Annotated in this window: 58 protein-coding genes and 2 pseudogenes (1 of these 60 cut by a window edge); 33 read left to right on the forward strand and 27 right to left on the reverse strand. The window is 57.5% G+C overall.

Translation table 11 applies throughout. The features are described 5' to 3' along the window. Nucleotides 1–59 precede the first annotated feature (59 nt). A pseudogene (locus tag FHT77_RS28600) lies at nt 60–542 on the reverse strand (transposase); the annotation flags it as partial. Between the two features lie 235 nt (nt 543–777). Here FHT77_RS28600 and FHT77_RS28605 point away from each other — a divergent pair. From FHT77_RS28605 to FHT77_RS32360, 4 genes are all read left to right on the forward strand, one after another. After that, on the forward strand, nt 778–1,065 hold the full coding sequence (locus FHT77_RS28605) for a hypothetical protein (RefSeq protein ID WP_183758827.1): 288 nt from the start codon (nt 778–780) through the stop codon (nt 1,063–1,065). A gap of 287 nt (nt 1,066–1,352) precedes the next feature. Further along, nucleotides 1,353–1,748 carry a DUF2382 domain-containing protein gene (locus FHT77_RS28610; protein ID WP_183758707.1) on the forward strand — a complete coding sequence of 132 codons (396 nt, stop codon included), beginning with the start codon at nt 1,353–1,355 and terminating at the stop codon, nt 1,746–1,748. Beyond that, the gene (locus FHT77_RS28615; protein WP_312859787.1) at nt 1,741–2,748 is read left to right on the forward strand and encodes a YsnF/AvaK domain-containing protein; all 1,008 of its coding nucleotides are present in this window, start codon (nt 1,741–1,743) and stop codon (nt 2,746–2,748) included. The genes FHT77_RS28610 and FHT77_RS28615 overlap by 8 nt, the downstream gene beginning before the upstream one ends. Nucleotides 2,749–3,113: 365 nt before the next feature. Then, the gene (locus tag FHT77_RS32360; protein ID WP_409527475.1) at nt 3,114–3,356 is read left to right on the forward strand and encodes an ArsR/SmtB family transcription factor; all 243 of its coding nucleotides are present in this window, start codon (nt 3,114–3,116) and stop codon (nt 3,354–3,356) included. 131 nt (nt 3,357–3,487) lie between these two features. Here the strand turns inward: FHT77_RS32360 and FHT77_RS28625 are convergent, their stop codons facing one another. The 3 genes and pseudogenes from FHT77_RS28625 to FHT77_RS28635 form a co-directional block, all read right to left on the reverse strand. Next, a complete protein-coding gene (locus tag FHT77_RS28625; RefSeq protein WP_183758711.1) occupies nt 3,488–3,766 on the reverse strand; it encodes a hypothetical protein in 279 nt (92 codons plus the stop codon). Between the two features lie 567 nt (nt 3,767–4,333). Next, a complete protein-coding gene (locus FHT77_RS31770; RefSeq protein WP_246720212.1) occupies nt 4,334–4,504 on the reverse strand; it encodes an NUDIX domain-containing protein in 171 nt (56 codons plus the stop codon). Between the two features lie 63 nt (nt 4,505–4,567). Then, nucleotides 4,568–4,777 (reverse strand): annotated as a pseudogene (locus FHT77_RS28635) (DUF1236 domain-containing protein); the annotation flags it as partial. 313 nt (nt 4,778–5,090) lie between these two features. On the opposite strand from FHT77_RS28635, the gene FHT77_RS28640 reads away from it, so the two are divergent. The 6 genes from FHT77_RS28640 (at nt 5,091) to FHT77_RS28665 (ending at nt 8,628) form a co-directional block, all read left to right on the forward strand. Then, nucleotides 5,091–5,378, forward strand: a complete 288-nt coding sequence (locus FHT77_RS28640; RefSeq protein WP_183758715.1) for a BON domain-containing protein — start codon at nt 5,091–5,093, stop codon at nt 5,376–5,378. Between the two features lie 56 nt (nt 5,379–5,434). Beyond that, on the forward strand, nt 5,435–5,704 hold the full coding sequence (locus FHT77_RS28645; protein ID WP_183758716.1) for a hypothetical protein: 270 nt from the start codon (nt 5,435–5,437) through the stop codon (nt 5,702–5,704). 567 nt (nt 5,705–6,271) lie between these two features. Then, a complete protein-coding gene (locus FHT77_RS28650) occupies nt 6,272–7,000 on the forward strand; it encodes a helix-turn-helix transcriptional regulator (RefSeq protein ID WP_183758718.1) in 729 nt (242 codons plus the stop codon). A 74-nt stretch (nt 7,001–7,074) separates the two neighbouring features. Next, nucleotides 7,075–7,692: an acyl-homoserine-lactone synthase gene (locus tag FHT77_RS28655; RefSeq protein WP_183758720.1), complete on the forward strand. Its 618-nt coding sequence runs from the start codon at nt 7,075–7,077 to the stop codon at nt 7,690–7,692. A gap of 13 nt (nt 7,693–7,705) precedes the next feature. Beyond that, complete coding sequence (locus tag FHT77_RS28660) at nt 7,706–7,909, forward strand: hypothetical protein (RefSeq protein ID WP_183758722.1); 204 nt, start codon at nt 7,706–7,708, stop codon at nt 7,907–7,909. Between the two features lie 272 nt (nt 7,910–8,181). After that, on the forward strand, nt 8,182–8,628 hold the full coding sequence (locus FHT77_RS28665) for a helix-turn-helix domain-containing protein (protein ID WP_183758724.1): 447 nt from the start codon (nt 8,182–8,184) through the stop codon (nt 8,626–8,628). 161 nt (nt 8,629–8,789) lie between these two features. Here FHT77_RS28665 and FHT77_RS28670 read toward each other — a convergent pair whose 3' ends face one another. Then, a complete protein-coding gene (locus FHT77_RS28670) occupies nt 8,790–9,251 on the reverse strand; it encodes a helix-turn-helix domain-containing protein (protein ID WP_183758726.1) in 462 nt (153 codons plus the stop codon). Nucleotides 9,252–9,381: 130 nt separating this feature from the next. On the opposite strand from FHT77_RS28670, the gene FHT77_RS28675 reads away from it, so the two are divergent. Beyond that, nucleotides 9,382–9,864, forward strand: coding sequence for a hypothetical protein (locus FHT77_RS28675; protein ID WP_183758728.1), 483 nt, complete (start codon nt 9,382–9,384; stop codon nt 9,862–9,864). A gap of 473 nt (nt 9,865–10,337) precedes the next feature. On the opposite strand, the gene FHT77_RS28680 is transcribed toward FHT77_RS28675, so the two are convergent. Further along, a complete protein-coding gene (locus FHT77_RS28680) occupies nt 10,338–10,685 on the reverse strand; it encodes a hypothetical protein (RefSeq protein WP_183758730.1) in 348 nt (115 codons plus the stop codon). Nucleotides 10,686–11,477: 792 nt separating this feature from the next. On the opposite strand from FHT77_RS28680, the gene FHT77_RS28685 reads away from it, so the two are divergent. Further along, nucleotides 11,478–18,224 (forward strand): peroxidase family protein, encoded by a 6,747-nt coding sequence (locus FHT77_RS28685; RefSeq protein ID WP_183758732.1) that lies wholly within the window; start codon nt 11,478–11,480, stop codon nt 18,222–18,224. Nucleotides 18,225–19,902: 1,678 nt separating this feature from the next. Here FHT77_RS28685 and FHT77_RS28690 read toward each other — a convergent pair. The 4 genes from FHT77_RS28690 to FHT77_RS28705 form a co-directional block, all read right to left on the reverse strand. After that, a complete protein-coding gene (locus FHT77_RS28690) occupies nt 19,903–20,178 on the reverse strand; it encodes a hypothetical protein (protein ID WP_183758734.1) in 276 nt (91 codons plus the stop codon). Nucleotides 20,179–20,273: 95 nt separating this feature from the next. After that, the gene (locus FHT77_RS28695; protein WP_183758735.1) at nt 20,274–20,654 is read right to left on the reverse strand and encodes a DUF6481 family protein; all 381 of its coding nucleotides are present in this window, start codon (nt 20,652–20,654) and stop codon (nt 20,274–20,276) included. Between the two features lie 29 nt (nt 20,655–20,683). Then, complete coding sequence (locus FHT77_RS28700; protein ID WP_183758737.1) at nt 20,684–20,887, reverse strand: hypothetical protein; 204 nt, start codon at nt 20,885–20,887, stop codon at nt 20,684–20,686. Between the two features lie 123 nt (nt 20,888–21,010). Further along, entirely contained in the window at nt 21,011–21,220 is a 210-nt protein-coding gene (locus tag FHT77_RS28705) for a cold-shock protein (RefSeq protein WP_183758739.1), read from the reverse strand. Between the two features lie 1,168 nt (nt 21,221–22,388). Between FHT77_RS28705 and FHT77_RS28715 the strand changes: the two genes are divergently transcribed. Further along, nucleotides 22,389–23,363 (forward strand): lysylphosphatidylglycerol synthase domain-containing protein, encoded by a 975-nt coding sequence (locus FHT77_RS28715; RefSeq protein ID WP_183758816.1) that lies wholly within the window; start codon nt 22,389–22,391, stop codon nt 23,361–23,363. A gap of 458 nt (nt 23,364–23,821) precedes the next feature. Further along, nucleotides 23,822–24,619 (forward strand): hypothetical protein, encoded by a 798-nt coding sequence (locus FHT77_RS28720; protein WP_183758742.1) that lies wholly within the window; start codon nt 23,822–23,824, stop codon nt 24,617–24,619. A 536-nt stretch (nt 24,620–25,155) separates the two neighbouring features. Here the strand turns inward: FHT77_RS28720 and FHT77_RS28725 are convergent. Both FHT77_RS28725 and FHT77_RS28730 read right to left on the reverse strand, forming a co-directional pair. Further along, nucleotides 25,156–25,389, reverse strand: a complete 234-nt coding sequence (locus FHT77_RS28725; protein WP_183758744.1) for a hypothetical protein — start codon at nt 25,387–25,389, stop codon at nt 25,156–25,158. Nucleotides 25,390–25,436: 47 nt separating this feature from the next. After that, the gene (locus tag FHT77_RS28730; protein ID WP_183758746.1) at nt 25,437–25,904 is read right to left on the reverse strand and encodes an Hsp20 family protein; all 468 of its coding nucleotides are present in this window, start codon (nt 25,902–25,904) and stop codon (nt 25,437–25,439) included. A 28-nt stretch (nt 25,905–25,932) separates the two neighbouring features. On the opposite strand from FHT77_RS28730, the gene FHT77_RS28735 reads away from it, so the two are divergent. The 3 genes from FHT77_RS28735 to FHT77_RS28745 are packed head-to-tail and all read left to right on the forward strand — an operon-like array spanning nt 25,933 to nt 26,779. Continuing rightward, the gene (locus tag FHT77_RS28735; protein WP_183758748.1) at nt 25,933–26,139 is read left to right on the forward strand and encodes a hypothetical protein; all 207 of its coding nucleotides are present in this window, start codon (nt 25,933–25,935) and stop codon (nt 26,137–26,139) included. Nucleotides 26,140–26,150: 11 nt separating this feature from the next. Beyond that, entirely contained in the window at nt 26,151–26,462 is a 312-nt protein-coding gene (locus FHT77_RS28740; protein ID WP_183758750.1) for a hypothetical protein, read from the forward strand. Nucleotides 26,463–26,476: 14 nt separating this feature from the next. Further along, nucleotides 26,477–26,779: a hypothetical protein gene (locus FHT77_RS28745; RefSeq protein ID WP_183758752.1), complete on the forward strand. Its 303-nt coding sequence runs from the start codon at nt 26,477–26,479 to the stop codon at nt 26,777–26,779. 141 nt (nt 26,780–26,920) lie between these two features. Here FHT77_RS28745 and FHT77_RS28750 read toward each other — a convergent pair whose 3' ends face one another. After that, nucleotides 26,921–27,208, reverse strand: a complete 288-nt coding sequence (locus tag FHT77_RS28750; protein WP_183758754.1) for a hypothetical protein — start codon at nt 27,206–27,208, stop codon at nt 26,921–26,923. A 267-nt stretch (nt 27,209–27,475) separates the two neighbouring features. On the opposite strand from FHT77_RS28750, the gene groES reads away from it, so the two are divergent. From groES to FHT77_RS28770, 4 genes are all read left to right on the forward strand, one after another. Continuing rightward, the gene (groES, locus tag FHT77_RS28755; RefSeq protein ID WP_183758756.1) at nt 27,476–27,790 is read left to right on the forward strand and encodes a co-chaperone GroES; all 315 of its coding nucleotides are present in this window, start codon (nt 27,476–27,478) and stop codon (nt 27,788–27,790) included. Nucleotides 27,791–27,828: 38 nt separating this feature from the next. After that, nucleotides 27,829–29,457, forward strand: coding sequence for a chaperonin GroEL (gene groL / locus FHT77_RS28760; protein ID WP_183758757.1), 1,629 nt, complete (start codon nt 27,829–27,831; stop codon nt 29,455–29,457). Nucleotides 29,458–29,502: 45 nt separating this feature from the next. Beyond that, a complete protein-coding gene (locus tag FHT77_RS28765) occupies nt 29,503–29,700 on the forward strand; it encodes a hypothetical protein (RefSeq protein WP_183758760.1) in 198 nt (65 codons plus the stop codon). A gap of 84 nt (nt 29,701–29,784) precedes the next feature. Further along, on the forward strand, nt 29,785–30,009 hold the full coding sequence (locus FHT77_RS28770; RefSeq protein WP_183758762.1) for a hypothetical protein: 225 nt from the start codon (nt 29,785–29,787) through the stop codon (nt 30,007–30,009). A gap of 362 nt (nt 30,010–30,371) precedes the next feature. On the opposite strand, the gene FHT77_RS28775 is transcribed toward FHT77_RS28770, so the two are convergent. After that, nucleotides 30,372–30,725 carry a hypothetical protein gene (locus FHT77_RS28775; RefSeq protein WP_246720213.1) on the reverse strand — a complete coding sequence of 118 codons (354 nt, stop codon included), beginning with the start codon at nt 30,723–30,725 and terminating at the stop codon, nt 30,372–30,374. Between the two features lie 932 nt (nt 30,726–31,657). On the opposite strand from FHT77_RS28775, the gene FHT77_RS28780 reads away from it, so the two are divergent. Next, a complete protein-coding gene (locus tag FHT77_RS28780; protein WP_183758764.1) occupies nt 31,658–32,044 on the forward strand; it encodes a hypothetical protein in 387 nt (128 codons plus the stop codon). Here FHT77_RS28780 and FHT77_RS28785 read toward each other — a convergent pair whose 3' ends face one another. From FHT77_RS28785 to FHT77_RS28810, 6 genes are all read right to left on the reverse strand, one after another. After that, nucleotides 32,045–32,323 (reverse strand): curli assembly protein CsgF, encoded by a 279-nt coding sequence (locus FHT77_RS28785; protein WP_183758766.1) that lies wholly within the window; start codon nt 32,321–32,323, stop codon nt 32,045–32,047. It abuts the gene before it with no gap. A 33-nt stretch (nt 32,324–32,356) separates the two neighbouring features. Then, nucleotides 32,357–32,956 carry a curlin repeat-containing protein gene (locus FHT77_RS28790; RefSeq protein WP_183758768.1) on the reverse strand — a complete coding sequence of 200 codons (600 nt, stop codon included), beginning with the start codon at nt 32,954–32,956 and terminating at the stop codon, nt 32,357–32,359. Nucleotides 32,957–32,972: 16 nt separating this feature from the next. After that, nucleotides 32,973–33,314, reverse strand: a complete 342-nt coding sequence (csgH, locus tag FHT77_RS28795; protein ID WP_183758770.1) for a curli-like amyloid fiber formation chaperone CsgH — start codon at nt 33,312–33,314, stop codon at nt 32,973–32,975. Between the two features lie 125 nt (nt 33,315–33,439). Next, nucleotides 33,440–37,159, reverse strand: a complete 3,720-nt coding sequence (locus tag FHT77_RS28800) for a hypothetical protein (protein ID WP_183758772.1) — start codon at nt 37,157–37,159, stop codon at nt 33,440–33,442. A 332-nt stretch (nt 37,160–37,491) separates the two neighbouring features. After that, nucleotides 37,492–38,337 (reverse strand): CsgG/HfaB family protein, encoded by an 846-nt coding sequence (locus FHT77_RS28805; protein ID WP_183758774.1) that lies wholly within the window; start codon nt 38,335–38,337, stop codon nt 37,492–37,494. A gap of 276 nt (nt 38,338–38,613) precedes the next feature. Continuing rightward, nucleotides 38,614–38,934 (reverse strand): hypothetical protein, encoded by a 321-nt coding sequence (locus tag FHT77_RS28810; protein WP_183758776.1) that lies wholly within the window; start codon nt 38,932–38,934, stop codon nt 38,614–38,616. A 117-nt stretch (nt 38,935–39,051) separates the two neighbouring features. On the opposite strand from FHT77_RS28810, the gene FHT77_RS28815 reads away from it, so the two are divergent. Continuing rightward, entirely contained in the window at nt 39,052–39,753 is a 702-nt protein-coding gene (locus tag FHT77_RS28815; RefSeq protein WP_183758777.1) for an invasion associated locus B family protein, read from the forward strand. 42 nt (nt 39,754–39,795) lie between these two features. On the opposite strand, the gene FHT77_RS31775 is transcribed toward FHT77_RS28815, so the two are convergent. Further along, the gene (locus FHT77_RS31775) at nt 39,796–40,302 is read right to left on the reverse strand and encodes a hypothetical protein (protein ID WP_246720214.1); all 507 of its coding nucleotides are present in this window, start codon (nt 40,300–40,302) and stop codon (nt 39,796–39,798) included. A 770-nt stretch (nt 40,303–41,072) separates the two neighbouring features. Between FHT77_RS31775 and FHT77_RS28825 the strand changes: the two genes are divergently transcribed. Continuing rightward, nucleotides 41,073–42,071, forward strand: coding sequence for a FecR domain-containing protein (locus FHT77_RS28825; RefSeq protein WP_183758779.1), 999 nt, complete (start codon nt 41,073–41,075; stop codon nt 42,069–42,071). A gap of 80 nt (nt 42,072–42,151) precedes the next feature. Next, nucleotides 42,152–44,806 carry an EAL domain-containing protein gene (locus tag FHT77_RS28830; protein ID WP_183758820.1) on the forward strand — a complete coding sequence of 885 codons (2,655 nt, stop codon included), beginning with the start codon at nt 42,152–42,154 and terminating at the stop codon, nt 44,804–44,806. A 72-nt stretch (nt 44,807–44,878) separates the two neighbouring features. Here the strand turns inward: FHT77_RS28830 and FHT77_RS28835 are convergent, their stop codons facing one another. From FHT77_RS28835 to FHT77_RS28860, 6 genes are all read right to left on the reverse strand, one after another. Beyond that, nucleotides 44,879–45,421: a DUF1003 domain-containing protein gene (locus FHT77_RS28835; protein ID WP_183758781.1), complete on the reverse strand. Its 543-nt coding sequence runs from the start codon at nt 45,419–45,421 to the stop codon at nt 44,879–44,881. A 299-nt stretch (nt 45,422–45,720) separates the two neighbouring features. After that, nucleotides 45,721–46,131: a DUF2442 domain-containing protein gene (locus FHT77_RS28840; RefSeq protein ID WP_183758783.1), complete on the reverse strand. Its 411-nt coding sequence runs from the start codon at nt 46,129–46,131 to the stop codon at nt 45,721–45,723. Next, nucleotides 46,124–46,282: a DUF4160 domain-containing protein gene (locus FHT77_RS32145; protein ID WP_259186635.1), complete on the reverse strand. Its 159-nt coding sequence runs from the start codon at nt 46,280–46,282 to the stop codon at nt 46,124–46,126. The genes FHT77_RS28840 and FHT77_RS32145 overlap by 8 nt, the downstream gene beginning before the upstream one ends. Nucleotides 46,283–46,436: 154 nt before the next feature. Then, nucleotides 46,437–46,973: a hypothetical protein gene (locus FHT77_RS28850; RefSeq protein WP_183758785.1), complete on the reverse strand. Its 537-nt coding sequence runs from the start codon at nt 46,971–46,973 to the stop codon at nt 46,437–46,439. A gap of 22 nt (nt 46,974–46,995) precedes the next feature. Further along, complete coding sequence (locus FHT77_RS28855; protein ID WP_183758787.1) at nt 46,996–47,739, reverse strand: thermonuclease family protein; 744 nt, start codon at nt 47,737–47,739, stop codon at nt 46,996–46,998. Next, on the reverse strand, nt 47,736–48,308 hold the full coding sequence (locus tag FHT77_RS28860; RefSeq protein ID WP_183758822.1) for a hypothetical protein: 573 nt from the start codon (nt 48,306–48,308) through the stop codon (nt 47,736–47,738). Before FHT77_RS28860 ends, FHT77_RS28855 begins: the two co-directional genes overlap by 4 nt. Nucleotides 48,309–48,480: 172 nt before the next feature. Between FHT77_RS28860 and FHT77_RS31780 the strand changes: the two genes are divergently transcribed. The 8 genes in view from FHT77_RS31780 to FHT77_RS28900 are tightly spaced (at most 17 nt apart) and all read left to right on the forward strand, a layout consistent with a single transcriptional unit that may run on beyond the window. Then, complete coding sequence (locus tag FHT77_RS31780; protein WP_246720215.1) at nt 48,481–49,347, forward strand: lytic transglycosylase domain-containing protein; 867 nt, start codon at nt 48,481–48,483, stop codon at nt 49,345–49,347. A gap of 17 nt (nt 49,348–49,364) precedes the next feature. Continuing rightward, entirely contained in the window at nt 49,365–49,703 is a 339-nt protein-coding gene (locus tag FHT77_RS28870) for a TrbC/VirB2 family protein (protein ID WP_183758789.1), read from the forward strand. A gap of 4 nt (nt 49,704–49,707) precedes the next feature. Then, a complete protein-coding gene (locus FHT77_RS28875; protein WP_183758790.1) occupies nt 49,708–50,004 on the forward strand; it encodes a type IV secretion system protein VirB3 in 297 nt (98 codons plus the stop codon). A 3-nt stretch (nt 50,005–50,007) separates the two neighbouring features. Next, nucleotides 50,008–52,419: a VirB4 family type IV secretion/conjugal transfer ATPase gene (locus FHT77_RS28880; protein ID WP_183758792.1), complete on the forward strand. Its 2,412-nt coding sequence runs from the start codon at nt 50,008–50,010 to the stop codon at nt 52,417–52,419. Continuing rightward, entirely contained in the window at nt 52,416–53,519 is a 1,104-nt protein-coding gene (locus tag FHT77_RS28885) for a lytic transglycosylase domain-containing protein (protein ID WP_183758794.1), read from the forward strand. The genes FHT77_RS28880 and FHT77_RS28885 overlap by 4 nt, the downstream gene beginning before the upstream one ends. Before the next feature lie 14 nt (nt 53,520–53,533). Next, nucleotides 53,534–54,235, forward strand: a complete 702-nt coding sequence (locus FHT77_RS28890) for a type IV secretion system protein (protein WP_183758796.1) — start codon at nt 53,534–53,536, stop codon at nt 54,233–54,235. A 1-nt stretch (nt 54,236) separates the two neighbouring features. Further along, complete coding sequence (locus tag FHT77_RS28895; protein WP_183758798.1) at nt 54,237–54,455, forward strand: hypothetical protein; 219 nt, start codon at nt 54,237–54,239, stop codon at nt 54,453–54,455. Then, nucleotides 54,455–55,201 carry the 5' portion of a type IV secretion system protein gene (locus FHT77_RS28900; RefSeq protein WP_183758800.1) on the forward strand. Its footprint extends 282 nt past the window's final position, so the window shows 747 of its 1,029 coding nt (coding positions 1–747); the start codon lies at nt 54,455–54,457; the stop codon falls past the right edge of the window. Before FHT77_RS28895 ends, FHT77_RS28900 begins: the two co-directional genes overlap by 1 nt.

Consider the following 55,201-nt stretch of genomic DNA (forward strand, 5'->3'; position numbering starts at 1 on the left):
TCGGCAAGCTTGAGAGATCACGCTAACTCATGCGCACCTCCCGCGCCGCACGGCGCACCGTCGACCCAGAGGTATGGCCAGTCGCCTTCGATCGGTCGGTCCAGGAAGGCCTTCACTTTGCCGTCGATCTCCTCACACAGTCGACTGACCTGACTCTTGGAGACACCGCTCATGCCCATTGCCTTAACCAGGTCGTCGACCGAGCGGGTCGAGATGCCCTGGATGTAAGCCTCCTGAATGACGGCTGTCAGCGCCTTCTCGGCCATGCGCCGTGGCTCCAGGAACGACGGGTAGTAGGTGCCCTTCCTGAGCTTGGGGATACGCAACTCGACGGTGCCGGCCCGTGTCTCCCAGTCCCGGTCGCGATAGCCGTTGCGCTGAGCCATGCGCAACGGGTTCTTCTCGCCATACGCGGCACCGGTGGAGGCCCCAACCTCCATCTCCATTAGGCGTTCAGCGGCAAAGCCGATCATCTCACGCAAAATATCGGCGTCGGGGGTCTTCTCTACGAGCGTGCGCAGGTTCATCATGACATCGGTCATCGGTGGTTCCTTCCAATCAGGTTGGTGTGAGCAACCCGACTTTACCGGAGAACTTCGATGACCGCCGCTTTCGCCGCTCGCTCGCTACGGCGCAATTTAGAACGCGCTCACGAGCGGCTTCGCTACGGCCGACCTACACCATTCGGCGGGACACGACCAAATGATTCGTTTCGTGTCGGAACGAATCACCCTGAGACGTCTTTGATTCGCGACGAAGTGATTCGGAGTAGGCGTCATGGCAATAGGGCATCACGCGCAGTGGAAGGGCTTCATAAAGTTCGGTGAGGTCGCCACGGCGCTCGGAACGCGCGGCGGCGGACGGAGCCTGAATTCTTACAACGCGGCCAGCAACGGCAATTTCGACGACGACCAGCCGCTGATCGACACCCGCCATTACGGCTCGCATGCTTTTTCGGCGGGGACGCCGCCTCGGCTTTTGCGTAGGCAACTCTTACCGTCGCTTGGCACGTTCAGGAGACTGCTGCGTCGGCCTAACGAGATACTCTGCGGCGGCTTCTCATAGCTTCTCGCCGCCGCCGTTCGGGCTTCAGAGATCCTCTGCCTGCGTTTTCCCACCTCATTCCGAAAAGTTGCTTCCGCTTGGCGATGATCCCCCGAGACCGAGTTCACATGCGACCAAGAACACGTTGTGGCCGTTGCCGTACCGACCGGCGTGTGCTGCTCAATAGTCTCCATCGTCTGAACATATAATTCAGCACCGAATGTACGATCAAAGACCATCCTGAACCTCGGTGATCAAATACGGAACCATCCGGAATCGTCTTCGTTTGGCTCCCGGAAGGTGAACAGATGCACGGAAACAAACGCAACCTGCAGGTCATCGAGGAGAAGCTCTCGGTCGACAAGGAGCTCATCATTGACGGTAGCGTCGAGGTTCGGACGAGGACATGCAAGGTTCACGAGGACCTGCTACTCGATCTTCGCCGAGACGACGTAGAGGTCGAGCGCGTCCGGATCGATCGTTTCGTGGACGACCTTCCCGAAGTCCGGACGGAAGGCGACACCACCATAGTCCCGGTCTTCGAGGAACGCATCGTCAAGCGGCTGTTCCTCGTCGAGGAAATTCACCTCCGTCGCACGACCGCCTTCCAATCCCAACGCGTAGAGGCTGACCTGCGGAAGCAGCAAGCGACGGTCGAGCGCACATCGAAAGACAAGCACACCAAGGAGAAATATCGTGGCTAACCTGTACAACGAGAACGCCCCTGCATCCGTACCGGGCTCTTCCTACAGCACACTGTCGGCATTCTTCGACACACGGTCGGAAGCGGAGGACGCTATTTCGCGCCTGAAAGACGCTGGAATTGGTGACGATTCCATTCGTTTCCTTTCCGGATACGAAAGCGATAACGACCGCGCAAACGTGGCAAGCGACGACCGATCCGGCTTCTGGGCAAAACTTGAGGACTGGTTCTTTCCAGATGAAGATCGCGCTACTTATGCCGAAGGCCTTCGCCGCGGCGGATTTCTGGTTTCGGTTCAGGTAGACGATGCAAACTACGAAACGGCCCACGATATTCTTGATGACGAGGGTTCAATCGACATCGACGAGAGAGCTGACCAATGGCGTAGCGAAGGCTGGCAGGCTCGATCAAGCGAGGCCTATGGCACTTCCACCTACGACCGGAACGCAGCCAATGAACGCGGGACTAGTGCGGGCTCCGGCCTTTCTGAACAGCGAAAGTTCAATGACGATCTCGACCGCGTCGTGCCACAAGCGAACGCATCCCGCGAGGATGCCTTTGATGCCGGTGACCGCGACCAGAGCATTCCAGTCGTTGAGGAAAATCTTCGCGTCGGCAAGCGTGACGTGAACCACGGTTCCGTTCGTGTTCGAGCCTATACGGTCGAGGAGCCTGTGCAGGAAGACGTCCGCCTCCATGAGGAAAACGTCGAGATCGAGCGCCGAATCGTTGATCGTCCGGTGAGTGACGCTGACGACGCCTTCCGGGACCGGACAATTTCCGCCGAGGAACATCACGAAGAAGCTGTCGTGCAGAAGGAAGCTCGCGTGGTCGAGGAGATCGGCATTCGCAAGACCGCGTCCGAGCAGACAAAGACGATCGATGACACCGTACGCAAGACGGAAGTCGAGATCGATGACGGACGCAGCCGTCAATCACAGTCCCAGAATAGTGTTGGACAGTCTCAGACCGGACAGAACAACTCGTTCCGTCAGGACTGACACGACGAAGCGTGCACGAGAGCCCGGCCCAAGCGCCGGGCTTCTCTTTTCACGTCTAAGGGACACTTCAGACATCGCTATTGTCTCCGCCATCGGAAGGCTACGACCGAAAATTACCTGACCATCACTCGCAATCGCTTGGGGCGCTTGCCGCCCAGAGCACAAGTATCAGCCGATGCCACAAAATGAATCTGAACAAAGCCCCGATTCGTTATGGCAAAAATAATAATTACACTATTGATTTCTAGCGAATGATCTTATCTGCGGGGGACCGTACATAAAAATCTGGAATTTCGAGCCGCAGCAATGAATGATCTTGGGCGAACTTCAACTCAAACCGCGAGAGAGATAACACACTACTCAAACTGATAGCGCATCCGACACGAGTCTTGATCTTGGTGTGTCTGTTGGATGGAGCGAGGACCGTTGGTGATATCCAGGAAACTCTTGGCATCCCGCAGGCGATGGTCTCCCAGCATTTGGCTCAGCTTCGAACTGCGAATGTCCTGTCTCGTCGAAAGGTTGGGCGCTTGGCATACTATGAGGTAGTCGATCCGAGGATAGAGCCCCTCCTACGACTCCTGCAGGGTCACCCGGGCGTCTATTGAGTTTTGGATTTCGCGGCCCTTCGTGCTCGGGACACGGCAGACTGCCAAGGCCTGTCAAATCGCAGAGAAAAGTTAGGTCGCAGTTGTTGGCGTTGGTGAAAGCCTGCGCCCAATAACATCAGGTGGAAAATTCAGTGAAGGGTACTATTGGTGGCGGAGCTATCGACCTTTGCGTTGGCGAAGATGAGCTTAATTGCCTGCTTCATCACATCCGCAGCTAGATTTCCATCACCCTCTAGGAGCAACGGCAACGCACCGCGGACCGCGTGGAGCATTTCGTCCAACGCCCTGACCAGGTGTTCGCTTCCTTGATCTGCCGCATCTTGGCGCATCCTGTGAAGGAGACAAATCAGACGGCCAAACGCCTTTTGTCTCTCGATGACCGTCATTTCGTCAAAAGACTTACTCAACGCACGCCCCGATTATCAGGCCTTTTGCCAGTCTCACGTTCCGGCAGCCAGCATTGGAGCACCGACAGATCAGCACGTCGTCGCCGCCGCCAGCGCCCGTATCCGAACGCTCGGACTAAGGGCAATTGTAGGTCGATGAACCATACCTGCCAACGGACCAAGGTCCTAAGCGTCACAATCGTTGCAATCGAAGCCGGAATTTTTGCAAACGCCAATCATCCCACAAAGTCCAGGTCACTATGTCCACAACGCTGGTCGTGTCGCCGCGAAGGTCAAGGCGATCGGCCGATCGGCAGGTCATTCCAACCGAATACGCTGACGTCCCCTTTCATCAAAAGCCTCTGGACGTTGCGAGCTTCGTCGACGGTCTTTTGTTCGACACCCCAAAAAGGCCTAGCCTTGGCATCGAACCGGCGAGCTTGGACGGAAACCTATGCTCTCGCCTTTCGCCCCACCCTGGTGATCAAGCTCTCCAGTTCCGGCTCTTTCACCAGGACCGCCGCCTCTCTCGGGTGCCGCCACGCCCGTTCCCGCTCGCCTCGTTCGGGAAACCGCGGGCGCTCGCGTCTAACCTCGAGCAGATAGACGCCGACGACTGGGTAACGCTCTCGCTACCCTTGAGAAACTTCGCATAAGCGTAATGCCCGAAAACCTTCTCGTTGATCTTCCCTTGATGCCAGCCTCTTCCCAGGCCTCGCGTTCGGCGGCCTGGGACGGCTTCAGACCTGCATCAGCCAACCTTTCGGAATAGTCCAGCGCTTCGAATGATGGTGAGCGCCCCCCAAGTTCGACGGTTGGTTGTTACTGGATGACCTGGATCACCTTGCGGCTGGAGGGTTCCACGATCACGCGCTCGTCGTTGACGATAGCGTAGGCGTAGCCTGTCTCGTCAGGGATAGGCGTCACGACGACGGTGTCGGGAAGCGGCTGGCCGACGACGACCTTCTCCTTGACCACAATGCGTTCCTTGGGGGCCGGAGCCTTCTGCACAAAGGTGATCACCTTCTCGGGTGCCATCGCCGATTGTGCGAACGCTACGCCCGATGCCATGACGACCGCGGTTGCGATACCTACTGTTCGAAGCTTCATGATGTTTTCCTCCTTTTGAGCGGACTATTCCGCCGGCGGTGCAAACATTCATGAACCGAGTAATGTTCCAGACCACGGACCTCAGTCCGGGGTCCGCAGGACTTTAGTCGCAATGCCCGAGCGGCCCTCATTCGCGCAGCCGAATGATTGGGATCGTCCGCATCTAGGACCTAAGTCCCGCCCTGTGAACCAAATCAGCTTTGCGCTGTTCTCTTGGCATCACAAGGAGCTTGACATGAACGTCGAACTGGAATTCCTCGCCCACGATCAGCTCGCCCGTGTACGGACAGCCATGTCTGCGGAACCAGAGCTGGAAGCCTCGTCCATCGCGGTAAGTATGGTCGGTCGAAACGTTTTTCTCCAGGGCTATGTCTCGGATTACGGCCATCGCGTAAAGGCGACTGCCATCGCAGCGATGATTGCCGGCCCCGAGAACGTACATGACAGACTGCGAGACGTCGAAGAGGTGGCGGTCACCTCACTGGTGCTGGAACTATCGTTGCCGGAAGGCCAAGCTCATTGATGCGATGCCTTTTCCGGTCATTCGTTCAGCTGTCGAGCACAATCAAGGAATCAAGCATGTCCGATAAAACCCCGCCTCTCGTTGTCGTCCGAAGCGCTGGACCACAAGTAAAACAATCCCAAGATGGCCACGCAAAGCCGGCACAGCAAACCGATGATGCCGACCCTGAGGCCGAGCTGACAATTGCCTCAACAGACACCGAGAAGGCGTTCAGCGATCTTATGACAATCATCGGCCTCTCGACGGCCGTTTGGTCTGTCGGAATGTCGGTCGCCTGGGCGACTTGGCTCAGTCCCCTGACTTTCGCAGGTGAACGGCGTGAGTGATCACGGCACATTTAAAGACCTCAACAAAAACCGTTTTTTAGCGGTACCCGAGACCAGTCGCCACGCTTGCGATCGTCCAACCAAGAAAATACCCCTCGCATGCATCCTCGAACGTCAAAGAGCTGGTTTCCAGTGCGCTCGATGAGCTTATCTGTGGGCGCGCAGATGTCGATCTGGTGTCGCTTGAACACTGCATGCATGGTGCCTCGAGGGCTCATTCTGACGGAGCTTTTCGCACCAAACCCGGATTAGTCCCATTGGCAAGGTACCCTCGAATGGTATCGCAGTTGCCTTGAAAACGTACGGACTGTCGCGAAGATATGCTTGCGCGGCGACAATCAGCCGTCGGTGAGAGCGATTCACGATCGCCGGTCCAAAGGCAGCCCCACGAGGTTCGGAATGCCTCCGCCTTCGTTGCGCAGGAAACTGATACCTTGCACGGCCGTACTCGATGCCCTGCGCGGACCAGCCGCTTTTCAACGTGAAGATTTTGTGACAATACAAACAGAGGATGCATCCTGATGAAGTGCAGCCTGGCGGATATGCTGCCCTTGTTGGAGGACCCCGATGAGCGCGTTAGTCTCCGATGTATTGTATGAGTTCCTGGTCGGTTGCGAAGAGCCGGCTGACCTGCAGCAAATCTTTGGCACGATGGAGAAGGTGAGCCATCAGCTTGGGATCGATTATTTCGCAATGGCTTTTCTTCCACTAGCCCATGAGCGACTGGACTCTCTCGTCTGGCAGCGTTGGCCCGACGGCTGGCTCAACCGTTATCTTCAGAACAATTATTTTCACGCCGATCCCGTCGTCAGCCTCGTCCGAGCAACAGCACGGCCGTCTGTCTGGTCCCAGTCGGTGCGGGCCGGCCATCTTTCAGGGCGCCCGAAGCGTATTATGGATGAAGCCCGTGACTTCGGGATGCTCGATGGCCTGACCATTCCGCTTCATTCTCGCTCCGGGCTCGCTGGCCTTTTCTCGGTCGCGGGAAGGCGTGTCCCGGTGGCGGCATCGGAAGTGGCCCTTCTACAGTTTGTCGCCGAGACTACCCACCGGCGTATCATGGATCTCAACACCCCTCCGGAGCCTTGTCTGCGAGATGATCTGCAGATCACCCGAAGCGAGAGTGAGTGCCTGACCCTGTGCGCAGCAGGCAAGACCGACAGGGAAATTGGCAGCATTACCTTTCGCTCGCAGCGCACCGTTCAGCAACACATCCGAAACCTGCAGCAGAAGCTCGGGGTATCCAACCGGGCACAGTTGATCGCGGAATCCTTTCGCCGCGGTTTGCAGCGTTAAAAAATACGACATTTTACGGATAGATTTTTGGTATCCCCGGTTGCATGCTCAAAATATGCACGCGGGGTTCAAACATGCTCACCATCCTCTATGAAGATGACGATCCATTGCTGATGGAAAAGGTGTGGTCGTTCCGGCACCGCCGTTTCGTTGAACAGATGGAATGGAACGAACTGCGGCGTCGAGACCGGCGAGAGAGGGACCAGTACGACAGGCCGGATATTGTGCACGCTGTGCTCGTGCACAAGAAGGAAGTGATCGGCTATTCGCGCCTCCTTCCAACCACGGCACCCCACTTTGCCCGAGATTACAGTCAGCTGGCACCCGGGAGCCTTCCTTCCGGACCTGATATATTCGAGTGGAGCAGGTGCGCCACCGCACTCAATGCTCCCTTCATCAACGGAATAGCTGCCTCCGATCTCTTGATGACGGGTGTCCTTGAATGCCTCGTCCGTATGGGGGCGAAGGCAATTCTTTTTCTGACCTACCCCGCTCTCGTCATGATGATGCGCCAACGAGGCTATCCTGTTCAGGTGCTTGCCGATGTCACGCTCCAGGGACACCGGGTAGAGGTTGCCTACTCGATCCTTCCCGAAGACCTTCTCTCACGTCACTACAAAGACTACGGCATCGTCGGAGAAGTCCTCTGCTTGAGAACAAGAAGCCGGAGCGGTCTGGTGCACAGCGGATAGACGGGGGTGTCTTGTGGCTCGGCGCGATAAACCGCTCATCGATGCTCCGACTGCGCGCCGCCTGGCCTTCGCGACAGTCCGCACGGATGCCGCCAAGCTTTTGGGCCTGACGGAGGAAATCTGCCAGACCTATCCTGGAAACGAAGACATGCTCTTCCTTCGCTATCTGCTGAGGATGGTCATGCTGGCGGCAGAGAAGGATCCGGTGGAGCATTAGCTTGAGCTCGGAAATGTTAAGACGTTGTCTTAAAGTTCTTTGCAAACGTGAAATATCTTGCTAGTCTGCAACCTAGGCGGTTATCGCCTTGAGGCGTGGAATCCTCATTTGGTAAAACGCAGAAAGCGTAATCTTCGCGATCTAGTGAGTCGGGGAGCTCGTGGAATATACAAGAGGCGCTTGCGCTAAAATCCATGAGGGCTGGTACCAACAGCATTTCCAACTCCCCGGCTTCTCAAGCCAGCATCATGCTGGCCAGCGGGAGCGTTTTCATGCAGCAGAATGTCTCGATCAGTTCCACCTTCAAAGATCCGGCATCGTTAACGATCACCGACGGGCTTCATCTCGTTGACGTTGAGGTCGGCAAAAGAATCAAGAAGCGCCGGCAGCAATTGCGCATTTCACAAACGGCGCTCGGTGCCGCTGTCGGCGTCTCCTTCCAGCAAATCCAGAAATATGAGCGAGGTTCAAACCGTGTAAGCTCCTCGGCACTATACTCCCTGGCCCAGGTCCTGGATGTTCCTGTCGCCTACTTCTTCGAGACCCTCAGCAGGCCGATCAGGATAGACTGCGCCGAACTGGAAAGAAAAGCGGCGTTGCGGGAAGACTTCGTCGCGACCGAAGAGGGACAGCGGCTTGTCGACGCCTTCATGACGATACCGAAAAAGATGCGACCGAAGTTCATCTCGCTGCTTGCCACCTTTTCGAACGAGCCCTGATGCCGGTTTTCGTTCGAATGGCTCCGCGCCCGATCAGTCTATCCCCCGAAAGCGGAAGGTGGACCGATCGGCAGGCAGTTTCTGACGCGCCCTGCTAGGCGGCGAACCGCACCGCTACTCGCTCGTCCGACCCTCCTTACGACGTGAAAGCTGAAATTCGGCTACTTCTGCTGCAGGGCAAAGATCGAGTCGAGGATTGTTGCCACCGTTCGCAAGGTGTCGGGCGGGAGGGACTGTATCATCTTCGTGATGCGACGGCGCTCGTCAGCTTCCTCTTTGGTTCGCCCCCAAAGATGCGGAGCCGCGTCGTACAATAAATCGTCGGGAAAAATTTCGAGCACTTCGCAAAGGTGCAGAACCTGCGTCGCATGGAGCTTGGTGATGGCCCGTTCGTACCTGCCGTAGACCGCTTCGATTGATCCGAGAAGGAGCGCCAGCTCCGCCCTCGATAGGTCCTTTTCGATGCGGAATGCCCGCAACGATTTGGCAATGCTTTCGTCCATCTCCTTTGAACTTGGGATCCCCTCAAAGCCAGGGCGCCGGTACACGGGGCGTTCGACCTTGGCATCAGTTGTCGCCTCAAGTCCCGTTTCGGCAATGTACGCGTCAGTCCTTGTCGTCATGCATCCATCCACGTTCACGCGCTGATTTATACCACCGGCAACGTCGTTGGCTATCCCGTTTTAAGTAACGTCAGCCGGACGCTCCTTTCGCACTGCGCTTGGGGCCGTTCTTTGCTTCAGGGAGACAGTCATGGAAGACGAAAACATGGAGACCGAGATGGTCCGACGCGTTATGGCACATGCGCGATCGACAATTCAGGTGATCGACTCCAAAAAGCGCTTGTCCCGATGCGACGAGGCCCTGCTTTCCTTTCCGGCTGCCCTCGCAGATGAACAGACGACAAGGAAAGAATTGATCAGCTGGCAAGCCCCCACCGCTCCGCTCGCTGTCAGAAAACTCCTGCATTTGCTTGCCCATGTCCTGGCAGCAGAGCTTAGCTTCGATGAACAGTCTTTGGCCGAGATAGCGGCTGAAACCAGACGGCTTGAATCCGACAGCCGCGCTTCATCCCCTGATCTTCCGGATGATCAAGTGCTTGCTTCAAATGGATCGTGTAACGGCCTCGACGAGAGCAAGTCGACCTCATTACAAAATCTTGCTGAAGGCAAAGATTTTAAGAGTGGTGCGCTGTGTGTCTTCGTCCAAGTGCCTCATATCAGGGAAGACGACTAGACGGGCGGCATTGCCACCGTATGGCCGAGCATGGAGATTGTCACAAGCAACACGCAGGCAAGCCCGACAAACCCGGCAACAGCAATGAAGTACTTTTTGCTCACGCTTTGGAGATAGGAGACCCCTTGCCTTGCTGAAAGTGCGGCTTCTGGTCGCGCCCGACCATGATTGGGCCGAGCGTGGCAAAGTAAGATTTGCAGTCTTGGAGCGCGTTAGCTATTCTCCAGCTGCGCTCTGGCCTTTGGGCGCATTTCGATGTTCACCTCCTGACCCCGCAAGCTCGCGGGGTTCTTTTTTTACTGGCCTTCAAAAAATGATATCGCGCGCAACTGAAGAGAGCCTCCGTTCGAGGAGTTCCGCGCAGGGCCCGGTTCGAAGACCGACGCCCCAGCCTGCGCACCGAAGGCAGCGCTCGTATGGACCGGGTTGCACCAAAACTCGCCGATGAACAAGGCACGTTGCATTTACGCGGCTTATTTGCACGGAAAGGCTTCGATCAGGGCCATCGTCATTACAATGCCGATCAGGGCCGGTTCAAGATTGCCGCGCTCCGGGTGCCGTTCAATGTGAGTTCCGATAATCCGAAGGTACTGATCTCCGGTGATCGCGATATTTGGCTGACAATAGAGCGTCAGCTCCCGCTGCTTAAACCCTATTGTCATGTTCGCCCCCTCGACGCCGCGACCGACCCCCGTAAGAAGCGCCACAAACTCCTGGTTGCCATCCCTGGCCCACCCGACTACATCTTTCACAGTCGCCTGGTCTGCCCCGTGAGCACCGCTGGATAGGCAGCAAAACGTAATGATCATCAACTTACGCATTAGATCATCCCAGTCCGCCCGCCTTGGCCCTAATTGCGATGCCAAGGAGGGATCAATGGCATGGCAATATATTTAGACGCGCTTTCTTGAGGGGCCGAAAGCCTGCCTGCTGCTTCACCCTCTCATGTCAGCATCGCAGCCATTCGAAAAGACGACAACCTACATTGTAGGCCTGGGAACCAGCCCAGACATTGACCTGATGCCGTTACCTTCCGTGTGAGCGCTTGCTGGAGACCGTTGGCTGTCCAAAGGCCCCTCACGTCCACTGAGAAGAAAATGCAGCACGTGAGGCTGCGGCCACTTTGGGGATGGGCCGCAGCCCCCTCCCGCTCCTGTGTTAAGCCAGGAGCGAAAGCGTGAAGAGACGACGAATATAAATGCTGTCTCCACAAACTGGTGATCTAGCTAAGGACGTGACCCATGTTGTCTTCGTGCGCAGCTTGCCCCGCCAAGCGGCATTACGAGATCGCCCAGTAGATCAGACCAAGCTGACAAAAAACTGAACGCGGTGACGAAACCGGCGATAAAATCGCAATATTTTCAGGTAAATGGGCGATATCTCAGCTCATGGACTTTAGTCCGACAGCGTTCCAGACTTCCGTCGAAACGCCTTGCGACTTAGGTGGCGAAAAGTAAGCGTCCTATTGGTCGTATTAATCCTCAGACCTTGTTCTCTGGAACAGTTCTACAAGACGGGTACAACTTCCGACAGTCAACTATGCCAGCCCATATACAGCGGAAAGGACAGGTGTCCCTTCCGGCGGGGCGGCGTTTTCTTCGGGAGGTAACGACATGGCTACGCAGAACCCGAATTTCACCGTCAACCAGGACGACCTCGCTTATATCCTGAAGCAGATCATCATCGCCGAGCGCGAAGTTGGCGGGGAGAGCCTTCAATCGATCATCGGGCCGAATGCGGCAATCCTTCCGTGGGGTCTGCGCCATGTCGATGGCAGCAACAACAACCTGTTGCCGGGTGGCCAGTTCGTCGGCGCTGCCGACCAGATACTGCCGCGTTTGCTGGATCCGAATTTCCTCAATGATCAGGATGGAGACAGCCTGCCGCTCGGGCCACCCCCTGCGCCGGTATTGACCAACACCGACTATGGTTCGACCGGAAGCGTCGTCGACGCCGATCCGCGCACGATCAGCAACCTGATCGTCGACATGACGGTAACGAACCCGGCGGCAATCGCTGCCTGGTTTGCCAACCCGTTGTCAGTCGCTGCCTGGGAAGAGGCCCACCCCGGAATGAACCCGGTCGCACCCGGCGAGGCGGTTAATCCCAACGATGTCGAGTTGACGAATGCAGACCTGTCGAACATTCCAAACCAGTCGCCGGACGTTGGGCTCTCGCCGCAGTTCAACGGCTGGATGACCTTCTTTGGCCAGTTCTTCGACCATGGCCTCGACCTGATCACAAAGGGTAGCAACGGTACCGTTTTCGTGCCGCTGCAGCCGGACGATCCGCTTTATGACCCAACGCCCGGTGCGCCCAACTTCATGGCGCTCACCCGCAGCACCCAGGTCGATGGCCCCGGCGCCGACGGCATCATGGGCACGGCCGACGACACGCATCACGAAACGATTAACACCACGACACCTTGGGTGGATCAGAACCAGACATACACCTCCCATCCATCGCACCAGGTTTTCCTGCGCCAGTATGCCTTCTCGGTTGACTCGGACGGCGACGGAACTCTCGACTCGCACGCTGTCTCGACAGGGAAACTCCTGGACGGTGCGCATGGTGGCATTGCCACCTGGGCGGATACCAAGGCTCAGGCGAAAGCCATGCTTGGCCTCATTCTCGATGACTACGACGTCCTTAACGTGCCGCTGCTTGCAACCGACCCCTACGGTGAGTTCGTCCGCGGGCCGAACGGGTTTGCCCAATTGGTGATGCCGCCAGATGCGACGCACCCGACAAACTGGCTTCTGGAGGGCACCGCGGCAGGGCTTGTCATACCGCCGACCGCACTGCGTACTGGTCACGCGTTCCTGAACGACATCGCTCACCACGCAGAACCAGTCTTCGTTGATGCCGATCACAACCCTGCGACCCCGCCGGTCCGACAGACGGCTGACCTCGACAGCCTGACCGTCGACGACAATGATCCGCTGACATACGACAACGAGATGCTCGACGCGCACTTCGTGACCGGTGACGGCCGCGGCAACGAGAACATCGGCCTGACTGCCGTTCACAATATCTTCCACTCCGAGCACAATCGGCTTGTCGATGCCAACAAGCAGACGATCCTCGCATCCGGCGACCTCGCCTTCATCAACCAGTGGCTCGACAAAAACCATCAAATCTCGAGCCTGCCAACACCCGCAAGCGCCGCATCACTCGTCTGGGATGGCGAACGCCTTTTCCAATCGGCGAAATTCGTCACAGAGATGGAGTACCAGCACCTCGTCTTCGAGGAGTTCGCCCGTAAGGTCCAGCCGGCGGTCAATCCATTCGTCTTCACCAACACCCCGGATATCAATCCTGCAATCGTCGCCGAGTTCGCGCACGTCGTCTATCGTTTCGGCCACTCGATGCTGACCGACACAATCGATCGGCTCGATATCAATATGAATGCCGATGACATCGCGCTCTTCGACGGGTTCCTTAACCCGCAGGCGTTCGAAGCCAGCGGCATCACGGCCTTTGAAGCCAGCGGTGCGATCATTCGCGGCATGACACGCCAGGCAGGCAACGAGATCGACGAGTTTGTTGTCGATACCCTGCGCAATCGGCTACTCGGCTTGCCGCTTGATCTTGCCGCGCTGAACCTTGCCCGCGGCCGGGATACGGGGGTACCGGCATTCAATGTGGCCCGTGCAGGCTTCTATCACGACAGCGGCAACGTCGATCTCAAGCCTTACGACAACTGGTTGGCCTATGCCCAGAATCTCAAGAACCCGCTGTCGATCGTCAACTTCATCGCTGCATACGGCACGCATCAGCTTCTGCTTGCAGAGACGACCCTGGAAGGCAAGCGGGCCGTCGCAATGGCGCTGGTGCTTGGCTCGACCGAAACCATTCAGGGCGATCCAACCACGACCGCCGACGATCGAACCGTCGTCGGTGCCAACATTGCCGATCGCATCGCCTTCCTCAACAGTACCGGTGCATGGGCAGGCGTGGAGTCTGGTCTCAACCTCGTCGATCTCTGGATCGGTGGCTTGGCCGAGCGCAAGACCGAGTTCGGCGGCATGCTTGGCTCGACCTTCAACTATGTCTTCGAAAACCAGATGGAGAAGCTGCAGAATGGCGACCGGCTTTACTACCTCAGCCGTCTGCAGGGTCTGAACCTGCTGAACGAACTGGAGCCCAATACCTTCGCGGCGCTCGTCATGCGCAACACCGATCTCGGCGACACGCATTCTTCGCACCTGCCGGGCACATTGTTCGATACCCCGGACCTCATTCTCGAACTCGATCCAACGATCAAGCAGATAACCAATCTTGTTCTGGATCCGTCTGGGCACGCGATCTTCCAGGCGGGAGGTTCTGCCGACCCGATGCAGGACAGTGACATCCTTCAGGCGATCGACCCCAAGGTTACGCGCATCAATCCCGGGGCAGACGTGGATGGCGACGGGCAAGGTGACGGTGGCTATCTGCGCTTCAGCGGCGGCGAGCACGTCGTCCTCGGTGGCACGGAAGGCAACGACACGCTGATCGGCGACCGCGGCATCGACACACTTTGGGGTGACGGCGGCGACGACTACCTGAACGCGCAGACGGAATCCGACCAGGTCTTTGGTGGTGACGGCGACGACATCATTGTCGACCCCTTCGGCGACAACTTCCTGCGCGGCGACGCCGGTAATGACGTTGTCAGCGCAGGGGCCGGCCTCAACACGATATTCGGAGGCGAGGGTCAGGATTTCATCCTGGCTGGCACCGACGGCAGCGAGGTGTTTGCCGGTCGTGACAACGACTTCGTTCTCGGTGGCATCGGCAACGAAGGTCTGATGGGCAACGAAGGCGATGACTGGATCGAAGGCGGCGATGGTTTCGACACGCTTTCGGGCGAGAATTCGCAGTTGTTCTTCAACTCGACGATCATCGGCCACGACATCCTGAACGGCCAGAACAACGATACCGACTATGACGGTGAATCCGGCGACGACATCATGTTCGAAGGTCCCGGCATCCAGCGCAACAATGGTATGCTGGGCTTCGACTGGGGTGTCCACAAGTTCGATCCCAATCCCGCTCACTCCGATCTGGCGCTCGGGATTGCGGCGAACGGCATCCCCGCGATCAATGGTTTCGACATCCAGCAAGACCTGACGCTTCGCGACCGCTTCGACTCCACCGAAGGTCTTTCCGGCTGGAAGTTCGATGACCAGCTCTGGGGCAGCGACGAGCCTCTCGGTGCCGTCGGGGCCGGTGGGGCGGAAATCATAGGTGGCACGATCTTCGACAGCGCGCTGACCCAAGAAGGGGTCGATCGCATTCGCGGCCTTTCTGCTCTGCTGAACGGCATCGATGATGGCGATGTCGACGAGTTCGGCGTTACCCATCCGGGCATTCGCCTCAACACCAGCACCGGCGCAAACATCATTCTCGGCGGCGGCGGCAGCGACCGGATCACTGGCCGTGCCGGCAATGACATCATCGATGGTGATTCCTGGCTGAACGTTCGCATCCTGGTCCACGCCAACAAGGACGGCACCGGCGCGGTCATCGGCACATCGGATGGCATGGCGATGAAGATCAATGCCGTCGATGCAGCAGGAAATCTTCTGTTCAATCCGGACGGCAGCCCAATCTTCATTGCGGGCGGAAAGACAATGTCGCAGGCAATGCTGGACCGCACGCTCAACCCAGGCCAGCTCGAGGCGATCAGGGAAATCCTTGATGGCGACACCGACAATACCGCCAATGACGTCTCCATCTACTTTGGCGCATCGTCGGGCTATACTTGGCAGCACAATCTCGACGGAAGCTGGACGGTCACGGACACCGATGTCACAAACGGCGATGACGGCATCGACAAGCTGTGGAACATCGAGACGCTGCGCTTCACCGACCGCGATGTCCTGATCGTCAATCGTCCGCCGACCGGCGCGCCGACGATTACAGGCGCCGAGAACGTGCTGACCGCCGACACCACCGGCATTGCCGACCCGAACGGCCTTGGCGCTTTCAGCTTCCGGTGGCAGGCGTCGACCGACGACGGCCTGACATGGTCTGCGACGCTGGCGACGACGCAAAGCTTCACCGTTCCTGCTGCGCGGGCCGGACAGTTGGTACGCGTCACTGTCGACTACACCGATCAGGGTGGTACGGCAGAGACCGTGACTTCGGTGATGACGGCGCGGGTCGGCAACAACGCCAACGTTGCGGTTGAAACGCTCAACGGCACTACGGGTCCAAACCTGCTGAACGGTCGCGGAGGTCCGGACATCCTGAATGGCAATGATGGCAACGATGTCCTCAACGGCAGCGGCGGCAACGATACGCTGAACGGCGGCAACGGCAACGACACGCTGAATGGCGGCGCCGGTGCGGACACGCTCGACGGTGGCAATGACAACGATGCCCTCAACGGTGGTGCCGGCAACGATACCATAACGGGCGGCGCTGGCGACGACACGATTAGCTGGAGCGCCACGAGCCTGTTGGGCTTCGATATTGCGACCGACGGCCGCGATGTCATCAACGGCGGAACGGAAGGAACCGTAGGCGATACGTTCGTCATCAACGGCGCGGCATCGACCGAGACCTTCCGGATCTATACCCACGATGCAGCGGTGACCGCCGGTGTCGTTGCTGCTGCCAACGCAGCGGAGATCATTATCACACGTACCGTTCAACCACTCATTGGAGGCCCGCAGACGAGCGTAATCGCCGAACTCACCGAGATCGAGGAGATCCGTATCAATACGACGACGGTGACGACGACGCCGACACCCGGAACCGCCAATGGCGATACCGTACAATTGATCGGCAATTTCGTTGGGACGAGCCTGAACCTCAACACGGTTCACATCAACGGCTCGACCGGTGACGATACGGTCGACATCAGTGCGCTGACATCGGCACACCGCATCGTCTTCACCTCGAATGGCGGTCACGACACGATCGTCGGAACGTTGCGCCCACAGGACATCATCCGACTCGCAGCCGGATCGACCCTCGCCGACTACCAGTCGACGACAGCGAATGGCATGACCACCATGTCGAACGGCACGCATTCGATCACTTTCCCGAGTGCTGGCGTGCCCACGTTCGAAGTTACCCCGGCCAACGGTGGCGGCGGTGCGGATGGAGGCACTGGCGGCCAGACGGGCGGTGGCGGTGATGGTCAGAACCAAGGCGGCGATGACGGCGGAAACGACGATGGCCAGAACCAGGGTGGAGGGGGCGACGACGGCCAGAATGGCGGTGGTGGCGACGATGGCCAGGATGGTGGCGATGACGACGGTCAGGACCAGGGCGGCGATGATGGCGGCAATGGTGGCCAGAACAACGGCGGCGACGACGATACTGGCGGTGGAGACGACAGCGGCGATGACGACGGCCAGACTGATGGCGACGGTGGCGGCAACGGCGGCGGTGACGATGATGGCCAAAACCAGGGCGGCAGCGATGACGATGGCTCCGGTGACGGCGGTTCGGATCCGCTTCCTGTCGCGGCACGGACATTGATCGGGACTGTTGCTGGGGATGTTCTGATTGGTGCGGCTGGTGCCGATACGATCCTTGCCGGTGGTGGTGGGGATATCGTTGCCGGCGATGCGGGCAATGACATCCTGCGCGGCGAGGACGGCGACGACGTGGTGACGGCCGGTGACGGCAACGACAGCGTCACCGGCGGGGCCGGCGACGACGAGCTGCATGGCGGGGCCGGCGACGACATGCTGTTCGGCAATGCCGGCAAGGACATGATCCATGGCGAAGCGGGCTTCGACTTCATCGAGGGCGGTGCCGGCGAGGATCAGGTCTGGGCTGGTGACGGCGACGACACGGTGATCGCCTCTGCCGGTGACGGCGACGACCAGTACTGGGGCGGCTACGGCAACGACACGCTGGACTATGCGGTGGCGACGGCGAACCTGACGGTCGACCTTGGCAACGGCTTCATGCAGCGTGGCCAGGTGTCGGGCGGCAGCACCGGGACGGATATCGTCTACGGCTTCGAGAACGTCATCACCGGTTCCGGCCACGACACGATCACGGCCACGGCTGCGGTCAACGTCATGGACGGCGGGCTCGGCAACGACACCTTCCGCTTCCTGTCGGCAGGGGCTGCCGACGGCGACACGATCTACGGCTTCCAGCCCGGCGACAAGATCGACTTTGCGGCGATCGACGCCAACAGCGGGATGGATGGGGTGCAGCACTTCACGCTGGCCTCTGGTGGTGCGCTGACGGCGGCCGGCCAGGTGGTGGTGACCCATGAAGTGTTGAACGGCGACGAGTTCACGGTGATCCACGGCAATGTCGACAGCAACACCGATGCCGACTTCACGCTGATGCTGAAGGGCAACCACAACCTGACGGCCAGCGACTTCAACGGCGTCTCCTGAGGGGTCGAGCGCGCCTCCCCGACCGGGCTTCCCGGTCGGGGATTATCTGTTTTGGGGGGATGCGGTGACGAAGAAGACGTGCGAGCCCCAATGCAAGATCACCGGATTGCACGGCATCCTGTCCTATCGTTAGGGACTGTGGGGATCCCCAGATTCTTGGCGACCACGACCGAGCTACGCAGCGCCAGTATGTTTCGTGCTCGTCCGTTTCTGGCGCGACGCCGTCACGAATCGCTGCTCCTGCTAGTGGTCGCTTCGGGGTTCTCAAAGGCAGTCTTATCGCACGTGTCGGGCGACGCCAGATTGCAATTTGGGCCTGCTATGCAGTCCCTGCTCAAGTTACGGTCTCCTGGCGTCGCACTGGCGGCCCCTTGAAAATTGACCTCTACAAGACAGCACTGCGGCTTAGCCGTACGCCTTCGACGATGAGAGAAAAATCCGAAGCAGTGTTTTGGAGCCCACAAAATATTGGAAAGCAAGAAGCGGGTCACCGTCTGCGAAAGTCTTTTTGATCCAAACGTCGCTACCTCCGTACAACTCGTGTCAGCTTCAGCAACAGCTGACAGCGCCGGCAATACCCCTCCGTCGGCTGGCCCGCGTTTCGACACCGAGACGCGGGCTCCTCGCAGTAGCGCGTTCGCCACGACACAGAATTTTCGCCCTCGGCTTGCAGGAAAACCCGAGCAACTGTGCGGCTCAGCACGGACGCGGTGATCAAGGAAGAGACCCGCCTCGGGAGAATGAGGCTTTCTGGAACCGGCCGTTGGCTCCTGGAACCACGGCACCTTACGGAATCCGTCGGTTCAACGAGGATAGGGCTTTCTTCTCAACAGACGAACGACGCACAAACCATCGATTGAAGGGCGGTAATGCGTCCCATGCCGTGTTTTCGAGTTTGAACTTGCAAGGACGGCTTGGAAAGCCAGCCTAAGCTCAAGTCGACTTGTTGGAGATCAGCGCAGTCCGACGCAAAACTTTCGGCATGTGACATTATCACGCGTCAGGCAGCCGGTCCTGTGCGGCGGCTCTTGGCTGGCGCGTTCCCCCTATCGAAGATCTGATAGAGGCACAGCTTGATCGACGAAATTTCGGTATCCGTGGTGGCAGCGATGACCGGGTCCTCAGCGGCCCAGCGTCGCATCGTGTAGACCGAATGCCCGATCGCACCCGACGCGGCAGATCAAACGTCCCACAATTCATAAGAACCCAATCCGCCCAGAGATGTTAGCGAGCGCAAGCATAAACGGACGTAAACCTGCGTACTGTTCTCGTGGTCGAAGACGAACCGCTCATTCGGCTCACGCTGATCGAAGAGCTTGAGGATGCAGGTTTTCAGGTGCTGGAGGCGGGAACGGCAGATGATGTTATGGAGGTCATCACGGACCAGACAATTCATCTCCGGTCCACCTCCAGATGCCAGGCAAGCTTTCAGGTATCGACCATGCGCATGTAGTCGCGGATCGTTTTCCGCAGGCCGGCACCATCTTTCCTTCAGACAGGCTGATACTCGAGGACGGCAACCTACCAGCTTCTTTCGAATTTTTTCAAAAGCCGTATAGTTTCGTGGCGATCATCCACCGACTCCATACCCTGTCGTGATTACGGACAGTTGTCGGCTTGAGGAACGCTCGTGGATTCTCCTGGAGATAGGGTTTGTTGATGCCTCAGACGAACCTGATCAGGCTCGGTCGTAGGTAAAGGACGTCAGAAGTGTCGTAACGAAGTTGCTGGCCCGTTCTTTGACCAGCGTCTCAGTCCATTCGTCCGTGCCGCGAAGCCTCAAGTCCGTGTGGATACTATCAACGGCTGCTTCTTCAATTCGCTTAATGTGCGTATTGAATGCTTCTTCCCCGCTCCCATGGTACATGTCGCGTATGACCATGCGCAGGATTTCCTGGATCGCAATTTGCCAGGCCGTATTGATCGCCTGCAGCTCGTGTGTATCCGGTGGCATGGAAATGCTCCTTGGGGCATGAGTTATTTCGACAAGGTTGCCGGAATCCTTTGGGTTGAAAATGCAAGCCCCATGGGTGATCACCTCCCAGGGATTTAAGCTTGCCTCGCCTTGCGGTTCGCATAGCGGCGATCGCGCTCGGCCTTTCGAGCGGCCTCGTCTTCGACAACCCTCGCGATCCGTTCGTTCTCGGCGGTCTTGCGTGCCTCCGTCTGAGCCGCCGCTGCAGCCTCTGTGGCCGCTTGCTCTTCAGCCGCTTCGGCCTCGCGTCGCGTGCGCTCTTCAAGCTTCAGACGATCCCGTTCAGCCCGGCGCGCATCGCGCGCTTCAGCAAGCGTGACGCGCTCGGCTTGCCTGGCAAGGCGGGAAGGATCGGGCTCGGTTATAGCGGTTCGGTAAGCATTCAGAAGAGCTGCCTTTGCGTCGGCGGCAGCAGAGCGTCGGTCAGCAAGTTCATTGTTTCTGGAGTATCTCAAATAGGTATCCTCATCGTGGCAATGGCGGTTCAGTACGCCTTGGCGCATTTGGCAACGAGCTCGGCTTGCTCTTTCGCAAGTCGGGCCTCACGAAGCCGCAACGTTTTTTCCTCTCGCGCCTGCTCGGCCGACTGAAGCTCTTCCCGCACGCTATTCTTGGAGAAGAATTCGGCCTTTATCTTGCCGAACCCGATCTCGGCCTGTTGGCGAGATTTACTATATGTCTCTGTCATGGATTCCCCGATGTTTCGAGATGGCCCGAAAAGGAAAAGGCCAGGCGAACCGCCTGGCCTCAAACTGATAACGTACTTCCAGCGATGCCAGTACATCCGTGGTCAAAGGGAAGCAGATATCGATTATGCGGACTGCAGATTTGTAGCAGACATCTTGCCTGACTTCATGTCGCGCTCGAGCTCGAAGCCAACCTTTTGGCCTTCGACGAGTTCGCGCATTCCTGCACGCTCGACAGCAGAGATGTGAACGAACGCGTCAGCGCCGCCGTTGTCGGGTTGGATGAAGCCGAAGCCCTTGGTGGAATTGAACCATTTAACTGTGCCGGTGGTCATGATGAACCCTTTCAAAGCATAGAATGAAAAACCGCGAAGCCGATGCCGCGCGGGTGTGAACCGACTATTTTTGAAACGGAAGTTCGCTTAAAGCGCGGTGCCAATCGCGCGGTGAACAAAGCTCGGCAAGCAAAAGATCGATGGGCTACGTATACGAGATCGCGTAAACTGCGTCAACGTTTAGTTTTTAAAAACTACGAATAACATCCATAGGTTGATCGGCATGCGAGCCGGGGGTGGTCGTAAACCTCGATAAAATTGCGGCAAACCATCGATCCCCAGGTCGTCGAAATACCGAACAAATTTCGCGGCGCCAGAAGCAAGGTAAAACAGATCACCGAGCAAGGCCGCGCTACCCTGCCGTCCGAAAGAGACGGACCAGTTCATGGGCGCGACCAAGAGTGGTCATGCGCTGCGTCAGCTGCATTATCATCTCTTTTTGGTGTCGGTTGACCGCGATGTGATCTGGGTGAGGACGGAAACCAGACCAAGCAGGTTTTGCATGCGATGGCTCATTTCGCGAGCAGGTCATGACCTTCCTCCGCCAGCTTGCGCCCGGTAACATCCAGGAAAATGCCAATCATTGTTTTGATCGCGGTATCGCCCTCGTTGCCCTTGTCTCGTGCAGCCGGGCTTGGCGTCACTTTCTAGAGGCCTGCGTTGGTTTCCCCGATGCCCTGACTAGCCGAATTGTACTTTTTGTAAGTCCAGCCTACGCTGGGCGGCCGAAGTTGAGTCGGGCCTCGACCTCAGATCAAAAGCGACGCCATTCTTCATTCAAAGGTTTGCGTGAGGTTCAGGGCAATGCAGCTGTCGATTCGCTACGGACCCCGCATTATTGGTTTAGTCGGGCCTAGGCGTAATCGGACCGCGGCGCTCTCCACATCCGAGGTTGCTTCCAGCTCTCGAGCTGTGATGAGGGGTTCGAGCCCCTGCCCCGGCTACGAAGTCTCGATCCTGCGACGAGGATGCTTTCGATTCACTCAAAGTGAACCGAAACCTTTTCCGCGCGTTTGTGCGCGCGAAGGAGATCTCGCCATGGTGGAAGCATTGTCAATTGCGCTCTTGCACTATCCAGCAGCCTGCCGTCCGGCTGCGCGAGACGCTGCACATTGCCCGTGTCCACCGATGTGCAGGACGCGATCGTTGCGTTTTGAGGTTGCTGATCATGACCGATCGAGCTCCTGACCAACCAGAGGACAATCTACCCGGTGGGAATCGGCAATCCCTGGCGGATTACCTTTGGAAAATCGTAGGCATTGCTGCTTTGGTGATCAGCGTCTGGCTACTTTCACGTGAACTACGGAGTTTGTCATTTGCCGAGATTGGCACCAAGCTCGCCTTGCTACCGTCCGGGACCTGGATCGGTAGCGGACTCTGCGCGCTCGTCGCCTACGCTCTGCTGGGCTTCTACGACAGACTCGCCCTGACCTATCTTGATCGCAAAGTCAGTCCGCTATTCGCACATGCCTGCGCTGCCGCGACATACGCCTTCGCTCACGTAGTTGGTGCCTCGGTCTTCTCAGGCGCGGTCATAAGGTATCGCGCCTATTCATCGAAGGGCTTGACAGGAAGAGAGATCGCGGCCCTCGTCGCCTTCTGCGCGTTCACTTTCGCGCTCGGAGTTGTAACGGTCATGGGTACCGTACTTGTCGCGCAGCCATCGATCGTTGATCGTTTTCTCGGTAGGTTGCCAATTGAGGTTAGCAGCGGGGCCGGAATGATCCTGCTTGGGTTCGTCGCGCTATTCCTGCTGATTTCCCTGCTACCAAAGACGTCCCTCGGGGTCCGCTTAACGGTTATCAATTATCCTTCGTTTCCCATTGCCGCAGGACAGATCGTCGTGTCGTCCGCGGAAATCATCGCAGCTACCCTGATCATATACCTGGCGCTGCCTACGACTTCAAATCCTGGACTTTCCATCGTCGCGGGTGTCTTCGTGTTTTCCTTCGCTGCGGCCATCGCCTCGCACTCGCCTGGTGGGCTCGGCGTATTCGAATTAGGTTTCATCACCGGCTTGCCAGAGCTTCCCGAAGCAGACGTTCTGGCAGCCTTGCTGGTCTTCAGGCTTTTCTATTTTGTTCTGCCATTCGTTTTTTCGCTGGGCGCCATTTCCGTTTTCGAACTGCGGCGCAAGAGGTGAAGCCATTAGGGTAAAGCTTTGCATAGTCGCAACCCATGAAGGTCAGCCGACATGAGAAAGCCACGCTTCGGCAATCGCGTAGGCCGCGATAGCGGCCATGCGCTGCTCCCCAGGAACCGCCCGTGATGACCTGAGCCCGTGCTGACCTGACGCATCTATAGAGAAAGCTGACTTCAGATACCAGTCTTCGATTGATTTTAAAGGAGAGCAGGGACCGCGCCATGCCTGCCCAAACGGCTGCCTCATTAACCGAGCAGCCCAAAAGACTAAAGGCGCAGTCTGTAAGACCACGCCTAGCCGTAATTCCGTTTAGACTCTCCAAGTGCCACGGTAAAGCCGTGGGCTCGCAACACCATTGTGCCGCCACTCAGCGAGTGTCTATGTTATAGAGAGCCGACTCGGGAATTGCAAGGGGGACAGGTGTCTAGCGTTACCAACGGCATGTGCCGACGTCTCAGTTGCTCGGAGAATATCTCACCTTCATACCGACACCGCAACAGGTCGATGCCTTCAAGACAGATATGCGAACCCTTAACCCCACTCTGCCGAGGGATTCCATCCGTGAGGGCGTTCAAGTCAGGGCTCTTCAGCAAATCCCGACCCACGAGCAGCGATTGGTGATACACCGAATATATACGCGCAAAATCAAGGAATTTTCCTCTATCTACCCCTTCGTGTTCGCTGTCGAAAATGCGCTGCGATCAGTGCTGGCCGATTACCTTGAGGAAAAATTCGGTCGAATCGACTGGTGGACTTTGATTCGTGATGCTCGCCTAAATGGCCAGGATTACACGGCGTTTCCGACCATACGGGGCGTTCCAATTAATCCGGCTTTCGTAAAGGCGGTCTGGCGCGTCTTCGACAGCATGGCGAACCCTCCACACATTGCCAATACCAGCGGGACCAATCGCTCGGACGAGTTCTACTACTGCCTGACGCTCGGTGAGCTCTGGTCCATCATGCAGGCCGATTGGACATTAATCCGGCCGATGTTCGCAAGTGATGCAGATCTCGGCTTCACATTCACGAAAACAATGTTCGTCGATACGATGCGGGTGATCAAAGAAACCCGCAAAGAACTATTCCACAGCAATCCCATCAAGGACCGCAAGAAAATCGTTGAAGCATGCGAACGGATTCTCAACGGCCTTCAATTTCATCTCGGTGATTATGACAGCGACCTTGGCACCTCGGCCTATGTTCGGCTACCGGCTACGATCGCACGCGCTCTTCGCCACATCATTCCCGCGCGATAGAGTTATTCAGCTTAAATTAGGCAACCGCCCCTTCTGCCATACGCTTGGCTCAAATCTGGCTTGACGTTCAAAACATAGCCCGAGACCAGGCCGCACTGTATAAACAGCCTCAACGAAGAAATGTACCTCCCCCCACATCGGTTCGGGCTCAGGTGACGTAACATTCGATACTGAGCTGCGCTCGGAGCGTTCCTCCGTCACGGTATGGTTGACTTGTTTCGAAGGAATTCATCTCACCGAAAGAGCGAGCAGCGATCGCCTAGGCTGATAATTTCCGAAATGTCTCGGCCGAAGTCATCGATATCAGTGGGTTCATGCGTTGGCAGCCCGAGCTGCGGGCATCTGTGGATTCCTTTTTTCTGACCTGATGCGCGTAGAGCATTGCCACGGCATTCCATTCTCGCGTCTGCGTAGGTGTGTGTAACCGGGGGCGGCGGTTCATATCCTTCCAAAGCAGCGGCGGTTCATATCCTTCCAAAGCAAAGATACCCGCGGAGGTTCCGCGCATCCGTTGCGAACCGCACAGGTGGTTAAAGTCAATGCCGGGTGGTCTCAAACAATCCCCGCGCACTTCGCACCAACAATGCCAGTTGCGCCGGATCGTGCACTCCCTCCCGATAGAGCTTTACGAGGATCGCAGCTATGCGGTCCGCTTCTTCCGACCCCCTTTCGACACCACCTTCCAAAAGAACCTGGTTGAACACCGGCTGACAGGAGGCGAGATCCCGGGCATCAAACGAATTTGGCTTTCGAACATCAATCGTCTTCATGGCTTCTTGCGACGGGAGCGTCGCGATCGCGACGCTCCCGCTCCCATTTACGCGACTTGCTTCTCGGCGTCGATCTGCAGCGAGTGAGGCGCAGTTTCTGCGCCGATCGCAATCTTGCGCGGCTTCATGGCCTCGGGAATTTCTCGCTTCAGGTCTATGCTGAGGAGACCATTTGTCAGCGTTGCATTTTCAACGCGAACGTGATCGGCAAGCTCGAAGCGTCGTTCGAAGGCGCGGCCAGCGATCCCCCGGTGGAGGTATTCGCCGCCACTGTCTTCCGCCTTCTGACCCTTCACCACGAGAACATTGCGTTCCTGCGTGATGTCGAGATCACCATCGGAAAAGCCAGCGACCGCCATCTGGATCCGGTAGCCATCCTCGTCCGTCTTCAGGATGTCATATGGCGGCCAGGTTTCTATCCCCTGAACGCGCTGAGAGTTGGCAAGAAGATTGAACACCCTGTCAAAGCCGATGCTGGATCGGAAAAGCGGTGTAAAGTCGAGTTCGTTTCTCATAACCAAAACCTCCGTAAAGCGAGTTGGAATGGAGACGCGCAAGTCGGGCGCCTCCGACGCTGCCAGCCCCTTTCAGGCGGCCGGCGAAAATGATCTGGTTTGGGGGATTTGCAGATTCAAGATGGCTCATAAAAATTTTTTTAACAGCGGCCAGCCCGACCTCTTGAACGATGAAATCGTTGAAACAATCTCAGTTCTGCCTGGAGATTTTCACTCCCTTGATGAAGGTTTTTAGGAGAAACTAAGATGACGACTGAAAGGAACGATCAACTCAACCCTCGTGCCTCGGAGAAGCCGGGCACAAATCGGATCCTTGACAGGAAACAGTCCTATGATCACCCGCGCGACATCCTCGCAACCGCGCTATGCGACAGCGAAAAGCGGGCCATCCTTGCTTCCTGGGCTTCCGATCTCTTTGCTGTCGACTCCTCGCCACAACTGCGGCGCCCACCGGGGGTCAGGAAACCTGTGCGCTATGACGACATCCTCAAGGCTCTCAAGGCCCTCGATGACGGCGAGGTTCCTTCAGTGGCCAGACCCGAAGCTTATTACCGCTGATTTCGGAGGCCATCATGATCGTGAAGCCAAATGCGATGGCGGCTGGAAACGGTCCCCATGTCGATGAGATCGGCGGCCGAATGATTGTCGCGTCCCGCTATGCGGATTGCCTGTACCGTCTTGCCCGACAAGCGTACCGGTTTGATATGGCCGACCTTGGCGCCAAGCTAAATAATGTCGCTCGAGCAATCGAGGCCATGGCGCACCGGATCGGCGTCGACCAGCGTGGAGTCGTTGTCCTAGGACGGGCAAGCCGCCTCATCGGCGCGGTAGAAGCAATCGTCGAAAAAACGTCCAAGAGGACCTTCCTTCACTAGAGCACTGGTAGTTAGGGGCGGCGCAAGATATTGAAGGCCGCCCTTTCCTGAGGCGCAAGGCAAATCGATCGCGAGGCTAAGGAAGCGCTTCAGCCTCTCCAACGCAGCGAAGCTGCCGATGGTGGCGGTTCTACGTGAACCCTAGTGGATGGCGTGACTGCGCATGCGGTGAGGGTGGACGGCCTCGAACTGGCGGACGAGTTCCCTCGCCTGTTTCATGACATGGAAAGGAGTATGACTTTCGTCGCGGGCCAGCTCATCGGCGCTGATGAAGATCGCATCGGCCATGTTCTTCGAGACCATCGCGAACTTCCGGTTGCCTTCCACCATAGATTCCAGGGCGGTACGATCCAGCTGCCGCGCGATATCGATGAAGATCTCCTCGCGCTCCTCGACACTCAGCGCCCTCATGTCGCCTTCTGTATTCATGCTTGTCTCACTCCATTGACGTGAAGCCGCGCGGCCTCCCGTGAAAACCGCGGCCACAACCTAGGAACCGAGAATTTACAGATCAAGAGGGCGGCTGGCACTCGTTGGACATGAGTGCCAAAATTTTTTCGAGACCATCTTGAAAGCCGAAAAATAGCAAAATAAATTTTTGCCGCGAGGTGCTCTTCGAGCCCTCGCACCCGCCCGGACTGGCCATCCGGTCCGGCAAGGGTTTCAAAACATGATCGTTTGTCCAAGGAGGAAAACATGTCATTCCGTCCACTGCATGACCGTGTCCTGGTCCGCCGTGTCGAGTCTGAAGAAAGGACCAGGGGCGGCATTATCATCCCCGACACAGCCAAGGAAAAGCCCCAGGAGGGAGAAGTGGTCGCCGTTGGCACCGGCGCTCGCAACGAGGCAGGTCAAATTCAGGCACTCGACGTAAAAGCGGGGGATCGCATCCTGTTTGGCAAGTGGTCCGGCACCGAGATCAAGATCAACGGAGAAGACCTTCTGATCATGAAAGAAAGCGACGTTTTGGGAATTATCGAAATTCACAGCGAGCAGAAGCAGGCCGCTTAAGGCGCAGTTGGGTCAATTGCTATCTGGGAGTTAGAAAGATGGCTGCAAAGGAAATCAAGTTCAGCACTGATGCGCGCACCCGCATGCTGCGCGGCGTCGATACACTTGCAGACGCTGTCAAGGTGACCCTTGGTCCCAAGGGACGCAACGTCGTCATCTCCAAGTCGTTCGGCGCGCCCCGCATCACCAAGGATGGGGTAACGGTTGCCAAGGAAATCGAACTGGAAGACAAGTTCGAGAACATGGGCGCGCAAATGCTGCGTGAGGTAGCATCAAAGACGAACGATCTGGCGGGAGACGGAACGACGACCGCAACCGTTCTCGCACAGGCCATCGTTCGCGAGGGCGCCAAGGCTGTCGCCTCCGGCATGAACCCGATGGATCTAAAACGCGGCATTGATCTGGCTGTCGATGCGGTGGTCAATGAGTTGAAGACCAACGCGCGAAAGATATCCAACAACTCGGAAATCGCTCAGGTCGGAACCATTTCCGCCAACGGCGATTCCGAAGTCGGTCGCTTCCTCGCAGAGGCAATGCAGAAGGTCGGTAACGAAGGTGTCATTACCGTTGAGGAAGCCAAGACTGCCGATACCGAACTCGAGGTCGTCGAGGGAATGCAGTTCGACCGCGGTTATCTCAGCCCCTATTTCGTCACCAACCCTGAGAAGATGCGTGTTGAGTTCGAGGAGCCTTACATCCTCATTCACGAGAAGAAGCTGTCGAACCTGCAGTCCCTGCTCCCGGTCCTCGAAGCCGTCGTACAGTCGGGCAAGCCGCTCCTTGTGATCGCTGAAGACGTTGAAGGTGAAGCTCTTGCGACACTCGTCGTCAACAAGCTGCGCGGCGGTCTGAAGATCGCTGCCGTCAAGGCTCCGGGCTTCGGCGATCGCCGCAAGGCCATGCTTGAGGATATCGCGATCCTCACCGGCGGAACGGCGGTTTCGGAGGATCTTGGTATCAAGCTGGAGAACGTCACCCTGAACATGCTTGGTCGTGCGAAAAAGGTCACCATCGAGAAGGAGAACACGACGATCATCGACGGCGTCGGATCAAAAGCCGAGATCGATGGGCGCGTCGCACAGATCAGGGCTCAGATCGAGGAAACGACCTCCGACTACGACCGGGAAAAGCTGCAGGAACGCCTTGCAAAGCTTGCCGGTGGCGTTGCCGTCATTCGTGTTGGCGGTTCGACAGAGGTAGAGGTCAAGGAGAAGAAGGACCGCGTAGACGATGCTCTTCACGCGACTCGTGCCGCAGTTGAAGAAGGAATTCTTCCCGGCGGTGGCGTTGCACTGCTGCGCGCCGTCAAGGCTCTCGAGGGCCTTGAGACGGACAACCGCGACCAGCGCGTGGGGGTCGATATTATCCGGCGTGCCATCGAGGCTCCCGTCCGGCAGATCGCAGAAAACGCTGGCGCCGAGGGTTCGGTCATCGTCGGAAAACTCCGCGAACAGACGGGCTTCTCCTTCGGCTGGAACGCACAGACGGGCGAGTTCGGCGACCTCTATGGCCAAGGCGTGATTGATCCGGTCAAGGTTGTCCGCACCGCGCTTGAGGATGCCGCTTCGGTTGCGGGCCTGTTGATTACGACAGAGGCAATGATTGCCGAGAAGCCAAAGGATGAAGCCGCTCCAGCGCTGCCCGCAGGCGCCGGAATGGGCTTCTAGGAGAGCTGCTCATGCCGTCGTTAGGCGAGCGTCCTGGAGGAAGGAATGACGACGCGTCTTCTGACTAGAGAAGAACTCCGCCTTTGTGTAGATGCCGTAAAGACGGTCGCACGCGAACGCGGGGTGGAAAAGGATGGGGCTGCGGTGGCCAGGATCATGGCAACCGTTGCCGATCTTTTCAACAAAGGCATGCGCACGCATGAGGATCTGGTAGCGGCCATGAAGGCCGAAACCACCATATGATCGGGAGCGCCCGGGAAATTGTCGGGCGCTTCCACCTGAAAATTTTCATAGCCACTGAAGGTTTTTGGGACAGACGAAATGAACATGAACGGCACCAATTGGATAAGTCGCAACGTGCTGACTGATGCGCTTTCGGCCTCCTACATCCTGGACCATTACCGCTCCATTATCACCAAAAAAAAGATAGAGGTTCCTTTCAAGGCGCAGAAATTGTCGCAAAAGGCCTGCAAGCCTGGTGTTCACTGGCCCGCGGCTCGCCCCCGCCATCCGGCAAAAGCGACCTCCAAATGCGAGGGTCGATCCCGTTAATCGACAATGGTACCCTCGGCCGACAGCTTTCGAAGCTTGGTCCTGGAAGGTATGATAGGCCAACATTCGACGGGGGCCTTGTGTCGACGACCGCTGGCTTGATCCTTGCCGTTTTCATCGCGATCGACCCCAGTTCAGCGTTCGCCCACGGCGGTGGGGTGGGAAATGGAACAATATGGGATTGGCAACGCTTGCCTTGCAGGAGCGCAACGTCATTGGCGGCAAGCTGCCGAGCGACAATTAGCACCGAGAGAAGCTGAAGCGGAGCATGGAGAGAAAAGGTTGCACGGCTGAAGTCGATTGAGGCCCGCCGCCAATCAGCCGGCTGCCCGGCGGATTTGGCTCCTCGAACGTCAGTCTGGTTACTGCTCGTGTTTTAGTCGCTCGATCGCTTCGTCGGCGTCCTCTTCGAGAAACTTGATGCGGGTCCAGAGCTGTTTTGGATTGACCTGGTGGAGCCTTGCAAGCTCCAGGACAGAGACATCGGCGCCCCGCGATCTCACCAGAATGTTCTCATAAGCCGCCGGCTTGCGTTTGGACGCCCATATGCAGTTGGCTGGCTCAAAGTCTCCCGTATTTTTGAGACGGCCGAGCACCGTACCGGGAGGACGCTCACCCATGTCTTCAAGGAAAAGCTGAAAATGAAGCCCAGCGCGGGCACAGTTTGACACCTGCCCCACCGAACTTCCCGTAAAGCGGATCGGCTCTGTTTTCACATCGGCTTTTCACCTGCGTGTACGCACGTCTCGTCGGAGTGACTTTATGGCCAACCGCGTGTCCATGAACCAGGGATCGCTCCCGGTTGCGTTCTGCGCGCAGGCATCCGCAACTTTTGCTGTCTCCCTTTTTTACGGCAAAAAGAAACATAGAACGCTCGTTGCCGCAATCGCACCGAAAGATCCAGCGCTTGTGACGGCCAGGCACGCTATCGGGACGGAGCCCTGTCAGGCGGCCGTATCTTTGACCGGTAATATCGTCAGCGCGTGGCATTCCCTTCCATTCCTGTGTTCTCAACCGACAAAAGCATCACGAGGTGGCTTTCAATGCCCGCCGGACGGAGGACAGAGAGCTTGCTCTCAGGAATTGATGCGACCCGGGGCAATGCCCCTTGCGCCGGGCCCCACCCATTCAGCGGTGTTGGTCCGTGCAGCAGGCTGCCCAGCGCTGACTGTTCGCACCACCGCAAACTCAGGCGTCGTCAACAGGTGGAGTTCCCTGCGATGACCTGGAAGATATCATCATCTCGACGGGGTCGGGGTTTCGCTTTTGAGAGCAGACGGTATTGTTTCCTGTCGTCGGCCGGCCGTAACAGCTTTTACACGCTCGCTGATCCCGAGACGATACCTTTCCTGCGATGCCTATCGACTCAAAACGCTCTATCGGAAAACGATTGACAGAAACCATCATGAGAAAAAAACGCGGGCGTGCGATTTTCTCCCCCTGCCGGCGTTCCGAAGAATCTGGGACGCCCTGGGCCACGTCGAGGGCGGCGTGAATCGCGGCCAAGATTGCCCGATTGAAAGTTAACAGTCCGCGAATTAGTTCCTTCAACTTTGAAATGTAATAAACTTCAAGCGGTTACCAAGTATCTTTGGCACATTTCAACCGCCGTCGCCTATTGTCACATCAACAACAAAGGAGAGGCGTTATGCGTAACTGTGTCGTAGCTGGGATGTTCGTATTGATGGCTGGAGGCGCGTCGGCATCGGAATTAATGTCGCCTGCTTACATTCAGCAGGCTTCCGGTACGTCGGGCTCCTACTCGTCCACCGCGTCCCTCCTTGAGCCCGCTTACGGAGCAGCAAAGCTGCTAACCGCCCTGCCCTCTGCTCCGTCGTCGGGCAACCTCGCCAGCGCGATTCAAGTCGGTGTGTTGAATTCGGCGACGATCGATCAGACAGGCTCCGGCAACGTCGGACTGATCATGCAGTCTGGCTCGATGAACACCGCGTCCATCGAGCAGTTCGGTGGCGGACATCGCGCGGTCGTCGTGCAACAGGGCCGCAACAACGTGGCAGTTATCCGCCAACGCTGATTAGTTGCCCGTACCGCTATTGTTGTTGGTGTCAGGCAGCGTTGTGCTAGGCGTCTCGGTCGTGCTTCCGAAGTCCGGAAAATCGATCGAGAAGCTCGGGCTGGAAGAGCCTTCGGCAGCCTTACCTTGTGCACTTGCCTGCGACAGCAGCCAGCTTCCGTTCTGCGGGTTGCCCCCGAAGGAAGGGTTGATCGGCTGGTAGTTAAGCTGTGAGGCGGCCGCGAAGGAAACGGACGAACACACGAATGCTCCGACCAGCAGCACCTTGGAAACACGCATAAAATTTCTCCGCTTCTCGGTGATGAATACTAATCAATTCTTGGGGAAGACATACATTCTTCCCGGGACAACCACAACGGTTGCGTTCTTTATTCCGTTCAAACCTGTGGGCATCAGGTAGCGACCGCTTTGGGGCGTCTGCAGAGCGACCACCGTGGTGTTCTGGGCGTTGCGAACGTCGAGAGCTCCGGCAAGGTTGTCTCCTACTTGAACGTAGGCAACCTGGTTGTTCGAACCGGAGACGCCAACAAGCTGGAAGTCGTTGTCGCCTTTGGCAGCTTGGACGACGGAGTTGTTCTTGCCACCCTGAACGAGCAGAAGCGCCGAGTTATTGCCTTCGATGCTCTGTATGGCGCGGTTGTTTTGACCGGACTGCTGGATAGAGGCGAAGTTGGCTGAGCCCGAAACGGAGATGTCGGCGGCATTGCCGTCGCCCAGTTGCAGGATGGATGACGTCGATCCGCCGTTTCCGGCGACGTACGGCTGAATTGGCTCCATCAGCGACCCGACGATAGGCGCTGCGGCTGACGAATCCAGCAACAGCGGTTCCGCTGCGGCTGCAGATCCGGCCCAAGCTGCGACGGTGATCGCGCCGGCGGCCAACAGAGCAAGAGGTTTTGCAGTGGAGAGCATGCTGTTCACCTGAATCCTATATTTTAAGAGGCTTGGCGCTGAAATCGAAGGTGTGTTCGAGAACACAGGCACTTTGCCCGCTACGATCGCGTACCGTCATTTCCAACTGAACTTGCGAAGGCACGTCTACGGCAACCTGTGCCGACCCAATCGTGCCACCTTGAATGCGATTCGCCTGACGGGTCTGAGACGATCCGGAAGACGATCGTTTCGTCACCGCGATCTCATACGATCCATCGAAGTCGGATGTCGCCTTGAGAAACGGAACGATCAGGGCCGACTCGCCCGAGAGGACGCGAACTCCGCACTCGGAAATGCGGGTGTCAGAGATTTTCCCATTCACAGTTTCGTAGCTCATCGATGCTGCCCAAGCGAAAGTCGAACTGAGGAGTGTCATGCCAAAGACGGAGACGATGTTTTTCCCGGACGTGAGCATGTGACCCCCGACGAAGGTGGCGCGCCCGAGGGCGCGCCACTGTTCTTTTAGTTCTGCTTGACGATGGCGGTGTTGCCGCGACCGACCTGGACAACAGCCGAGGCATTGTTGCTGCCAGACTGCGAGACGAAGGCATTGTTCGCCGCGTTGCCGGAACCGACGCCAAGCTGGAAGACGGCCGAGTTGTTGCCGCTGCCGGACTGGCTGATCCAAGCGTTCGAGTAGTCACCAGCCTGCGCGACGAGCGAAGTCTGGGTGCCACCCTGCTGGAGAACGCTTGCGAGCGAGTCGCTGCCGCCCTGGAAGATCAACGACGACTGGCTGTTACCCGACTGGATGGTGCCAGCATTGTTGCGGGTGCCTGCCTGGATGGTGCCAGCGACGTTACCAGAACCAGCGCCCTGAGCCGTGACAGACGTGTTGTCGTCACCGATCTGGACCGTGCTTGCCAGCGACAGCGTCGACGGTGCAAGGCTCAGAAGGTCTCCAGTCTGCGATGTAGCGGAGCTATTGCGGTTCCCCTTCTGAAGGGTGACCGCAGCATCACCCGCAACAACGGTTTGGGAAGTCGATGCCGTATTCAGGTCACCAATCTGAACCGTTCCCGAGATTGCGCCGATCGAGGCGATCTGGACCGTTCCGGCGTTGTTGCCGTTACCGTCCTGAACGATGCCGGCGACCGATGCAGCGGTCGGCAGTGCAAGAGCAGCGCTAACCGGACCGATAGAGCCGAGCGATACTCCTCCACCCTGGACGTTGGCCGCGGTGTTGTTGTCGCCTGTCTGAACAATCGCAGCTGCCGAAGCAACTGCCGGGGCATCCGCTTTGGTCGAACCGAAGGGGGTTGTCAGGGTGGCAACCTCAGCACCCTGAACGTTGGCGGCGTTGTTGCCGTTGCCGTCCTGAACGATGAGAGCTGCGACGTTCGAGCTGCCGTTCTGCTGGAGGTTGGCAGCCCTGTTGGCCGAACCGCCGAACTGAAGGGTGGACGCAAAGGCATTCGAAACGCCATCCTGGGTGTTCGCCGCGGTGTTGCCATCGCTCAGCTGAACAGCAAGAGTGGTCGAGCTTTCGCTGTCCGTCTGAACGTTAGCGGCCGTGTTGGCGTCGCCAACCTGAACAACACCTGCGTTAACGTCGGTGGTACCCGTCTGGACGTTGGAAGCCTTGTTCCAATCGCCAACCGAAACCACAGTCGCGCTAGACGCAACCGTCGCAGTCTGCGAGTTCACAGCCGCGTTGCCATTGCCAACCTGAACAGTTGCAGCATTTGAGTCCTTGGCAGCAACCTGCTCGTTGTCAGCAAAGTTGCCATTGCCGATCTGAAGGTTTGCAGCCTTCGCACCGTTCGTCAGGGTCTGGTTGTTCAGTGCTGCGTTGCCGTTGCCAACCTGGATGGAGGCGGCGTCCGTGCCGTTGGTCGCGATCTGGGTGTTGGCAGCAACGTTATTGTCACCGAACTGGCCGACAATTGCGTTGGAAGCAACCGTTGGAATGTTCGAGCCTGCCGAAGCGTATTCGGCCGGGACTGGAAGGGTAACCGGGCCACTCTGTCCTGCAACAGGCCTTTCAGCATAATTGCTCGGGATCGCCCTACCAATAATTTCCTTCAATCCACCGGTCGGGCCAATGTAGGTGACCGCGGTCTTCTGATGGGTTGTAGTGTAGGTCGAGATTGCCGGCGTAAATTTTCCGGTTTGCAGGTTGGACGCCTGATTGCCATTACCGATCTGCGCGACAGCGGCATTCGAATCTACGGCGGCGGCTTCGCCGGAACCTGATATCGTAGCCGCAGCGAAGTTATCCCAAGCAACCGGCACCCCAAGCAGCCGGTCAGTGACGACCCTCTGTTTCTCGATGTCGATAGAATATGGGACTATAGAACCCTGCGTGTTGCTGGCGTGGTTGTTTTCGCCAACCTGCAGAACCGCCGCCTTCACATTGTCGCTCTGAGCTTTTTGCGCATTCGTTGCGACGTTGCTTTTGCCGAACTGACCGATGAAGGCATCGGAGTCAGTTACTTTTGCCTGGTCGTTGGCCGCGATGTTGCCGGAGCCAGCCTGCAGGATCGATGCCGAAGTCGGATCGACGTTGGTCTGCGAGTTGGAGGCAACGTTCCAGTCGCCGAACTGTGCGATGTTTGCCGTCGCATCGCTGCCGGCGGTCTGGGCGTTGCTGCCCCGGTTGCCAGTGCCGCCCTGGAGAATACGAGCAGTGTTATGCTCGCCGTCGATCTGCAGGTTTCCAGCATTGTTCTGGCCGCCGACCTGAAGGACGCCCGCGGAGTTGTCGCCGCCGAAGCGCTGGTCGTTGAAGGCGGTGTTGCCATTGCCAAACTGGCCGATTGCAGCGTCGCTGGACGGACCCGAGGTCACGCCGACGGTATCGGTCTGCGTGTTGTATGCGACGTTGTTGTTGCCAACTTGCAGTGTGGCGGCGTCGTTCGCGTAGCCGCCGGTCTGCGTATTGCCAGCGGTGTTCAGATCTCCGAACTGGGCAATGCCAGCCTGGTTTTCGTAGCCATCCGTCTGGGAGTTACTGGCATGGTTGGCTTCGCCATCCTGCAAGATGCCTGCTTCATTCTTGTGGCCCGGAGCGCTGCCGCGGATCTGAATGTTACTAGCAACGTTGTTGGCACCGAGCTGGAGAATTCCAGCGTTCGATACACCTTGATCCTGGGTGTTCGATGCCTGATTGCCCTTCCCGAACTGCGCAATACCAGCATCGCTGCCGCCCGAGTTCTGGCTGTTGTAAGCTGTGTTGTAGTCACCCTTCTGGAGGATGCCAGCGTTGAGATCGCCGCCGACCTGAGTGTTGCCAGCGATATTGCCGTCGCCGTCCTGGATGATGCCAGCGTTGTTTTCAGCGCCGAACTGCGTGTTGGCCGCAACGTTGGAGTCGCCGAACTGGGCGATGCCTGCGTTCAGATCGCTGCCCGGATAGCCACCAGAATGAATAGTCTGAGTGTTCGCAGCTACGTTCGCGGTTCCGTCCTGGATGATACCGGCCTGCTTGTCGTAACCGCCAATTTGCGTGTTGGTCGCGACGTTACGCCCGCCGTTTTGGAAGATGTTGGCTTCGTTGTCTTCACCGCCGCTCTGCTGGTTGAGAGCGCCGTTCTGCGACCCGAACTGGATGACGCCGACGCGCGAGGTCTTCTCGTTCTTCTGCGAGTTCACGGCCGAATTCTCAGTGCCAAACTGCAGAGTACCAGCGTAAGAGCCGTTCGAACCGTCCTGCTTGTTGTAGGCAAAGTTGCCAGCGGCGGCGTCTTCCGGGCTGAACTGAACGATACCGGAGTCGTTGGTGCCGTCGAACTGGTCGGTGCGGGCAAGGTTTTTGCTGCCGCCCTGGAAGATCGCAGCGCGGTTTGCGCCCGTCTGACGGAACTGGTCAACCGAGTTGCCGGAGCCGAACTGTGCGATGCCTGCGGTGTTCTTGCCTTCCTGATAGAAGACGCCGCCGACGAAGTTGCCCGTGCCGAACTGCATCACGCCGAGGTCGTTGTTGCCGCGCTGCGCGTCACTGGGCGACCCGTTCACTACAGGAAGGAATACGTTGCCGTTTCCGTACTGATAGATGAAGCCCTGGTTCGTGCCACCAGTTGCGCCGTTTTCGCCTGCCTGGGAAAGGTAGGCATAGTTGTTGCTGTCAAGCTGGCCGATAAATGCTTCGTTTGCCGTGACGTCTTCTGCCGCCGCGCCGCTAGCCAGTCCAATAACGGCGACCCCAGCCAGGAGTGCCGATCGCTTTAGTCTAAACGCCATGAGTAACTCCCCAAAGACTCGAAGCAGCTTCCCCAGCTCCCCGAGATACAATTGATTAACGCAGCGTTAATTAGCGTGCCAACATTGTATGAGCAAGGCTCTTGTCAGTGCTTACTTACATTTGGTTAAGATGTACGAAGAACAACCCAAATTTGGTCGGCAAATACAACCGTCTCGGCAGCAAGCTACGGCAAATTGTATTCAGACCTTACTATCTGAACCAAATTTATACTTCCACTTCCGGAAACGACAATACCCGCGAAGCAAGTGATTCGCGGTTACAAAAGTCTGAAACTGGCGGGCAACAAAGCCGCCCGCAATCATGACTTATGTCATGAACTCGAAAGCGGCCGATCGAGATACTTCTTCTCGAATTCGGCGAGGAATTGCGCTTCCTGTGATCTGTCCCTGAGGTGCCAGAGGCCTTGACGAACACCGTCGACGGCAAGCGAAACGACAGCGAGCTCGATGCCTTCGCGGACAGCGAGAGCGCCCGGATCATTGCGAGCCTGACCCAGTTCGACTTCAAGCAATTCGTTAGCCGTCGCGAACTTATATGCGCTGCCCCTGACCTGAACCGAATAAATCTGCTTGGTCGTAGTGGTGGATGCGAGCACCTCACCCGTCTGGACGCTGACTGCGCGCAAGCTGACGGTAACCACGTCGGATCGGTATTGAACATCGCCGCCAATGCCGAGGTAGCGCGCGCCCGCACCGCCCGTCAGTTCGTTCGAATCGTAACCAACGATGCCGCCTTCAAGAATAAGGCCCGCGAAGCGTACAGGAGGCAATCCGACCGGCTGGCGATACGACTTCTGCGTGTTTTCGATGAGCGTCCGTTCCTGGACCAGGTTCTTCAGTCCCGATCGCTCGACAACGCGGAACCACTGTCCGTTTCCGGTCTTTTTCAACACGTCGATAAGGATCGATCCGCCGCCTTGAGTAACCGCTCGGCTATACTCGGCAAAGCTGTCGTTGGGCTTTGCCTGACCCGTCAGATCTGGGAAATCATAGACCGCGACATCGACGGGAGTTTCTGGCAACGGCAATGTGACGACCTTGGCGGTTGTCTTGGTGGCGGATGTCAACGCGGCTGCCGGGGTATTCAGATGCTGGCCCGTCTGACATCCCGCCAACAAAATGCTGCTCAAGAGCAGCGAAACCGCTTGAACTTTCATATTCCCCTCGCCCACGTAACGCGACTGCAGTTTGTTCGGATATGCTTATTCCGTTACTCTTCGAACAAGCAAACCGAATGTTTAAGTGACGTTAACGTGTATAATTAACGCACCGCGTTGCAGTGATTGTATTTCGCTATCCTTATGAGATAACGGACTTTCGTCGGCTATTAACGGAAAGACAGCAAAAGACGGAAGATGATTTTTTCATCTATTAGTCGAAAAGATAAGCAAGGTGCAAAAATACCTCACCAGAAATGGTTGGTAATAACCTGCTTACTGATTAACGACGCCGGCACCAACGGTCGGCCATTGGCTGATCGCCGTGCTCATGACCACCGCAGACGTGCCGCGCCCCACGGAAGGGTACGGATTCGCACGTGCTGGGGCGGCAGCGCGCTTTGCGATTCGCGGCTTCGGTTTCCGAGGAATCTCAGGGGGACGAGGCCGCGCATCTGCTGGAGCTTGGGGCACATATACGCCACGTTCGCCAGGCGAAACCTGATTGATATAGGCCTGCGCCATCACGGTATTTTCCGCGTTTGCGGCGAGCAGAAATACCGTCGCCGATATGCACAGGATGGCCTTGGAAGTCATGCGGGTTTCTCACTCAGTAAAACGCAGTTCGGATCGCAACTTAAAACTGAAGAGGCGATTTGACTCAAGAAAAGATCCATGGAACACACACTGTCAATACAGCAGGAGGATTTTCCCATGAACGCGGTTGCGAAAGCGGCAGCAGGTCTTGCGCTCATTTCGTATGTCTTGAGCACAGGTGCGTCGTCTGGGCAGGATTCGGCACCCGGTCCCCTTTTCTCCACGCCAGCATCGCGCTCGACGATAGGAACCCCAGTGCTGGAAAAGCCGGAATCACAATCGAACGGCGACATTAACAGCCGACGGCCGAAGCCTGCACAGGCGGCACCCGCGCAGACAGCCGCCCAACCGAAGCAGGCGGCCGCTGAACCCCCACGGTCAGACCTGTCCGTTTCCAGGACCGGGGTCTGGGAGCTTCAATGCACACAACTGACGCCACAGCAAAAGAAGTGCCAGGCGAGCAGCAGCGTAATTTCGCCTGACGGTAAATCTATAGTTCTCGTGACGAGTCTCGCCGTCGCGGCGGATGGCAAGCAGATCGCTGCCCAGATCGCGGTCCCCCTTGGTATCGCGCTTTCGCCCGGCGTAAAATTCGATCTCGACGGCTACACGACAACGCTGCCGCTTAGCCGATGCACTCCGCAGGGATGCCTTGTAGAAGGTATGGTCCCGGACAAGCTTGTTGCAACGATGAAGGAAAAACCCGAAGCAACGGTCAGCGTTGCGACACCTGACGGCAAGGAGATCGCCATCAAGCAGTCCCTTGATGGCTTCACCAAAACCTTTGACGAGATGTTGCGCTCAGAGCGTGCGCGCTAAAGCGCTGGCCCTATCAGTTTCTGTGCGGCGGTACGACGTCGGTCACTGCACTTGCTTTATTCGTCTGATCGCTTCATCGGCGTCTTCTTCTAGAAACTTGATGCGGGTCCAGAGCTGCTTAACATTGACCTGGTGGACCTTTGCCAGCTCCAAAACAGAGATATCGGAACCCCGCGACCTCACCAAAATGTCCTCGTAAGCCGCAGGCTTGCGTTTGGAAGCCCACATGCAGTTGGCGGGCTCGAAGTCGCCAGTCTTTTCGAGACGGTCAAGCACTGTACCGTCAGGGCGCTCGCCCATGTCTTCAAGGAAAGCTGAAAAGCTGTCGGCCCAGCGCGCGCACATCTTGATGCCTGCGCCCCCGAACTTTTCGTACAACGGATCCGACTTATTTCTGCATCGGCTCTTAGCCTGCGTATATGCACGTCTCGTCGGCGTGAGTTTGTAGCCGACCGAGTGCCCATGGACCAAGGATCGCTCGCGGTTACGTTCTGCGCGCAAGCATCCACAACTTTTGCTGTCTCCCTTCTTTACTGCAGAGAGGAACATCGAACGCTCGTTTCCGCAATCGCAGCGAAAGATCCAGCGTTTGTGACGACCAGCTACGCAATCTGGACGAAGTCCGATCAGGCGGCCGTATCTTTGACCAGTGATATCGTCAGCGCGTGGCATTCGCTTCCCAGTTCTACGTTCTCAAGCCGTTGCAAAGAACCTGGTCTGTCTGAAAAAGACAGAAGTAACCGACCTTATCAACGCGCGCCAGACGGCGAGCAAAGTCGGTTGATGCTAAGAATAGATGCGGCCCGGCGCCATGCCCCTCGCGCCGGGCCCACCAAGTCAGCGGTGTTGTCGAGGCAGCAGGCTGCCCCGCGCTGACTTTTCGCACCATCGTAGACAAGTACGAAATCGACGAAGCGGCGCTCCCCGCAATGACCTTGAACCTATCATGATCTCCACGCTTGGGACTTTCGATTGCCTCCCGAGCACGGAAGACAGAATGGATACTAACGTCGGTAAATTAGAGTTCAATAAATGATCCCGTACGCCAGCGTACGCTAAGTGCATAGCGGTGAACGTCACCACCAGTTCGACGGCAGATCGCGTCTTTTTGGTGTTCAGGAACGAGAACTGCTGCAAAGGAAGCGAAAACGCTAATGGGAAAGATCAGGCCGCTAGAGTGCCGCGTTGCGCGAGTGGTTTTCGAAAACGCTGTCCAACTGCAACCTCCGTCCGTTACCGTACGCTGGAAAACTTCGCCGACGATCTATAGCCATTCTTAACAACCCCATGATGTCTTCGTCAGATCAGAGGGGAAGATCATGTTCGCTTGTTTCCGTTTTATCGTTCTCGCATTTTTACTCGTACCGGTGTCTTCGTTTGCTGCAAATGATGACTGGCGGGTAGCCAAAGCCACAAAAGAGGTTCGATATTCACTCGGGGACGCCAAGTGGATCGATTTGCATGCCGGAGACGTCTTGCCGAACCACGCATCGATTACCACAGGTACCCGGGGACGGGCGCTGTTGGTTCGCGGTGTCGAGAGGATCGAATTTCAACCGAACACAACTGCGTCCATCACGACGACGTCAGGCTTCTTGTCGCCGCGCAAGACGGAAATCAAGCAACAGATTGGGTCGCTCGAGCTGGAAATCGAGAAGCGGAGCCAACCGCACACAACAGTCCAGACACCCTTCCTCGCAGCCGTGGTAAAAGGGACGATCTTCCACGTCTCCGTCAGCAAGACGGCGGCATCCGTCAAGGTCGACCGAGGTCTCGTTCAGGTTACCTCCTTTGCCAGCGGCCAGCAGGCAAATGTCGGCCCGAAGCAGTCCGCCAGCGTCGGCGCCAAGACTGGTATGAGTGTCGCTGGGCAGGAAGCAAGACCTTCGATCACGTCGGTCCCGGCGTCGGCAGCAAAGCTTCCGGCCGCGGGAAGCAAAAAACTGGCGGGCGAGAAGCAGGCCATCAGCAATGATAGGCCTTCGAAGGCCGATGATGGATCTAAGGCTGCCAACGGCAAGAGCCACTTTGGCGGAAGCAGCATTGGCGGTGATAGATCCAGCAATGGAAACAACAGATCGGATCGTTCCCGTGGCAGCGGCAATGGCAATGGAAACAGCGGCGACACCGGTCATGGAAACGGCGGGAACAACGGCGCGAAGGGCAACAACTCTAACAGCGGAAACCATGGCAATTCCGCTAGCGGAAACAACGGCAATGGGCATGGCAGAAGCGGGAACAACGGAAACGGCAAGGGGGGCGGCGGCAATAACGGCAACGGAAAAGGGAACGGGAATGGGAATGGCAAGGGGCGGTGAGGAAGGCAGCTGCGAACTTACTGCGGGTTGCCAGCAGTTTCGCTGAAGCGACCGCATCTCGCTGCGTCATCATAGCCGCGATGCTGGGTGTCGCGGCGTTTTGCGCCGACCTTCGTCCAATCGTACAGTTGGACGACGCGCTGATTGCAAAACGGTTTTCCTTGGCCGACCGCGCTGCCTCCGGAAAGATCGTTTTTGTCGCGATCGACAAACGTAGCCTCGATCAGGTTGGTACATGGCCGTGGCCGCGGGGTCTTTATGGAGAGTTGCTGGACAGGCTCGTGTCTGCCAAGGTTGGCGACATCGTGCTGGATATCGATTTTTCGACGCCCTCCACTGCCGAAGAAGACGCGCTCCTTTCAGCTGCGCTGGAACGCGCAGGCGGAGGCGTCTTGCTTCCCCTTTTTCGCCAGCAAGCGTCGGCAAATTCGTCGGAAACCGAGATATCAAGACCTATCCCTCAACTCCTCGACAAATCCTGGCCGGCCTTCGCGAATGTTTCACTTGACCTGGATGGATTGGTCAGACGGTTCTCGCTTGGCGACATTGATAACGGTATTCCCACGCCATCCGTGGCCGCCGCACTTGGCGGCGCCTCGGCAGCGATCGAAAGCCAGTTGGTGGATTTCTCGATCACCCCGCAAAGCGTGCCAACCTACTCCCTGTCGGACGTTCTTGACCGTACGGTCGGAGCCGCTGAGCTTGCCGGCCGCTCGGTCGTCGTCGGTGGTTCGGCGACCGAACTCAAGGACATTTTCCCCGTCCCTGTCTACGGCGCGCTAGCTGGGCCTTTGATTCACGTCCTGGCGGCCGAAACACTGCTTCAGGGCCGCACACTCAAGACATTCGATCAACGACCGCTCGAGCTTCTACTGGCGACCTGCCTCATCGCGGCCCTGCTTTCCTTTCGCTACATCGGCATGACAAGAACGAGCGGTTTGCTGGCAGCATTCGGATTGATCGGCGAGATCGCCGCATATCTTCTCCAGAGGGACTTCGCGATCGTGATCCGAACCGCGGTACCGTGGATGCTGCTCTCCCTCGCATGGGTTCTTGCATTGAACGAGCGCATCGACCTCGGCCAGGTAGTCGCAGCTATCGCCAGGACAAACGCCAGCAATACACGGCGCCTGATGGTCCGCATCATCTCCAATAGTTCGGATGGGATCGTGGCGTTCGGCGACGACCTGAAGATTGTGGAGGTCAACGAGTCGGCAAGATCGATCCTGAAATCCGATCTTGGCGCCGATCTTCTCACCGCCGCAAATGAGCGCGTCTCCCGAGCCCTTGGTGAACTGGTCCATCAGTTTGCCGCAAGTCCTGGTTTGGTTCGCTCAGTGACCGTCCAGTTTTCCGAAAATGAGGCAGACAGCCATTTCGACTACGAAGCAATCATCACTCTTTCGCCGCTCGAGGACGCGATCTCGAAGTCCGGAAAAAGATTTGGCGGCTGCATCATCATCCGTGACATCACCACCCGCAAGCGCTACGAAGCCAGGCTGAAGCGGCTGTCCGAAGAAGATCAGCTCACCGGGCTCCTCAGTCGTCGTGAGTTTCTCGCGCGTATCGAAGGGTGCGATGGCATGGTCGCGGTCCTCGACGTCGATCGGTTCTCTCGCATCTGCTCGACACTGGGAAGAGCTGTCGGTGACAATATGCTCAGAGCAATCGCCAACCGCCTTTCTGAAAACGTGGAGGCAGTGCCTGCGCGTATTGACGGTGACCTTTTTGCGATCGCATGGCTCGAGGAAATCCAGGATAAAGCGGTCGTTGCTGAACATCTCGTTTCGCTTTTCGACGAGCCCCTCTTCGCGAACGATATGCGGACGAATGTCTCTGTTCGACTGGGAGCCGCACCGCTGGGGCCGACAGATCCGGAGGAGGCCTTGCGCGCCGCTGAATCCGCGCTTTATGAGGCCAAGGCAGGGTCGACGCGCTGGGCGATGTTTGACCCGGCCACGGCCCAAGCTCAGGCACGTTCCCGTCGCCTTGAAGCCGACATGCGAACAGCAATGGCAGGGCGTCAGTTCTTTCTGCTGTTTCAACCGCAGATCAACCTTGCAAACGGCAGATTTGTTGGCGCGGAGGCCCTGTTGCGGTGGCGACACCCTGAGCTCGGCCTCATATCGCCAGCTGAGTTCGTGCCAATTGCCGAGACATCAGGGCTGATCTGCGAAATTGGCCGCTGGGTCCTCATGGAGGCTTGTATCGAAGCTTCAAGGTGGCCCTATGGCATAGTCGCCGTCAACGTCTCGCCGATCCAGTTCGAACGCTCAGACGTCGAAGCGGAAGTGAGGCTGGCTCTTTCGTCAAGCGGACTGCCCAAATCCCGACTCTGCATCGAAATGACTGAATCGACGTTTCTCGACAATAATGCGCGCTCCACCGAAAAAATGGCCGCATTACGTGCTGCGGGCGTCGCTCTGGCATTGGACGATTTTGGAACAGGATATTCCTCGCTGAGCTATCTCGCCGACCTTCCGCTCGACAAGCTCAAGATCGATCAGTCCTTCGTGCGCAGGTTGACGCGGGACGCCGGCGTCATGGAGATCGTAAAGGGCATCGTGTCGATTGCCCATGGTCTCGGCCTGGAGATCGTTGCGGAAGGCATCGAAGGCGAGGCTGAGATGGAAGCGCTCCAAAACCTGCGGTGCGAGACGGGCCAGGGATACCTGTTTGGCAAACCGCAGACCGCAAGCGAGATGCTGGCAAATCACGTGCTACAAGAGGTTTGAATAGGACCGCCGCTTTCAGACGGACTGGTCACTACAAATCTGTCCCTACGCCAATCGAATTTCATCTCAACGTCAGGACGGCCCATCGGTGCTGTTTGAGATCTTCTCCATCGTGTCGAGCACGTCTTCCGGAGTGACGTCCTCTTGCAGTTCCTCGATCTCGTCCTTTTGCTCAAGCTGCACTCCGAGCTTTTCCGCAATCGCTGACACAATTGTCAGAACCTCAGTCGCCTCATGCTCGGCCAGTAGCGATATCTGAAGGTTGAGGTCGGCTCGTTTGTCGTCGGCGTCAGCCATCCGATTCTGACTGATCATTACGAAGGTGGAGATGAATATCGCTTCGACCGAGGCAACCATGGCAAGGATGACGAGCGACGGGTCGAAAGCGGGAACGAAGGGTAGAACGCCGATATTGATCAGGATCCAGCTTCCGAACACGATGGCATTAATGTAGACGAAGGTCATCGAACCCGCAAAATGCGTCATAGCTGCTGCAACCCTGTCCTGAGCCGAAGCCTTTCTCTCCTCCTCGCGCCTTCTGGACAGTAGCGCCTCGATATTGCGATCGAGGCGGCTTGAAACACTCGACTGAGACGTGGAATTGGAAGCTGCCATGTTGATGCTCCGGGCTTGCGAACAAAACCCCGTCCTGTGCGTGAGGTTCCAATGCGTCACAGCGGAATGGATGCGACGGAGTTGTATTGAACGATAACGCGCAGCACTCCCTGTCGATTATGGCAGGTCTGTTCCAGGCGGAGCTCAATGCCCGGCTATGGTCTCGGTTTGATTAAGTCGTTGTGATGACAACTTCAAATTTGTGGCGTGGCCAGACCAAACCTCCATACACCGGGTTGGGAGATGCATTCGCTTCAGGACCCAATCGCCCTTGGAACAGTCAGGACTTCTCCGCCAACCTAGCGGATCTTCCGGGGCCGTCCGCCTTTTGCACCGTTGGCACGGCTCGCCTCGATCTTCGCAGCAGATCGGGATTGACCGCCTCGGCGCTGCGCGTCCAGGAACTTTGCAGTTCCGAAAATGCCGTTCATCAATCCCGAAATTGTAAAGTCCACGTCCAGACTTTCCCAGTGCAAACCTGTTTCGCCTAGAAGCTCGACTTCGGCCAACTGGGCAACCGTCGCCTTTTCAAGACCTTGTATCGAACGGGCAGGCAACATGAAAGCCGCACCGTTCGTAAAATCAACGACGATACGCCCGGACGCTTCATCAAAGCGAACCGTCGCTGGGATCGGCGCATGGGCTCGTTCTGCGGCCCTTTTCAGGGTAGCGTCTCGATAGTGATGATCGTCGAAGATAATCTCACCCATGAATACTCTCCCATTTCTCGGTGAACAGGCGCTGGTTTGCTTGAACAATCGCAAGGGCCACACCCAAGTCCCGCTTCATCATTCTACGGTTCGATAATACCGTGAGGCGGAGAATATTGATTCTGACCTCGGCGTTTCCATAAACATGCACATGCGCCGGTTCATGATCATCCGTGTAACAAAACGCATGCCAGCTTCGCGGAGAACTCTGACCATTGTCATTTAACCTAACAAGTTGGGTTTTTTCAAGGCCGAGAAGCGCCAGCCTGCCATTATGGAGGCCAGCTCTTGAGCGCGGGTGGAGGTCAGTTCAAGTCGAAGTAAACCCTTCTGGACGAGGCATTGCCATCATCGACAATGTCGAAGTAGTAGGGCTTTTCCCGTCTGGGCCGCGCCATGTAGTCCACATAATCACATCGCCAGCGGCTGTGATAAACGCGGGTGACATCGCCTCGCTCCACACTTGAAAGACGCCCGCCTCTCGTTTCTCCGACAATCCTGCCTTCCCAACAGTCGCTTCCTTTTCGAATGCACTGCGACAGCTCACCCGGGTGGTGTCCACTCATGAATCCGCCAGCTGCTGGTGACCAGCCTGATGGACAATCTTCAAACTTCTCGAAACCCGGTTTTCCAGCACCGCCCTCCGGACATGTCGGCCAGGAAAAGCCCGGCCTTTTCATGGCCGAAATCAACCGGCTCATGGGGGGACGGCATTCTGCAATGTCATGCCAGGATGGATCAGACAAGGCAGCGCAAAGAAGGACTTCGCAGCCCCATTCATCGGCTGCTGCATGGTTCACGGCGCTCGACAGCAGTAGAACGGAAAGGAGGGTAGACTTCATCTCAACGGTCTCCGGTAAACGATCAACGGTCGGTGCGTTTCGGTAATCGCTTGGCATCAACAAATGGCGGTGAAATCTCAGCGCGTCGTTGGCGCAGTAAATTATAATCGGCGATAGGCCGTCGGCTGGCCGTGCGATCGATGGCCTTCTGCCCCCACTCGTTCATGTCGAGGACATACGTCCCCCACATGCCATAACGGGCGTCCATGGCGCGCCTTTGCGCCAGCCGGTACGCGGCAACGCCGGTGTTCCAAGGCGCAACTCTTGCCCAGCCAACCCTCAAAAGCTCGAAAGCAAGGTCACGATTACCGGCGCGACAACGTCCGGTGCGAAGATATCCTCTCCCCTCGATCCGGCATTCGACGCCGTGGGCTCCAATCGACCTCTTCAGCCAGGCTTTTGCGAAGGCACCGCAGGGCACCGGTTTCAGGCGATCGCCAGCTGCGTTACGCACGTCGCCATTGAATGCCCATTGCGCAAGGTCGCACCCGTCGATGCCCGCGAGCGTTACCCTTAGTCCATGTTCGGGAAAGAGCAGCGTGCGGCCATCGATGACGGATGCCCTGCCGGCAAGTTCGAGTGAGCTCGAATGCTGTCGCGACGACAATGGCTGTGCGTTGATCGCGTCTGCGCTGTGAGAGGTAGTCGCGGTGGTGATGGTAACGACCACCATCATACCGACCGCCCCTAGTGGCGGCACCGTTACGTTCCACATCGCGCCGCAGGCGCGACAGTTGAAGTCTCCGAAACAATTCGCGATTGTCATGGCCGCGTCCTCGGATCGGCCCACATTCCATAGCCGTGGCGTCCGATTTTCTCGGCATCTACAAGATCCGGCCGCATCGGGGAGCCGTCCTGGTTCTTTGCCAGTCTGAGCGCGCCGATAGAAAGCAGCTGTTCCTCAAAATTGTCGATGCTGTCGAGCACGCCAGGGAAGTAATAATAACCGAAGCAGGTAACGTCCTGCCGCGGCGCATTTTCCTCCGAAACGAATGCCCGGCAGAGGATCACCTTCGGCGACTTGAGAAGAATCTGAAGATGCTGCCGCCCAAAGTCCGAGCAGCTGCCGGAAAATCCTTCCCGTCGGTTTACCATCTCGCCTTCGCACGGCTCTACACCGTAGAGGTGCAGGGTCGTTTCGCTATCGACGCGAACGTCAAGGGCAGAGACCGCACGAAAACCGGCGGCAGACGCATATCCCTTTCGAGACGCCACCGTGTTGGCTCCGTCGTAGTACTCGATCACAAGAACTGTCTTTCCAGGGGCCTCAAGTGACTTGATGTAGGCGCGGTCGACTGGGGCCGCAGCCGGGACCTGCGATGGGACCACAAGCATTGCCGCCAGCAGCGCGACGTTTTTCGATTGATGAACCAAAACCGCTATTCCCATCCCATCCCCCTTACATCGGGCCGGGGGCAGTTTGCAAACTATAACAGTTCATTTTCGGGATTGACAAGTAGCAATTTTTGATATGTTTTCATTTTACATTGAACGCAGGGGTAGTTTCATGCCACGCAAAAGCTGGATCCCTATTGTGATCACACTCGCATCCCTGCAATCCGTCACGGCCTGGGCTCAACCTACCGAGACTGCTGATAAAGCCGGCGCTGCGGGTGAAGTGAACCGACAAGCAGCACCTGGAGTCGTTGCCTTTACCGATACCGAGGGGCGGGCCACTCAAACACGGACGGGCATGGCGACCGCCGCAATCGACCGCCTATGGGCCCCTTCCATTTTGAACTATATTGGTTCGCTTTCTGCTGCTGCTCACGTCGATCCCTCGATCGAGAAGCATGACAAGTCGGCAGGTCCGGATAGAACCAAAACAGTCCATACTCGGGCTCCGTCCTCTGCCCCCGCACCCTGTGGCCCATCGTCGATGTCTGTTGACGACGTCAAGGCCCTGGTGGTTGATCGTGCCGGCAGGTACGAGGTCAATCCTGACTTGGCGCTCGCTATCGCCTGGACTGAAAGCCGCTTTGACAGGGTTCGCAACAGTCCTGGGGGTGCCCGGGGACCAATGCAACTGATGCCTGACACCGCACGGCTCCTCAACGTCATCGACGTTTGCGACCCCGTCCAGAATATCGATGGCGGGATACGCCACCTGCGCGCCCTTCTCGACGAGTTCAGGAATCCGATCATTGCTGCTGCCGCATACAACGCTGGTGCAAAGGCCATCCACGACAATGGTAGGGTCCCAGCCTATCCGGAGACCGTCCGTTATGTGGCCTCCGTGATCAATCACCAACTCGGTCTCACCTTTACCACGGAGCCAACAAAAGGCGGTTCCGGACGGGAAACCGACGTCATCGGCCGCACCATCATTGGCGCTCGTCCACCGCAATTCAAAGGCGGGGTCATGCAGTTCTGAACCAGAAGGAGAAGGTTATGAAGCCCGTCCTGTCTCATCTTCAAGAAGTCTTTGCGCGAGCTACAGCCATGACGTGTGCAGTTATCCTGGTGCAGTTGACCTTTGCAGACGCCGCACTGGCGCAAGCGACCAATCAGGCGTTTGCTCCCTTGCAGACAGTGGTACAGGCGGTCGTCGACTTCATCACCGGTCCCTTCGGTCGGCTGGTTGCCATCATCGCCGTCATTGGTCTCGGCTTCCTCGCCTTTGCGGGGCGTCTGAGCTGGTTCACCGCCGGTGCTGTCGTCCTTGGGATCGGTCTCGTCTTCGGGGCGCCTGCCATCGTCGACCAATTGATATCGACCGTCGGGAACTAGGATCATGACTAGCGACGACGATAAGCCTCACCTCACCCCCTTGGTGATCGGTCTGACACGCTCACCAACCGTTTGGGGCGTTCCTTACATGGCCGCGGTCATCGTCATTGGGCTGACAATCATCGCCTGGCTGATAAGCAATGAACTATGGGCGCTGCTGACCGCGCCGATTGCCTTTGTCGTTCTTTTCACGCTGTGCAGTCGGGATCAACGCGCTCTCGATGTGCTGCAGGTCATAACCCGTCTCACCCCGAGAACACCGAACAGGACGTTCTGGGGCACCAACTCCTATGGACCATAACCTATGCTTGCCGTCATCAGCCAGGAACTCGGCTTCGGTTCGGTCCGCCAACGCGAACGATCCATGGCTCGCCATATCCCCTACGTCAGGCATGTGGCGGATACCGTCGTCAGTCTTGAAGACGGTACCTTGACGAGCACGATCAAGCTGGACGGGCTCTTCTTCCAGACGGAGGACCAGGCTGAGATCAACATGCGCTCGCTCGTGCAGAACACCTTGATCCGCGCGCTTGGGTCAAGTCGGTTCTCCCTTTGGTCAACGGTCGTCCGCCGCCGGCTTGATACCGCGCTTGATGGCGCGTTTGACGATCCGTTCCTCACAGAGCTCGACCGGCGCTATGCCGCGTCACTTGCCGGCAAACGCATGTTCACCAACGAGCTCTATCTCACTGTTTTGAGGTCCGACACGCACGGCGCGCTGGCGCTCGCTGATCGCGCCCGTCGTATGCTCCGGCGGGCATCCGGCCGCAAGTCGCAGGAATACCTGCGCGAGGCAGTTGGAGAGTTGGAAGAGCTTGTCGGCAATATCGTTCGCGATCTCGGCAAATATGGCCCAACAGTCCTTGGTATCTCAAGCATTGACGGCGAGCCCTATTCAGAACCAGCCGCCTTATTCAACACGCTCCTGACTTGCGGCGTTGCGCGGATGATGCGGCTTCCCCGCATGGGTCTTGCAACCTACCTTGGGACATCCAGGCTGCATTTTTCCACGCGCACCATGCAGGCGCAGGGACCGATCAGGGAGGATGACCGCTTTGGCGCCATGCTCTCCATCAAGGAATATCCGCCCTTCACTGGTCCCGGGATGCTCGACGGGCTGTTGCAGGTGAACCACGAGTTCATACTCACCCAGTCCTTTACGCTCGTCGACAAGCCAATCGCCCAGGAGAGGATCACAAGGCTGAAACGGCAGATCGGCGCATCCGACGAGGCCGGCAGCGATGTCGAAACCGATGTCGATTTCGCCTTGAACAGTCTGCTCAACCAGGAAGCTGTCTTCGGTTTCCATCATCTCTCCCTGCTATGCCTGTCGCGCGACATGACAGGGGTCAACAAGTCAGTCGCAGATCTCGGCGCCTGTCTGACAGACATGAACATCAACTGGTTGCGCGAGGACCTGAACCTGGAGGCTTCCTTCTGGGCACAATTGCCCGGCAATCACGCCTATATTGCGCGCCGCGCACTACTCTCGAGTGCCAATTTCTCCGGGCTTTCCTCGATGCACAATTTTGCCGCTGGCAAGAGGCTGGGTGTGCATTGGGGTCGTCCAGTCACCATCCTGGAGACCACGAGCCAGACACCCTACTGGTTCAACTTTCACCAGCGTGATACCGGTCACTTCCTGGTCACAGGCCCCACCGGTTCGGGCAAGACCGTGGCTCTCACCTTTTTGATGGCACAGGCTTTCCGGATCAGGCCCACGCCTCGAGCCATCTTTTTCGACAAGGATCGTGGCGCAGAGATCTTCATTCGGGCGATGAATGGTGCCTATGAGATCCTGTCGCCGGGAACCCCGACAGGTTTCAATCCACTGCAGCTTGAAAACACCGGACAAAACCGGGAATTCCTGCTTCGGCTGCTGAAGGCGATGCTTCGCAATCACCGTGATGCAGTGTTCGACCAGCAGGAAGAAGATACACTGGAGCGCGCCATCCTGCGGCTCATGGAAGAGCCTGCGGCAGAGCGAACCTTGCCGAACCTTGCCGGACTTCTGACCGGCCGATCACGTGCCGAGCAGAACGACCTTCATGCCAGGCTTCGTCCCTGGATCGACGGCGAAAAGGCCTGGCTGTTCAACGCAAGCCAAGACGTCCTGTCGTTCAGCGACCGTCGGATATTTGGGTTCGACATGACGAGCATCCTTGACAATGACGAGGTGCGCACACCGGCGCTGATGTACATTCATCACCGCCTCGAAGAACTCTTCGACGGCACGCCGGTCATGATCTTCATGGATGAAGGCTGGCGCCTGTTGAGGGATCAGACCTTTTGTGACTTCATCGTCGACAAGATGAAGACCATCCGTAAGCTGAACGGGATCGTCGGCTTCGGCACGCAATCAGCCGCCGATATCGTGCGCTCGCCAGCTGCCCACACACTGATCGAACAGTCTGCCACCAACATCCATTTCCCCAACCCGCGTGCTGACGAAGAAAGCTATGTCGGCCGCTTCGGTCTGACGGCAAAGGAATTCAATTTCATCCGCACCACCGCGCCTGAAAAGCGCACGTTCCTGATCAAGCACGGCAATGACAGCGTCATTGCCAGGCTCGACCTCACCCTCATGCAGGACCTCGTCAAGGTCTTATCCGGCCGCAAGGAAACCATCGAGGAATGCGAGCGCCTGCGCACTGAGCGTGGCAGCGCTCCGGCAGCCTGGCTTGCCCGCTTCTGTGGCTGGGAGGATCAGCCATGAGAGGCTGCGATGCACCGAGGTCGCCTTTGGCAGTGATCACCTTTGCGGCAGCAAGCTTCGTTGCCGCACTCGACGTTGCCAAAGCCGATGTGCCGACGATCGATCGTTCTGAACTTGGCCTGCGTCAGCATCGCGAGCGGGTAACCGGCAATCTCGAAGAGATCGAGCACAATCGCTACATCATGAATACCTCGGTCACCTGCTCCATGTATCGGCCCGGACGCCGAAATGATCCGGTTGGCGCAGCTGAGGCAAATCCTGAAATCGCGGGCCTCGTTCGTCGTATCGCCCGTGAGGAGCACGTGGACGAAAACCAGTTTCTCGCGCTGGTCTACCAGGAAAGCCGCTTTAATCCATGTGCCAGGTCAGCAGCCGGAGCGACCGGCCTTGCCCAACTCATGCCGGAGACCGCCGCAGCCCTTGGCGTCGATATCAACAATATCGAAGAGAACCTGCGTGGTGGCGCACGCTACTACAAGGACCAACTTCAAGGTTTTGGAGGCAACGTCAACCTGGCGCTTGCCGCCTATAATTCAGGGCCTGGCAATGTCAGCAAATACGGCGGTATTCCTCCCTTCAAGGAAACACAAGGCTATGTCGGTCTCATTACCAAGGCTTGGCTGCCCGCGTTTGGCGGCTCGGACAAATCGGCAATCCCCCTGAACTTTGGTGGAGGCGAAACCGCCTTCACCAACATGCGCTCCTCCACGTTGCTCGCCATGGGAACGACTGCTTCAACATCGGCAAGTCTTGGCGACGTGTCGAGCTGGTACAGGCAGCTCAGCGCCGCAGCACCTGGAACCGTGCTGGAAAGCTTCGATCAGAATTCCGCTGCGCGCAGCGCCAACCTCGAGATGATGAATAATGTCATCAAGTTGACGGCCGCAATGGCCGAGCTGATCAATTCCCGCAATGCCGTTTCCGCCGCCAGCCTCTCGGGCTCCTCGCAGTCATCATCAATCAGCGAGGTCCGGCAATCCCACGACACCATCCAACTGTGTGATCCGCGACAAAACCTGACGTGGAGCGACGAGGCCAGGGCTTGCGTCGAGAAGAGATCCGACGAGAAACAGGTGCAGCTCCTGCTGCACCCTCAATGACGGGAGAAGATGCAATGAGACATGAACTTGTAGCCGTTTGCCTCCTGCTTGCCTCTGCGCCGGCAGCCCTTGCCGACGTGCCGGTCATTGACAGGACCAACTACCAGGTGGCGAAGCAGACCGCCGAGACCACGGACAAGATCCTAGATACCAACAAGAACATTCTGACGACCGTCCAGGACACATTGAAGGCGGTCACCGGAGATCGCGGTAGCACGGCAGCCCCCTTGAAGGATCTCGCGGTCGGTAACGGCTTCAGTGCTTCATCGATCCCATCCCTTGACGGTATCCTGAAGCAGGGGGCGCCGAATTTCGGATCGTTGAACGGTGATGTCGCAAGAGCAGCAGCAACCTTCGTCAACGGGCTGCAACTCGTCAAAAGCCTGTCGGGAAAGGATGAAAGCGGCTTCTCCGGCGATAAATCCTATGAGCAGCTCGTCAACACGGTGCTTGGCGTCTCAGCCCTCATCAACGGCTCCCAGACGGCACTTAAGACCCGCCGCAATGCTTTTCAGCAGGCTGGAGCGCAAATTGGTGCGGCCGAGGACATCAAGGGATCGATCGACCAGAACACCCAGTTGCAGGTGCAATCCGGCCTGACCCTTAACGAGATGATCGGAGTGATGAATGGCGCCGTGTCATCGTTGCAGGCCGAAAACCAGCGCCGGCTTACCGATATTTCGAACACCAAGAAACTTCTGAGCTTAGGCAAGTAGAATGATCCAAAAGCTTTTGGTCATTGCCGCAGCCTGCGCTGTTTTCCTGACGGGCTGCGGCAGCGCAAGGGAAAAGTCCGCTCCGTGCAAACGGCCAGGCCCGCTTGCCTATGCCCCCGATCCAAGAAGCGATTGCGGCGCCATGCACCGCCTCAACGATCCAATGGCCGCGTTTGACGCGATCGGTATTGTCGATCCCGCCCGGAAGGACAGCCGGTAATGCAGGACTTCCTCGGCGCCCTTCTTCAGCGCATTGAAGAGACAGGATCGAGCTTTTCGGCGCAGGCCTATACTGTCGTCGGTGATGAACTGATGCCGCTCCTTCGTGTCATGTTCATGGCCTACGTCGCCTGGTACGGTCTGCAGCTCGTCATGGGCACGTCACGACTTTCCGTCGGCGAGGTCATTGGCAGGCTCGTCAGGATGATGCTGATCCTCACCCTTGTCAGCTCCTGGGCAAATTTCGACAATCTCTTCTATCGCTGGCTCAGCGACACGCCTGAGGATGCCGGTCGCGCCATTCTGGCTGCCTCAGGCACGGGGATTACCGAGCCGACAAACGGTCTGTCGCAGATCTGGAACACCGCCAATGAAGCAGCATCGGTGTTTGCGGAACAGTCCGGCTATTTCTCCATCCTGCCAAGCATGATCGGTATCCTGATCATGGCGGGTGCTGGCATCTTCATCGCCATAGCGCTTGCCATCCTCATCCTTGCCAAGGTCATGCTCTGGGTCCTGATCGGCACCGCTCCGATCTTCATCGCCTGCCTGCTGTTTGACCGGACGCGGGCCTACGGCATGGGCTGGTTCAACCAGGTGCTGACCTATGCGCTGATCCCGCTCTTCATCTACGTCATTGCTGCCTTCCTGATTTCCGCGATGGACCCGGAGCTGACGAAGATCGATGCAGCAAGCAATTCCCGCACGCTGACACTTCCCGACATTGCCGGCTTCCTGCTGCTCAGT

This window comes from Rhizobium sp. BK181 (assembly GCF_014193305.1).
GTDB lineage: Bacteria > Pseudomonadota > Alphaproteobacteria > Rhizobiales > Rhizobiaceae > Rhizobium.

Bases quoted from the DNA above. Each gene is read 5' to 3' on its own strand.
- FHT77_RS28705 (WP_183758739.1), bottom strand. From the start codon at position 21,220: ATGACCACCGGCACAGTTAAATGGTTCAATTCCACCAAGGGCTTCGGC.
- FHT77_RS31780 (WP_246720215.1), top strand. From the start codon at position 48,481: ATGCCACGCAAAAGCTGGATCCCTATTGTGATCACACTCGCATCCCTG.
- FHT77_RS28765 (WP_183758760.1), top strand. From the start codon at position 29,503: ATGACGACGCGTCTTCTGACTAGAGAAGAACTCCGCCTTTGTGTAGAT.
- FHT77_RS28805 (WP_183758774.1), bottom strand. From the start codon at position 38,337: ATGAAAGTTCAAGCGGTTTCGCTGCTCTTGAGCAGCATTTTGTTGGCG.
- groL (WP_183758757.1), top strand. From the start codon at position 27,829: ATGGCTGCAAAGGAAATCAAGTTCAGCACTGATGCGCGCACCCGCATG.
- FHT77_RS28870 (WP_183758789.1), top strand. From the start codon at position 49,365: ATGAAGCCCGTCCTGTCTCATCTTCAAGAAGTCTTTGCGCGAGCTACA.
- FHT77_RS28810 (WP_183758776.1), bottom strand. From the start codon at position 38,934: ATGACTTCCAAGGCCATCCTGTGCATATCGGCGACGGTATTTCTGCTC.
- FHT77_RS28885 (WP_183758794.1), top strand. From the start codon at position 52,416: ATGAGAGGCTGCGATGCACCGAGGTCGCCTTTGGCAGTGATCACCTTT.
- FHT77_RS28880 (WP_183758792.1), top strand. From the start codon at position 50,008: ATGCTTGCCGTCATCAGCCAGGAACTCGGCTTCGGTTCGGTCCGCCAA.
- FHT77_RS28605 (WP_183758827.1), top strand. From the start codon at position 778: ATGGCAATAGGGCATCACGCGCAGTGGAAGGGCTTCATAAAGTTCGGT.
- FHT77_RS28725 (WP_183758744.1), bottom strand. From the start codon at position 25,389: ATGAAGACGATTGATGTTCGAAAGCCAAATTCGTTTGATGCCCGGGAT.
- FHT77_RS28780 (WP_183758764.1), top strand. From the start codon at position 31,658: ATGCGTAACTGTGTCGTAGCTGGGATGTTCGTATTGATGGCTGGAGGC.
- FHT77_RS28670 (WP_183758726.1), bottom strand. From the start codon at position 9,251: ATGACGACAAGGACTGACGCGTACATTGCCGAAACGGGACTTGAGGCG.
- FHT77_RS28645 (WP_183758716.1), top strand. From the start codon at position 5,435: ATGTCCGATAAAACCCCGCCTCTCGTTGTCGTCCGAAGCGCTGGACCA.
- FHT77_RS28875 (WP_183758790.1), top strand. From the start codon at position 49,708: ATGACTAGCGACGACGATAAGCCTCACCTCACCCCCTTGGTGATCGGT.
- FHT77_RS28790 (WP_183758768.1), bottom strand. From the start codon at position 32,956: ATGCTCTCCACTGCAAAACCTCTTGCTCTGTTGGCCGCCGGCGCGATC.
- FHT77_RS28770 (WP_183758762.1), top strand. From the start codon at position 29,785: ATGAACGGCACCAATTGGATAAGTCGCAACGTGCTGACTGATGCGCTT.
- FHT77_RS28655 (WP_183758720.1), top strand. From the start codon at position 7,075: ATGCTCACCATCCTCTATGAAGATGACGATCCATTGCTGATGGAAAAG.
- csgH (WP_183758770.1), bottom strand. From the start codon at position 33,314: ATGAGCTACGAAACTGTGAATGGGAAAATCTCTGACACCCGCATTTCC.
- FHT77_RS28640 (WP_183758715.1), top strand. From the start codon at position 5,091: ATGAACGTCGAACTGGAATTCCTCGCCCACGATCAGCTCGCCCGTGTA.
- FHT77_RS31775 (WP_246720214.1), bottom strand. From the start codon at position 40,302: ATGTTCCTCTCTGCAGTAAAGAAGGGAGACAGCAAAAGTTGTGGATGC.
- FHT77_RS28750 (WP_183758754.1), bottom strand. From the start codon at position 27,208: ATGAATACAGAAGGCGACATGAGGGCGCTGAGTGTCGAGGAGCGCGAG.
- FHT77_RS28800 (WP_183758772.1), bottom strand. From the start codon at position 37,159: ATGGCGTTTAGACTAAAGCGATCGGCACTCCTGGCTGGGGTCGCCGTT.
- groES (WP_183758756.1), top strand. From the start codon at position 27,476: ATGTCATTCCGTCCACTGCATGACCGTGTCCTGGTCCGCCGTGTCGAG.
- FHT77_RS28785 (WP_183758766.1), bottom strand. From the start codon at position 32,323: ATGCGTGTTTCCAAGGTGCTGCTGGTCGGAGCATTCGTGTGTTCGTCC.
- FHT77_RS28855 (WP_183758787.1), bottom strand. From the start codon at position 47,739: ATGACAATCGCGAATTGTTTCGGAGACTTCAACTGTCGCGCCTGCGGC.
- FHT77_RS28680 (WP_183758730.1), bottom strand. From the start codon at position 10,685: ATGCGTAAGTTGATGATCATTACGTTTTGCTGCCTATCCAGCGGTGCT.
- FHT77_RS28735 (WP_183758748.1), top strand. From the start codon at position 25,933: ATGGAGACGCGCAAGTCGGGCGCCTCCGACGCTGCCAGCCCCTTTCAG.
- FHT77_RS28830 (WP_183758820.1), top strand. From the start codon at position 42,152: ATGCTGGGTGTCGCGGCGTTTTGCGCCGACCTTCGTCCAATCGTACAG.
- FHT77_RS28890 (WP_183758796.1), top strand. From the start codon at position 53,534: ATGAGACATGAACTTGTAGCCGTTTGCCTCCTGCTTGCCTCTGCGCCG.
- FHT77_RS28850 (WP_183758785.1), bottom strand. From the start codon at position 46,973: ATGAAGTCTACCCTCCTTTCCGTTCTACTGCTGTCGAGCGCCGTGAAC.
- FHT77_RS28685 (WP_183758732.1), top strand. From the start codon at position 11,478: ATGGCTACGCAGAACCCGAATTTCACCGTCAACCAGGACGACCTCGCT.
- FHT77_RS28675 (WP_183758728.1), top strand. From the start codon at position 9,382: ATGGAAGACGAAAACATGGAGACCGAGATGGTCCGACGCGTTATGGCA.
- FHT77_RS28840 (WP_183758783.1), bottom strand. From the start codon at position 46,131: ATGGGTGAGATTATCTTCGACGATCATCACTATCGAGACGCTACCCTG.
- FHT77_RS28895 (WP_183758798.1), top strand. From the start codon at position 54,237: ATGATCCAAAAGCTTTTGGTCATTGCCGCAGCCTGCGCTGTTTTCCTG.
- FHT77_RS28715 (WP_183758816.1), top strand. From the start codon at position 22,389: ATGACCGATCGAGCTCCTGACCAACCAGAGGACAATCTACCCGGTGGG.
- FHT77_RS28665 (WP_183758724.1), top strand. From the start codon at position 8,182: ATGCAGCAGAATGTCTCGATCAGTTCCACCTTCAAAGATCCGGCATCG.
- FHT77_RS28690 (WP_183758734.1), bottom strand. From the start codon at position 20,178: ATGCCACCGGATACACACGAGCTGCAGGCGATCAATACGGCCTGGCAA.
- FHT77_RS28860 (WP_183758822.1), bottom strand. From the start codon at position 48,308: ATGCTTGTGGTCCCATCGCAGGTCCCGGCTGCGGCCCCAGTCGACCGC.
- FHT77_RS28835 (WP_183758781.1), bottom strand. From the start codon at position 45,421: ATGGCAGCTTCCAATTCCACGTCTCAGTCGAGTGTTTCAAGCCGCCTC.
- FHT77_RS28650 (WP_183758718.1), top strand. From the start codon at position 6,272: ATGAGCGCGTTAGTCTCCGATGTATTGTATGAGTTCCTGGTCGGTTGC.
- FHT77_RS28700 (WP_183758737.1), bottom strand. From the start codon at position 20,887: ATGACAGAGACATATAGTAAATCTCGCCAACAGGCCGAGATCGGGTTC.
- FHT77_RS28610 (WP_183758707.1), top strand. From the start codon at position 1,353: ATGCACGGAAACAAACGCAACCTGCAGGTCATCGAGGAGAAGCTCTCG.
- FHT77_RS28815 (WP_183758777.1), top strand. From the start codon at position 39,052: ATGAACGCGGTTGCGAAAGCGGCAGCAGGTCTTGCGCTCATTTCGTAT.
- FHT77_RS28730 (WP_183758746.1), bottom strand. From the start codon at position 25,904: ATGAGAAACGAACTCGACTTTACACCGCTTTTCCGATCCAGCATCGGC.
- FHT77_RS28825 (WP_183758779.1), top strand. From the start codon at position 41,073: ATGTTCGCTTGTTTCCGTTTTATCGTTCTCGCATTTTTACTCGTACCG.
- FHT77_RS28745 (WP_183758752.1), top strand. From the start codon at position 26,477: ATGATCGTGAAGCCAAATGCGATGGCGGCTGGAAACGGTCCCCATGTC.
- FHT77_RS28740 (WP_183758750.1), top strand. From the start codon at position 26,151: ATGACGACTGAAAGGAACGATCAACTCAACCCTCGTGCCTCGGAGAAG.